This window comes from Microbacterium petrolearium, from assembly GCF_054782875.1.
Genome location: NZ_BAAGRQ010000015.1, coordinates 1 through 55626 on the forward strand (window position 1 = coordinate 1; position 55626 = coordinate 55626).

Here is a 55626-nt window from a genome sequence, read left to right on the forward strand (position 1 = left end):
CTGCCCAACGACTCCAACAACGCCAGGAACTCGGCCCGGCGACGATCCTTCTCCTCCGAAAACGACACGGTGGCCGCAACCTCCCGAAACTCGGGGTGTTGCGACCACCGTTAGAACCCGCCACGGCACCGGGCGCTTCGTTCTGTGCGGGCCGCCGTTACGGGGCGCCGGCGCTCAGGAGCGCGTCGAGCACGGCGGGATCGTTCAGCAGGGGCACCGTGAGCAACCCGCCCGAGATGCCGAGGAACACGATTGCCCCGACGATCGGGATCCAGAACGCGAGCCGTCCCGCGCGCAGGCGGAGGTACGAGAGCACGGCGGTGAGGAGCCACCCGAGGCCCATCACGAGGGCGGCGGCCAGGCCCCAGCCCCGCGCACCGGCGGGGTCGGACAGCGTCGCGTCGACGCCCATGAGCGACAGCAGCGTCTCGGCGTACGTCGCGTAGTCGGTCATCTGCGGGATCGAGACGACCGTGTTGACGAGGCCGTACACGAGCAGCCCCACCGTGATGATGCGATCGGCCATGCGCCCGTTGCGGGGGCGCGCACCGGCGACCGGGACGCGAGCCGCCTGCGGCTCGGGTGCGGGCGGCGGCACGGGAAGCGGGTTCGCCTGCATGCGTCGGCGCTGCTCCTCGGGGGTGGCGAGCTCACCGAACTGCGGGCGCGGCGGCGTCGGCTGCTCGTCGCCGTGCGGGCGAGGGGACAGCGCGTCGCTCACGCCGAGGCCCCGACCCGTCCGCCGCGAGGCTGTCCGTCGCCGCGGAGCTCCTTGGGCAGCGAGAAGATGAGGTCCTCCTCGGCCGTCTTCACCTCTTCGACGTCGGCGAAGCCGGCGTGCGCGAGATCCCGCAGCAGTTCCTGCACGAGCACCTCGGGCACCGAGGCGCCGCTGGTCACGCCCACGGTCTCGACGCCCTCGAGCCACTCCTGCTTGACCTCGTCGGCGTAGTCGACGCGGTAGGCGGCCTTCGCGCCGTACTCGAGCGCCACCTCGACCAGGCGCACGCTGTTCGAGGAGTTCGCCGATCCGACGACGATCACGAGATCGGCGTCCTTCGCGACCTTCTTGATCGCCACCTGGCGGTTCTGCGTGGCGTAGCAGATGTCGTCCGACGGCGGATCCTGCAGCTGAGGGAACCGCTCGCGCAGGCGGCGCACGGTCTCCATGGTCTCGTCGACCGACAGCGTCGTCTGCGAGAGCCACACGAGCTTCGACGGGTCGGCGACCTCGACGGTGTCGGCCTCGTCCGGGTTGTTCACGACGGTGACGTGCTCGGGGGCCTCCCCCGCCGTGCCCTCCACCTCCTCGTGGCCCTCGTGGCCGACGAGCAGGATCTGGTAGTCGTCGCGCGCGAAGCGCTTGGCCTCGCGGTGCACCTTCGTCACGAGCGGGCACGAGGCGTCGATCGCCTGCAGCCCGCGGTCGGCGGCCGCGCCGACGACGGCGGGTGAGACGCCGTGCGCGCTGAAGACGACGTGCGCGCCCTCGGGCACCTCGTCGACCTCCTCGACGAAGATCGCGCCCTTGTCCTCGAGCTCACGCACCACGTGGATGTTGTGGACGATCTGCTTGCGCACGTACACGGGGGCGCCGTAGCGCTCCAGCGCCTTCTCCACGGTGATCACCGCGCGGTCGACGCCGGCACAGTAGCCGCGGGGCGCGGCCAGGAGCACGCGCTTGTGTCCCTGCACCCCGTTATCCTGGAGGCGCTCACGACGTGCCGGAATGCGCGGCATGGGAAGCGAGATGGCGGTGGTGCTCACCCACCCAGTCTACGGTCGCCACATGAGCATCGGCCGAGTCCACGACGTCAGGAAGGCAGCCGCGTGACCACCTTCCAGGCCGACCCGGTGCCGGGTCAGGCGCCCCCGCCCGACAGCGTCTCGCCACGCGATTCCTCCCCCGAGGCGCCCACCTCGGTCGCCCGGCTGAACCAGACGATCCGCGGCTTCATCGAGCGCTGGGGCTCCGTGTGGGTCGAGGGCGAGATCACGTCGTGGAACGTGCGGGCGGGCAACGTCTTCGCGCGCCTGAAGGACGTGCAGTCGGACGCGCAGATCTCGATCCGCATCTGGTCGAGCGTGCGCGGGCGGATCCCCGCGGACCTGAAGATCGGCGACCACGTGGTCGCCTGTGTGAAGGCCGACTACTTCGTGCGCGCCGGCGACTTCTCGTTCCAGGTGACGGCCATGAAGCACGTGGGGCTCGGCGAGCAGCTCGAGCGGCTGGAGCGGCTGCGCGCGCAGCTGCGCGCCGAGGGACTGTTCGACCAGGACCGCAAGAAGCCGCTGCCGTTCCTGCCGCACTGCATCGGCCTCATCACGGGCGAGCGCAGCGACGCCGAGAAGGACGTGCACCGCAACGCCGAGCTGCGCTGGCCGGAGGTGCGCTTCCGCACCGAGTACGCCGCGGTGCAGGGCGACCGCTGCGTGCCGGAGACGCTGGCCGCGCTGAAGCGGCTCGACGACGACCCGGACGTCGACGTCATCGTGATCGCCCGCGGCGGCGGCGATCCGCAGACCCTGCTCGGCTTCAGCGACGAGCGCCTGCTGCGCGCGGTCGCGGCGGCGCGCACGCCCGTCGTCAGCGCGATCGGTCACGAGAACGACCGCCCGCTGCTCGACGACGTGGCCGACCTGCGCGCCTCCACGCCCACCGACGCCGCCAAGCGCGTGGTGCCCGACGTGGGCGAGCAGCGCGCGCTCGTCGGCCAGCTGCGCTCCCGCGCCCGGATGCGGCTGACGCAGCGCGTGCAGCACGACATCGCCCAACTCGAGCAGCTGCGCTCGCGCCCCGCCCTGCGCGATCCCGAGCGGATGGTGCGCGACCGCTCGCACGAGGTCTTCCTGCTCGCCGCGCGCGGCCGCGATCTCGTCGCCCGCGGCATCCGCACCGCCGAGGCCCGCACGGCCGAGCTTCGCGCCTCGCTGCGGGCGCTCTCCCCCGCCGCCACCCTCGCCCGCGGCTACGCCATCGCGCACGCGGACGGCGGCGTGATCGTGCGGGACGCGGCGCAGGCGCCCGCCGGCACGCGGCTCGTCGTCACGCTCGAGAGCGGCTCGATCGCCGCGGTGAGCGAGGGCCCGGTCGACGAGGGCCCGGCGGCCACGGGCCCCGCCGAATAGGATGGATGCGATGACCGATCAGCCCGCCCCCGCCGACGTGGCGGAGCTCTCGTTCGAACAGGCGCGCGACGAGCTGGTGCGCGTGGTGGCCGAGCTCGAGCAGGGCTCCCCGACGCTCGAGCACTCGCTGGCGCTCTGGGAGCGCGGCGAGGCGCTCGCGGCGCGCTGCGAGGAGTGGCTCCGCGGTGCGAAGAGCCGCCTCGACGCCGCGCGTCCGAGCGCGGACGAGGGCGACTGATGGCCACGCTCCCGGAGCAGTCCGCCGAGGACATCGCGGCGCAGAAGGCCGCCCGCTCCGCCGCGTACCGCCAGAGCCAGACGTTCACGAACCTCGTCATCGCGCTCGTCGTGAGCATCGCCGTCGTCGCCGTGATCTTCCTCGCGGTGCCGCGCGGCACGCCGCCCGAGCGGCCGGCCATCGACGTGGCCGCGGTCGCCCAGCGGGTCTCGGAGTCGTATCAGCGCGAGGTCGTCGCGCCCGCGGTGCCGGAGTCCTGGGGCGTCAACGCGGCCGATGTGACGCCCGACGCCCCCGCCGTCTGGGAGGTCGTCTACGTCACCCCGGACGACGAGAACTTCCTCAACCTCGCGCAGGGCTTCGACGCCGACGAGACGTGGGCCGCGCAGCAGCTGGGCGGCACGGCCCCGTCGGGGACCGTCACGATCGACGGCGTCGAGTGGCAGGAGTACGAGATCTCGCGCCCCGACCGCAACCGGAACATCTCCTACGCGCTCGGCACACAGGCCGGAGCCGACCACGTGCTGCTGTACGGGTCGGCGCCGGCCGAGTACGCCGCCGAGCTCGCGGAGCTGGTCGGCGATCAGGTGCGCGCGCTGCAGGAAGGAGCACGATGACCGATCCGATCACGCCGGCACGGGCGTGGGACGACATGATGGCGGGCAACGCCCGCTTCGTCGCCGGCACGCCCGCCCACCCCCACCAGGACGTCGCGCGACGCGCCGAGGTCTCGGCCGCGCAGACCCCTCGGGCGGCCCTGTTCGGCTGCTCCGACTCGCGGCTGGCCGCGGAGATCATCTTCGACATGGGCCTCGGCGACCTCTTCGTCGTGCGCAACGCCGGCCAGGTCACGGGCGAGTCGATCATGGGATCGCTCGAGTACGCCGTCGAGGTGCTGAAGGTGCCGCTCATCGTCGTGCTCGGGCACGACGCGTGCGGCGCCGTGCGCGCCGCGATCGACAGCTTCGACGTGGCCCAGCCGCCGCTGCCGCCGCACATCTGGCGCACCATCTCGCCGATCGTGCCCGCCGTGCGCGCCGAGCTGCACGCCGGCGCCGCCGAGGGCGTCACGTACGAGACCGTCGACGCCGAGCGGGTAGGCCACCGCCACCTGCGCCAGACCGTGACGGCCATCCTGCAGTCGTCCGAGCTCATCAGCGACGCCGTCGCCGAGGGCCGCCTCGGCGTCGTCGGCGCCAACTACCGCCTGGCGGAGGGCACGGTCGTGCCCGACGTCGTCCTGGGTGCCGCGTCCGCGGCCTGATCCTGACGGAGGAAGAAGTGACCGAGACCGAGTACCGGATCGAACACGACACCATGGGCGAGGTGCGCGTTCCGAAGAACGCGCTGTACCGCGCCCAGACCCAGCGCGCGGTCGAGAACTTCCCGATCTCGGGCACGGGCCTCGAGTCCCGCCAGATCGCCGCGCTCGCCCGGATCAAGAAGGCGGCGGCGCTCGCGAACAAGGAGCTCGGCACGCTCGACGGCGAGATCGCCGACGCGATCGCGTGGGCGGCCGACCAGGTCGTCACCGGCGCGCACGACGCGGAGTTCCCCGTCGACACGTACCAGACCGGGTCGGGCACCTCGTCGAACATGAACATGAACGAGGTGCTCTCGACGCTGGCGACCCAGCACCTGGGGCGCGACGTGCACCCCAACGACCACGTCAACGCCTCGCAGTCCTCCAACGACGTCTTCCCCACCTCGGTGCACGTCGCCGTGACCGAGGCGCTCACCTCCGACCTCGTCCCGGCGCTTGAGCATCTCGCGGCGGCCCTCGAGCGCAAGGCCGAGGAGTGGAAGTCGGTCGTCAAGTCGGGCCGCACCCACCTCATGGACGCCACGCCCGTCACGCTCGGCCAGGAGTTCGGCGGCTACGCCCGCCAGATGCGCCTCGGCATCGAGCGCATCCAGGCCGCCCTGCCGCGCGTCGCCGAGGTGCCGCTCGGCGGCACGGCCGTCGGCACGGGCATCAACACGCCGCTGGGCTTCCCGCAGAAGGTCATCGAGCTGCTCGTGGCCGAGACGGGCCTGCCCATCACCGAGGCGCAGGACCACTTCGAGGCCCAGGCGAACCGCGACGGTCTCGTCGAGGCGTCCGGCGCCCTGCGCACGATCGCCGTCTCGCTCACGAAGATCAACAACGACCTGCGCTGGATGGGCTCAGGCCCGAACACGGGCCTCGGCGAGCTGCACCTGCCCGACCTGCAGCCGGGCTCGTCGATCATGCCCGGCAAGGTCAACCCCGTCGTGCCGGAGGCGACGCTCATGGTGTGCGCGCGCGTCATCGGCAACGACGCCACCGTCGCGTGGGCCGGCGCCTCGGGCTCGTTCGAGCTCAACGTCGCGATCCCCGTCATGGGCACCGCGCTGCTGGAGTCGATCCGCCTCCTCTCCAACGCCATGCGCGTGCTGGCCGACAAGACGATCGTGGGCCTGAAGGCCAACCTTGAGCGCGTCACGGCGCTGGCGGGCATGAGCCCGTCGATCGTCACGCCGCTGAACAAGGTGATCGGCTACGAGGCCGCCGCGAAGATCGCCAAGCACGCCGTCGCGAAGGGCATCACGGTGCGTGAGGCCGTGATCGACCTCGGCTACGTGGAGCGCGGCGAGATCAGCGAGGCCGAGCTGGACGAGCGCCTCGACCTGCTCTCGATGACCCACCCGGGCTGATCCGGATCCACGAAGGGGCGGCGGGCTTCGGCTCGCCGCCCCTTCGTCGTTGCGGAGCGGCGGGCGCACGGTCGCGCCGCTCGCCCGCAATAGGGTGAAGGGATGCGCTATCCCGAGGTCCGTCGCGACGACGCCATCGACGAGTTCCCCCTTCCCGACGGATCCGTGGAGCGGATCGCGGCGCCGTACCGCTGGCTCGAGGACGCCGACAGCGACGAGACGCGCGCCTTCATCGAGGCGCAGAACGCCTTCGCCGAGCCGATCCTCGCCGCCCTGCCCGCGCGCGAGGCCTTCCGCGAGCGACTGAGCGCGCTGCTGTCGCAGCCGACGCGCGGCGTGCCGCGGCAGCGCGGCGGCCGGCTGTTCGCGTGGCACGGCGACGGCCGCAACCAGGACGTGCTCGTCGTGGCCGACGACGCGGACGGGCTCGAGGGTGCGCGCGTGCTGCTCGACCCGAACGAGCTCTCGAGCGACGGCACCGTGGCCGTGACGGCCAGCTCTCCCAGCCCCGACGGATCGCTCCTCGCGTACGGCCTCGCCGACGGCGGCAGCGACTGGCGCACCATCCGCGTGCGCGACGTCGCCACGGGCGAGGACCTCGACGACGAGATCCCGTGGACGAAGTGGAACCTGCCGGTGTGGCAGCCGGACGGCCGCTCGTTCACGTACTGGGCGTACGACGCCCCGAGCGACGACCCGCTCGTCGACGAGATGGGCGCCGGCCGGCTCATGCTCCACCGGATCGGCACGCCCGTGTCCGAGGACGAGCTGCTGTTCACGCGCCCCGAGGAGCCGCGCACGTTCGGGCGCCAGTGGCCGCGCGACGACGAGTGGTTCGTGTTCTCGACCGACACCGGATCGTCCAGCGGCAACGACCTCGCGGTGCGCCGCCACGACGAGCCGATGTCGGCCCTGCGCCCGCTGGCCACCGGACACGAGCGCGAGTGGAACGCGGTGGGCGTGCGCGACGACGTGCTCTACGTCGTCACCGACGCCGACGCCCCGCGCTACCGGCTCGTCGCGTTCGACCTCGCCGCGGCCGATCCCGCCGCGACCCTGCGCGAGGTCGTGCCGCAGCACGCCGAGGACGTGCTGCTCGACGCCGCGCTGACGGCCGGCGGGCTCGTGCTCACCTACTCGCACGACGCTCAGCACCGCATGCAGCTGGCGACCTTCGACGGCGCCCTCGGCGAGGACCTGCCGATCGGTGCCGGCGTCTCGGTCGAGGGCTCCGACGCCGTCTCGTCCACCGACACGGTGTTCGTGAAGACGCAGGGATTCGTGGATCCGGGCACGCGCCACGAGATCGTCGTGGACGGGGCGCGCGTCGTCTCGCACCGCATGCTGCCCGATCCGGCCGCCGGCGCCGTCCGCGCGACGACGACGCGGATCGCGGCGACGAGCAAGGACGGCACGGTCGTGCCCGCGTTCCTCGTCGCGCCCGAGGGCACTCCCGACGGCCCGCGCCCGACCCTCATGTGGGGCTACGGCGGGTTCAACATCCCCATGAACCCCGCCTACCGCGCGATCTTCGCCGCCTGGGTGCAGGCGGGCGGCACGCTCGTCGTGCCGAACCTGCGCGGCGGCGGCGAGTTCGGATCGGACTGGCACAAGGCCGGCACGAAGGAGCGCAAGCAGAACGTCTTCGACGACCTGTTCGCCGTCGCGGAGCGGATCATCGCCGACGGCCTCACGACGCCGCGGCAGCTCGCCCTGCACGGCCGCTCGAACGGCGGGCTGCTCGCCGCCGCGGCGCTCACTCAGCGGCCCGATCTGTGGGCCGCCGTGCTGCCGGGAGTCGGCGTGCTCGACATGCTGCGCTTCCACCGCTTCACGATCGGCTGGGCGTGGACGAGCGACTACGGCGACCCGGACGACCCCGAGGCGTTCGCCTACCTGCGCGCGTACTCGCCGCTGCACAACGTCGTCGAGGGGCGGTCCTATCCCCCGACCCTCATCACGACCGGCGACCACGACGACCGCGTGGTGCCCGGCCACTCGTTCCAGTTCGCCGCGGCGCTGCAGCACGCGCAGGGCGGGGATGCGCCGATCCTGCTCTCCGTCGACACGCGAGCCGGCCACGGCATGGGCAAGCCGCGCGACGCCCAGGTGCTCGAGTTCGCCGACCAGCTCGCCTTCGCGGCGCGGTTCACCGGGCTCTGAGGGCGACGCTCACCCCAGGGCGTCGGCGAGCTGCGTCAGGGCCGGGAGCCCGACGAGGTCGTCGACCAGCGGCACGCGGGTGAGCGGCGCCCCGAGGTCGAGCTGCGCCAGAAGCTCCTCCTCGCGGGTGCGTCGGGCCGGCATCGCGTCGGTCGGCGACAGGCGATTCGCCACCGCGCCGATGAGCCCGACGCCCAGCCGCGCCAGCTCCGCGGCGACCTCCCGGCTCTCGGCGATCGGCAGAGGCTCGGGCACGAAGACGAGCACGAAGCCGGAGCGCCCCGCGTCGGCGAGCATCTCGCGCATGAGGGCGAAGCGCTCCCTGCGCCGCAGCAGCACGCGCCGCAGCCCCGCGTCGCGGTCCGCGGTGTCCTTCGTGCCGCCCAGCGCGCCGTAGGCCACGGCGTAGCGCTCGGAGCGGTCGCGGTTCGCGAGCAGCCTCTCCGTCCAGTCCGTCATCCGCTCGGGCATGGCGAGCAGGTGCAGCGTGTGGCCCGACGGCGCGGTGTCGAACAGCACGAGGTCGTAGGCGTCGAGCCCCGTCTCGAGCGTCTCGGCCACGCGGTCGAGCACGGCCGCCTCGTGCGTGCCGGGTGCGTGCCGCGCCGACTCGAGATGCTCGCGCGCGGGCCGGTGCAGGCGCTCGGGCAGCAGCCGCAGCATCGTGTCGGACACCGCGGCGAGGTGACGGTCCACCGTGCGCGCGGGATCGATCTCCACGCCGTCGACCCGGCCTGCCCCCTCCGACCACAGGCCGATGACGTCGTCGCCGACCGCCCTCTCCCACAGGTGGCCGAGGTTGTGCGCGGGGTCGGTCGAGACGACGAGCACCCGCGATCCCGCCCGGGCGCGGGCGAGGGCGATCGCCGAGGTGAGCGACGTCTTGCCGACGCCGCCCTTGCCGCCCACGAAGACGGCGCGGCGCGCAGCGATGTCGTTCAGCAGCATGAGATGTGGTCCAGGGGGCTGCGGGGGATCCCCGCGCGGCGGTGCCACGCGTGGAAGTCCTCGTAGACGGCGGGCAGCAGCTCGGCCGAGTAGTAGGCGGCGGGATCGGGCACGCCGAGCGACTCGGCGAGCACGACGAGCATGAAATGGTCGTCCTCGTCGCGCTGGGCGCGGGCGAAGGTGCGGCGGTACGGGCCCTGATAGAACTCGTTCAGCCCCCTCGCGAATGCGGCCCAGCGCGACGAAGACACGACGTCACCGGGCCGTGGGAATGGTCCCGGTCAGGTGATCCGCGAGGTCGGCGTCCTCCGTCTCGGGCTCCTCGCTCGCCGCGCGGCGCATGGCCGCGATGCCCTCGACCGCGACCCAGACGGCGGCGACGATGATGATGAGGTCGACGATCAGCAGCAGCCAGTTGGTGTCGACGCCGCCGTTCCAGAACGTGCCCACCTGCACGATCGCCGCCCAGAACGCCGCGACGAAGACGAACGCGAGCGGGATGAGCGTGACGAGCACGTTCCGGCGCTTGCGGATGAGCATGATCGACACGATGATCAGCGTCAGCGAGGCCAGCAGCTGGTTGGTCGTGCCGAACAGCGGCCAGATCGTGAGGCCGCCGGACCCGTCGACGCCCTGGCTGAACACCAGCCCCATGCTCACGACGAGCACGAGCACGGTGCCGACGAGCGTGTTGAGCTTGATGCCGACGATCTCGCCGGCCTCCTGGAACACGAAGCGCAGCAGGCGCACGCCGGTGTCCATGGTGGTCGCGGCGAACAGCACGCCCATCGTCGCCAGCACGGTCGCCGCCAGCGAGGCGGGAAGGCCCAGCCCGAGCTCGACGATGTTCCCGCCGCCCTCGACGAACGCGGCCATGCCGCCCTGGTTGAAGGCCGAGTAGATCTCCTCCCAGCGGGCGGCACTCTGGATGCCGGCGGTGGCGGCGATGATCGCGCCGAGCGCGAGCATGCCCTCTCCCACGGCACCGAAGTAGCCCACGAAGCGGGCGTCGGGCTCCTTGTCGAGCTGCTTCGACGTCGTGCCGCTGGCGACCGCGCCGTGGAAGCCGCTGATGGCGCCGCACGCGATCGTGACGAACAGCAGCGGCCAGATGTCGGGCGTGCCCTCCGGGACGGCCGTGTTGATGGCGGGCGCGACGAAGTCGTTGCCGAAGAACAGGCCGGCCGAGAGCGCGCCGACGAACAGGATCGCCAGGCCGATGAACAGCTGCACGCCGTTGATGTAGTCGCGCGGCTGCAGCAGCAGCCACACCGGCAGCAGCGACGCGATGCCCGCGTACAGGAACAGCGCGACGATCCAGAACGTGCCGGGGCTCATCCCGAGGATCGGATCGGGCAGCACCACCGGGAAGCGGTCGCCCACGACGATCAGCGCGTACAGCGCGACGACGCCGACGATCGTGACGACGCCGAGGTTCCAGCGCAGCCTGTACACGGCGATGCCGACGAGCAGCGCGACGACGATCGCGCCCCACGCGGGGATGACGGTGGTCGGGCTGCCGATGAGCAGGTTCGTGATCACGACGGCGAACGCCGCGATGACCATGAGCAGCAGCAGCGCGATGACGAGCAGGAACACATACGAGCCGCGGCGGCCGATGTAGCGGGCGGCGAGCGCGCCGATGGAGCGGCCCTTGTTGCGCTCGGAGGCCCACAGCGCGCCGAGGTCGTGCATGCCGGCGAAGAACACCGTGCCGATCGTGACCCAGAGGAAGGCGGGCAGCCAGCCCCAGATCACCGCGACGGCGGGCCCGACGATGGGCGCGGCGCCGGCGACCGACGTGAAGTGGTGGCCCCACAGCACGAACTTGTTCGTGGGCACGTGGTCCACGCCGTCGTTCTTCTCGTGCGCGGGGGTGCGGAACGCCGGGTCGAGGCGCAGCACCCGGTTGCCGAGGTACTTCGAGTAGATGAGGTAGCCGGCCGCGAAGATCGCGAGGCCGACGAGCAGCAGGATCACGGAACCCATGCGATGCCCTTTCTGTCGTCATTGACAGCGCAGCGGATGGCTGCACGACGCCCGCGCCTGACGGCTCTCGGGCAATTCACAACTTTAGCGGGCGCGCGGGCCCCGCCGCGCATACGGCGAGGCTCCGGCTCCGGCGCGTCGCGCGGGAACCGGAGCCTCGTCCGGATACGGATCAGGCGAGCTCGCCGACCTCCAGGAGGTCGGTCACGAGCGCCGCGATGGCCGAGCGCTCCGAGCGCGTCAGCGTGATGTGGGCGAACAGGCCGTGTCCCTTGAGCGTCTCGATCACGCTGGCGATGCCGTCGTGGCGGCCGACGCGCAGGTTGTCGCGCTGCTGTACGTCGTGCGTCAGCACCACCTTCGAGTTCTGGCCGATGCGGCTGAGCACCGTGAGCAGCACGTTGCGCTCGAGGGACTGCGCCTCGTCGACGATCACGAACGCGTCGTGCAGCGAGCGGCCGCGGATGTGGGTGAGCGGCATCACCTCGAGCAGGCCGCGCTCCACCACCTCGTCCAGCACGTTCTGCGACACCACCGAGCCGAGCGTGTCGAACACCGCCTGACCCCACGGGTTCATCTTCTCGGCCTGGTCGCCGGGCAGGTAGCCGAGCTCCTGCCCGCCGACGGCGAACAGCGGCCGGAACACGATGATCTTCTTCTGCTGCTGCTTCTCGAGCACCGCCTCGAGGCCCGCGCACAGCGCGAGCGCCGACTTGCCCGTGCCCGCCTTGCCGCCCAGCGAGACGATCCCCACATCCGGGTCGGTGAGCAGGTCGATCGCGATCCGCTGCTCGGCCGAGCGGCCGTGCAGGCCGAACACGTCGCTGTCGCCGCGCACGAGGCGGTACGAGCCGTCGCCCGTGACCCGCCCGAGGGCCGAGCCGCGCTCCGACTGGATGACGAGGCCCGTGTTGACGGGGATGCCCACGACGTCGTCGTGCGTGCCGACCTCCGTCTCGTACAGGTCGGCCATCTCGTCGCCCGAGAGCGCGAGGGTGGCCAGGCCCGTCCAACCCGAGTCCACGGCCTGCTCGGCCAGGTACTCCTCGGCGGCCAGGCCGAGGGAGGCGGCCTTCACGCGCATCGGCAGGTCCTTGGAGACGACGGTCACGGACTGCCCGTCCTGCAGCAGGTGCATCGCCACGGCCAGGATGCGGCTGTCGTTGTCGCTGAGCCGGATGCCGCTGGGCAGCACCGACTGGTCGGTGTTGTTGAGCTCGACTCGGAGCGTTCCGCCCTCGCCCACGGGCACGGGGAAGTCGAGGCGCCCGTGCTCGATGCGCAGGTCGTCGAGGTGACGCAGCGCCTGCCGGGCGAAGTAGCCGAGCTCGGGGTCGTGGCGCTTGGCCTCGAGCTCGCCCACCACCACGACCGGGATGACGACGGAGTGCTCTGCGAATCGGAAGAGTGCGCGCGGATCGCTCAGGAGGACCGACGTGTCGAGCACGTAGGTTCGCAGATCCTGATCCCGATCCTGCGCGTGCACCGTCTCGCGAGCGGAACGCTGCCGACGCTGCACCGTGTTGCCAGTGGTCACAACCCACTCCCCGCCCCGGGCTCTGCCCGGCTCACTGCGAGTCGACCGTTGGCCACGAGTCGAGGTCCGTATGGCCGACTCGATCGGACACCTTGCCCGATGCCACGAACGTACGACCGCGCGCCGGTCCCGTGGCACGACGCGCCGGGCGTGGCGGATTACGTGTTCGTGAATTCCGGGGAACGCGGGCGCCCCGCTGCTACGACGAGACGCGCGGCGCGGCGGCGAGCGCGTCCGCGAGCATGCCGAGCGTCTCGTCGTCGGTGCCCACGTGCGGGGCGACCCGGATGAGGTTGCTGCGGGAGGTCACCGTGACGCCGCTGTTGGCGAGCGCGGCCGCCATGGGCGCCACGTCCTCCTGGCGCGGCGCGAGGGCGACGAACCCGGCGCGCCGCTCCGGCTCGCGCGGCGTGACGACGCGGATGTCGTGGGTGTCGGCGAGCGCGATCACGCGCGCTGTGAGCGCGGCGAGCTCGTCCTGGATCGCGGCGACGCCCACCGCCGCGACCTCGCTCGCGGCGACGGCGAGGCGGCTCGCGGCCAGCCAGTCGGGCTCGGAGAGCCGGTACGCCTGCGCCGTGGGGTGCGGGGCGGGAACGTCGTCGAAGGTGATGCCCGTCGCGGTGGCGACGTGGCCGGACAGCACGGGCCGGATCGCCTCGCGCGCCCGCGGCCCGAACCACGCGAAACCCGTGCCGCGTCCGGCGCGCAGCCACTTGTAGCCGTGCCCGCACACGACGTCGGCCGCGGCGTAGTCGGCGTCGATCACGCCGAAGCCCTGCGTGTCGTCGACGAGCAGGAGCCGGTCGTCGCCGAGCACCTCGCGCAGCCCGCGCAGGTCGGCGCGGAAGCCCGTGCGCGAGTCGACCGAGCTGACCACGAGCGCGCGCGTGTCGTCGTCGAGCGCCTCGGCCACCGCCTCGGGCGTGACGAACCCGGACGGCGGGGTCATCCACTGCGGCGTGATCCGCCCGAACGCCTCGGCGGCGCGGACGAGGAGCGTGGGGATGGTGGGGAACTCGGCGGCCGAGGCCAGCACGCCGCCCTCCAGGCCGTACACGGCCTGCGCCAGGCCGTGGCTCGTCGAGGGCTGCAGCGTGACCTCGTCCACCGACGCGCCCAGCAGCCCCGCCACCGCCTCGCGCGCCTCCCGCACCCGTCCGGCGACGTGATCGATGCTCGAGGCCCTGCCGGTGCCGAGCATCCCGACGTCGGCGACGACCTCGTCGCGAACGGTGCTCGACAGCGGCCCGAAGGCCGCGAAGTTCAGGTAGCCGGGCTCACCCGTGAAGGTCGCGCGATACTCCGAGATGCTGCTCATCCGCTCAGCATGACAGAGCGGCGCCGCGGGGCGCGCGTCAGCCGCCGAAGCGGCGCTCGCGGGTGGCGTAGTCGCGGATGGCGCGCAGGAAGTCGATGTGCCTCAGGTCGGGGCCCAGCGCCTCCACGAAGTAGAACTCGCTGTGTGCGCTCTGCCACACGAGGAAGTCGCTGAGGCGCTGCTCGCCGCTCGTGCGGATGACGAGGTCGGGATCCGGCTGGCCGCCCGTGTACAGGTGCTCCCCGATCACCTCGGGCGTGAGACTCGCCGCCAGCTCCTCGAGGGAGCCGCCGCGCTCGTCGTGCTTCTGGATGATCTTCCGCACCGCATCCACGATCTCGGCTCGCCCGCCGTACCCGACGGCGAGGTTCACGTGCAGTCCGGTGTTGGCCGCGGTGCGCTCCTCGGCGTCACGCAGCGCCATGACGAGGGAGTCGGGCAGGTCGCCGTCGCGGCCCACGTGCTGCACCCGCCAGTCGCCGCGGCCGGCGAGGCGGTGCGCGAGCCCCTCGATGATCTCGATCAGGTCGCTCAGCTCCGCCGCGTCGCGCTTGCGCACGTTGTCGTTCGAGAGCAGGTAGAGGGTGACGACGCCCACGCCGAGCTCGTCGCACCACTCCAGGAACTCGACCATCTTGCGCGCCCCCGCGCGATGGCCGTCCGCCGCCGTGCGCAGGCCGAGCTGGCGTGCCCAGCGCCGGTTGCCGTCGATCATCATCGCGACGTGATGCGGCACGGCCGCCGGGTCGATCTCGCGCCGCAGCCGCGCGGTGTAGAGGCGGTAGAGGGGCCCCAGGCCCTGCCCCGAACGTCCGCTGTTCACGGATCCACCCTAGTCAGGTGCGATGCAGGGATCGCCTGGGGATCGCCCGCGCGTGCGCCGCGCGGCATGTGCCGCCGCGTAGTCTCGGGATCATGAGCCGTCGTGATCGCGCCCCCGAGGTCCCGCAGCTGCCCCTCCTCGAGGCCTCCGCCGTCGATGCGGTGGTCGACATCAAGCCCAGCTGGCGCGGCTGGATCCACGCGGCGACCTTCCCCGTCGCGCTCGTGACGGGCGTCGTGCTCATCACCCTGGCGCAGGGCGCCACGGCCAAATGGGCGTCGGCGGTCTTCATGGCCTCGTCGCTGCTCCTGTTCGGCAACTCGGCGATGTACCACCGCTTCGACTGGAGCCCGACGGTCAAGGCCGTGCTGAAGCGGATCGACCACGCGAACATCCTGCTGCTCATCGCCGGCACGTACACGCCGATCGCGCTGCTGGCGCTGCCGTTCCCGCAGGGCACGATCCTGCTCGTCGTCGTCTGGATCGGCGCGCTCGTGGGAATCCTGTTCCGGGTGCTGTGGATCGGCGCCCCGCGCTGGCTCTACGTGGCGCTGTACCTCGCGCTCGGCTGGGCGGCCGTGATGTACATGCCGCAGCTGTTCGAGGCGAACCTGGCGATGGTCATCCTCGTGATCGTGGGCGGCCTGCTCTACACCGTGGGCGCCGTCGTGTACGCGATGAAGCGGCCCAACCCGTCTCCGAAGCACTTCGGCTTCCACGAGATCTTCCACGTGTGCACCGTGCTGGCGTTCCTGTGCCACTGGACCGCGGCGCTGCTGCTGGCGATCAACCCGCCGTTCAACGGCCCGGCCTGACGGGGAGCCCCGGCGTGACGCGGCTCAGCGCGCGGCGTCGTCCTCGGACGACTCGCCACGGGCGGCGGCCTCCTCGGCGTCGAGCGCCTCGTTCGCCTCTTCGCGATAGCGCACCCGGCGCACGCGGCGCAGCATGTCGAGCACGAGCAGCACGACGGCGAGGACGAGCAGCGCGACGACGCCGAAGCCGAGCGGACCGGGCGTGACGAGGTCCGGGTCGACCGTGGGGGTCGGGGTGGGCGTGACCGCCTGCGCGACGATCCAGCCGAGTCCGTGCATTCTGTCCTCATCTTCCCGACGTAGCCTGGAGTACCAGCCTACGTTCCCCCTCCCCCGGAGATCCCCGTGACCACCAAGGCCCAGCTCGACGAGCGATACGGCCGCACGCGCGGCGGCCGCAGGGCGGGCCGGCTGATCGTGGGCGCGCTCGCGGCGGCGGCCGTCGGCTGGCTCGTGTGGACCACGGTGGCCTCGACCATCGACGACGTGAGCGTGGACGACCTCGGCTTCGAGGTGACCGGCGAGCACGCCGTCGACGTGTCGTTCCAGTTCACCGCTCCCCCGGGCCGCGACGTCGTGTGTGTGCTCGAGGCGCTCGACGAGGACTTCGGCGTGGTGGGCTGGAAGGTGTTCGCGTACCCGGCGGCCGAGCGGCACGCGCAGCAGCACAGGGAGACCGTGCCGACCGTCGCCGAGGCCACGACCGGTTTGGTGAACTCCTGCCGCGTGTCGTAGGCTGACGCACCAGAACCTCTGACGCCCCGGCCGGTGCCGGGGCGTCTTTCACATCCTGCTACGAAGGGATAGAGCCGTGTCGAACGACACCACGTTCCTCACTCAGGAGGCCTACGACCGCCTCGCCGCCGAGCTCGAGCACCTCAGCACGGTGGGCCGCGAGGAGATCGCCAAGCGCATCGAGGCCGCCCGCGAGGAGGGCGACCTTCGCGAGAACGGCGGCTACCACGCCGCCAAGGACGAGCAGGGCAAGCAGGAGGCCCGCATCCGCACGCTGCAGGCGCTCCTCAAGGACGCCGTCGTCGGAGAGGCGCCGCAGTCGGACGGCACCGTCCAGTCCGGCACCGTCGTGACGGCGCTGATCCTGGGCGACGAGGAGCGGTTCCTGCTGGGCAGCCGCGAGATCGCCGGCGGCACCGACCTCGACGTCTACAGCGAGAAGAGCCCCCTGGGCGCCGCGATCCTCGGCCTCAAGGAGGGCGACAAGACGTCCTACGAGGCCCCGAACGGCAAGCAGATCCCGGTCGAGATCGTCAAGGTCGACACCTTCCTGGGCTGACCCGCCCCGCGTCGCCGGATTGCGGTGGTCGCTTCATCTCCGCGGCCTGCGGCCGCTCCGTTCAGCAACCGATCACTGTGCGAGCGAAGCGAGCGTGCGGCCGCCAATGCGGCCGCCCCCGCGGCGCGAAGCGCCGCCTCGTCCGCGCGGGAGCGCCGGCGCGAGCACGCGAGCGGCACGGCGAAGCCGTGCCCGAGCGCGCGCAGACTCGAAAAAGCTAGTCTTCGATCAGCTCCGGGCGGAAGCCGGCGTCGCGCAGCGCCTGGAGCACGAGCTCGCGGTGCTCGGTGCCGCGCAGCTCGACCGACACCTGCAGGTTGACCTCGCTGATCTGCAGCCCCTGGCCGTGGCGCGTGTGCAGCACCTCGATGACGTTGCCGCCCGCCTCGGCGATCACCTGCGAGACCTGCACGAGCTGGCCGGGGCGGTCGGGCAGCGGCACGCGCACGGTCATGTAGCGGCCCGACGCGGCCAGGCCGTGCGCGATCACCCGCTGCATGAGCAGCGGATCGATGTTCCCGCCGGTCAGCACCGCGACGGTGTGGCCCTGCGCGCGCACCTTGCCGGCCATGATGGCCGCGACGCCGACGGCCCCCGCCGGCTCCACGACGACCTTGGCGCGCTCGAGCAGGGCCAGCAGGGCGCGGGCGATGTCGTCGTCGCTGACGGTGACGACCTCGTCCACGAGCTCCCGGATGATCTCGAAGGGCACGTCGCCGGGGCGCGCGACGAGGATGCCGTCGGCGATCGTCGGCCGCGTCTCCACCGCGACCGGGCGGCCGGCCGCGAGGGACTCCGGCACGGGGGCGGCGCTCTCGGACTGCACGCCGACGATCCGCACCGTGCGCCCGGCGGCCGCCGCGCGGGCCTTCGCGGCCGCCGCGACGCCCGCGATCAGGCCTCCCCCGCCGATCCCCAGCACGATCGTCTCGACGTCGGGCGCCTCGTCCATCACCTCGAGGCCGAGCGTGGCCTGCCCCGTGACGATGTCCCGGTGGTCGAAGGGGTGGATGAGCACGGCGCCGGTGCGCTCGGCGTGCTCGGCGGCGAGGCGCAGCGGCTCGGTGACCGTCTCGCCCCTCAGCACGACCTCGGCGCCGTAGCCGCGGGTGGCCAGCAACTTGGGCACGGGCACACCGAGCGGCATGTAGATCGTGGCGTGGATGCCCAGCTCGCGCGCGGCCAGGGCCACGCCCTGCGCGTGGTTGCCGGCTGAGGCGGCGACGACCCCGCGGGCGCGCTCCTCGGGCGTGAGGCGCGAGAGCCGGTAGGTGGCGCCGCGCACCTTGAACGATCCCGTCCGCTGCAGGTTCTCGAGCTTGAGGCTCACGGGGTGGCCGAGCACCTCGGTCAGGTGCTGCGAGGGCTGCAGCGGCGTGCGCTCGATGACACCGGCGAGGCTCGCCGCGGCGGCCTCGATCTCGGCGAGCCCGGGCGTCGCGGACGTCCCCCGGGTCTGCTCGGCCATGGTCATGCCCGACTCCCTTTGTCGCCGGCCGGCGGCGCCGGCTCCGCCTCGTCGTCGGGGGCGTCGGCCTTCGGGCCGTCGTCCTTGGTCCCGTCGCCGCGGACCGATCTGGGCACGGTGCTCCAGATCACATCCGCGTCGGGCGGCGCGCCGGTGCGCCACGATCCGCTCGCCAGGGTGACGGCGACGACGTTCACGAACGCCGCCACGGGCACCGCGAACAGCGCTCCCGCGATGCCGCCGATCATCGATCCGCCCGCCACGACGAGCACGACGGCGAGCGGGTGCACCTTGACGGCCGACCCCATCAGCAGCGGCTGCAGCAGGTGGCTCTCGACCTGCTGCACGAGCAGCACGACCGCGAGCATCGCCACGGCGATCCAGATGCCGTTGTAGGCGAGCGCGATCACGACCGCGATGGCCCCCGTGACGATCGCGCCGACGAAGGGCACGAACGCGCCGAGGAACACGAGCACCCCGATGGGGATCGCCAGCGGCACGCCGAGCAGCACGGCGCCGATGCCGATGCCGACCGCGTCGATCGTGGCGACGATGATCTGCGTGCGCGCGTAGTTGATGAGGGTGCGCCAGCCGTTGCGGGCCGAGGCGTCGACCGCGGGGCGCGAGGAGCGCGGGAACAGCCGCAGCGTCCAGCGCCAGATCGAGGCGCCGTCGGCGAGCAGGCAGATGAGGATGAACAGGGCCAGCAGCAGCCCCGCACCGAGGTGGCCGACGGTGGTGCCGACGGTCAGCGCGCCGCTGAGCAGCGTCTCGGCCTGCTCGCTGAGGAAGCGGGAGCCGGTGTCGAATGCGTCGCTGATCTGGCGCTCCGTCAGCAGCCCGCTCGAGATCGCCCAGTCGCGCAGATCGACGATGCCCTGCGCGGCGCGGTCGCGCACCTCCCCCGCCTCGCGGCTCACCTGCCACACGACGAGCCAGATGAGGCCGATGACGATCGCGAGGGTGCCGAGCACCGAGACGACGATCGCGAGCACGCGCGGGACGCGCAGTCGCAGCATGAGCGTGAACCCCGGGGACAGCAGCGCCGTGATGAGGATGGCGACGAGCATCGGGATGACGAGCAGCTTGAACTGGATGACCAGCCAGACGCCCACGCCCACGGCCGCGGCGATGATCAGGAGCCGCCACGCATAGGCCGTCGCGACGCGCAGTCCCGTCGGGACCTCCACGCCGTCGACGCCCGACCGGCTCGGCGCGGCCGCCCGCGGTCGCAGGAAGTCCCAGAACCCCCGGTTCGAATCGAGCGAGGGGCGGTTCTCGTCGCTCATCTGGCCAAGTCTAGGACCACGCCGTATGCCCGCACCGTGATGCGCGGGCTCAGCCGTCGAGGAAGTCGGCCATCAGGGGGCCGGCCGTGCTCGCCCCGCCCTCGCCCCGCTCCACGAACACCGCGACGGCGAGGTCGCCGTGGAACGCGATCATCCACGCGTGGCTCGCGAGGTCGCCGTTCTCGTCGGGCTCGCCGAACTCCGCCGTGCCGGTCTTGGCTCCCACGCCCGCGCCCAGCCCCGCGAGGGCGCTTCCCGAGCCCTCGGTGACGACGGCCTGCATGAGGCCCCGCAGCGTCTCGGCCTCCTCGGCGGTGAGCGAGGACTCCGCCTGCTCGCCGGGGGCGACGAGGTACGGCGACACGGTGCGCCCCGCGGCGACCGAGGCGGCGACCGTCGCCATGCCGAGCGGCGTCTCGGTGACGATGCCCTGGCCGATCATGTTGGCCGCGTGCTGGGTCTGGGAGTCGGTGTCGTCCGGCCCCACGACGCCCAGGGAGGCCGCGGCGTCGCGCAGATCGGCGTCGGTCACGCGGTCGTTCAGGCCGACGAACGCCGTGTTGCAGGAGTTCGCCACGGCGGCGCGCAGGGTGATGCCGCCCAGCGCGGAGGCGGGGTACTCGCCGTAGTTGTGGAACGTGTAGCCGTCGACCGTGACCTCATCCGCGCACGCCACGGCGTCGTCCGGCGCCATTCCGGACCGCAGCAGGGCGAGCGTCGTCACGACCTTGAACGTGGAGCCCGGCGCGTACCGGCCGCTCGTCGCGGCGTCGAAGCCGCCGTTGCCCGGGCCGTTCGCGGCGGCCAGGATCTCGCCCGTGGACGGCCGGATCGCCACGAGCGCGCTCGCGGGCTCGACGCCCGCCAGCACCGCCTCGGCCCGCTGCTGCAGCGCGATGTCGAGCGTGGTCTGCAGCGGCTCGCCGTCCTCCGCCGGCCACTCGGCGAGCACGCGCGGATCCTCGTCCTCCTCGCCCGTCGACGCCGTGATGGTGACGGCCGGGGTGCCGCGCAGGCGGTCGTTGTACTCGGCCTGCAGCCCCGACAGCCCGGTCTGCTCCCCGGGGGCGATCGCGCCCTCGGAGTTCTCGACGATCTCGGCCGTCGCCTCGCCGACCGTGCCGAGGATCTCGCGGGCGAACGTGCGGGTCGGCGCAAGCTGCATGGTCGTCTCGATGGCGCTCGCGCCGGGGATCTCGGCGAAGTCCGCCGGAACCCGCGTCGCCGCGTCCTCGGGGCGCAGCACGATCGCCTCGACGAAGGCGAGCTCGCCCATCGCCGCGGCCCGCGCCGCGAACTCGTCGGCGTCGACCTGCAGCGCCGCGGCGATGTCGCGCGCGCTCTGGTCGACCTGGCCCGCGTCGATCCAGCTCTTGTCGAGGCCGTACCGCGTGACGGGCCGCTCCGTGACGATGGGCTCGCCGCCCGCGCCCACGATCGGCGCGCGCGGCGGATAGGCCCGTTCGACGCCGACCGTCTCGCCCTCCTCCAGGCCGTCGGCGACGAGCGCGGGCGACCACGGAAGGGCCCATTCGCCCGTCTCGCCGTCGCGGGTGAGCTCGAGCGTCTGCTCGTACGTCCACTCCCGCCCGTCGATGTCCCACGTCCACTCCGCCGGCACGGTCGCGACGTCCCCGTCGCGCTCGACCTCGCCGAGAGCGACGTCCAGCTCGTACCCGGCGAGCGGCTCGACGAGCGATGCGAAGTCGTCGCCGCCCGTCGCGCTCGCGGGCAGCTCGTGCCGCTCGAGGGCGGACTCGACGGCGGTGAGGGCCTCGTCGAGACCGTCGTCGCCCGGCGCGCAGCCGACGAGCCCGAGGGTCGTGAGGAGGACGAGGGCGGAGGCGGCGGGGATCCGAGACATCGCGGCCAGTATGGCAGGCCCCTCCGACGCGCCGGGCGCGACCGGGCCGATGCTCCGCCGCGCCGCCGACCGCGCGGCGTCTCGGGACGGATCGTCGGGAGGCATGTCGGAGCCCCGCAGTAGCGTGGAGCGATGACGACCACGCGGATCGAGACCCTCAGCGCGGCCCAGGCGCGGCGCATCGCCCTGGGCGCGCAGGGCTTCGGCGGCGCGCGGCCCGCCGCCGCGGGGCCCGCGCGGCTGCACTCGGCGATGGAGCGGATGGGCGCGCTGCAGATCGACTCGGTGAACGTGTTCGCGCGCTCGCACTACATGCCGCACTTCGCGCGCCTCGGCGCCTACGATCGCGACGCCCTCGACCGGATGCTCTTCGGGCGCCGCGCCCGCTACGTGGAGTACGTGGCGCACGAGGCGGCGCTCGTGCCCGCGGCGGACTGGTCGCTGTGGCGGTTCCGCATGGACGCCTTCCGCGCGCGCTACGACGACTGGGCGCGCGCGCACGCGCCGACGCTCGACCGCCTGCGCGCCGAGCTCATCGAACGCGGTGCGGTCCGGCCGGCCGACCTCCACGACGAGCCGCCCCGCGCGCCGCGCGGCCCCTGGTGGGACTGGGACGACGTCAAGCGGGGGCTCGAGCTGATGTGGCGCTTCGGCGAGGTCGCGATCGCGGGCCGGCGCGGATTCGAGCGCAGCTATGCCCTGGCCGAGCGCGTGATCCCCGCCGACGCGCTCGCCCGCGAGGTGCCGCGCGCGGAGGCGATCCGCGAGCTCGTGCGCCGCGCCGCCCGCGCGCACGGCATCGCCACCGCGCCCGACATCGCCGACTACTACCGCCTGAAGGCGCGCGACGTCGCCCCCGCCATCGCCGATCTCGCCGACGCGGGCGAGCTGCTTCCCGTGCGCGTGGCGGGCTGGGATCGCGGCGGCAGGCCGCTGCCCGCCTGGCTGCACCGCGACGCCGCCGTGCCCCGCCGCGTCGACCGCGTCGCGCTGCTCACGCCGTTCGACCCCGTGGTGTGGTTCCGCGACCGCGCCCTGCGGATGTTCGGCTTCGACTACCGGATCGAGATCTACGTGCCGGCGCACAAGCGGCGCTTCGGCTACTACTCCCTGCCGGTGCTCGTGGGCGACCGCCTGGCGGCGCGCGTCGACCTCAAGGCCGACCGCGCGGGTTCGACCCTGCTCGTGCAGTCCGCCTGGTGGGAGCGGGACGCCCCGGCCGACGCGGCCGAGCGGATCGCCGCGGAGCTGCAGCGCGCGGCGGCGTGGCAGGGCCTCGAACGGGTCTCGGTCTCGGGGTGGGGCGACGCGGCGCACGACATCGCCGACGCGCTGCCCGGCGCCGAGCGCCACGACCACCCGCGCGCGCCGCTGGCGCCGGCGATCCCGCTGCCGCGCGCGGAGCAGACGGAGCGGGCGTCGTGACGGCCCCCGGCGACGCGGCCGCGGCGCCGGGACGCGCGCGCCGCACGCGGGCCGTGCTCGTCGCCGCCGTGGTCGTGGCGCTGCTCGCCGGCGGGATCGGCGCGTGGTGGATCGCCTCGCGCGGATCGGACCCCCGCGACACGGCGGAGCGCTACCTCACGGCGCTCGTCCGGGGCGATGCCGAGGCGCTCGACGCCGTGACCGATGCGGACGACGACGCGCTCGCGCTGTTCGCACGGGCCCGCGCCCACGTCTCGGACGCCGCCCTCGGCGCCGTCGAGACCGACGGCGACCGCGCCGAGCTGCACGCCGAGGTCACGCTCGACGGCGAGCCGCGCGAGGTCGCCGTGCCCATGGCGCGCGCCGGTGATACGTGGATCGTGCGAGCGACCACTGCCCTCACCGTGACGCCGTCCCGCGGCGACGCCTTCGCCATCGGCGACCGCACGTTCGCGGCCGACGACACCCCGATCCTGCTGCCCGGCGTGTACGAGGTGACCCCGCTGCCGGCCGAGATCCTCGACGGCGCGGCCCGCGTCGCGATCCTGCCCGGCCAGGAGTCTGCCGACGTCGAGCTCGATGCGACCGTCGCCGAGGGCGCGACCGAGATCGTGCAGGAGCGGCTCGAGGGGCACGCCGAGCGCTGCGCGGCGGCGACCGACGCCGTCCCGGCCGCGTGCGGGATCGTCGTCCCCTGGGCGGCCGATCTGCGCGAGCTCGAGCGGATCGCGTTCACGATCGAGCGCTTGCCCCGGGCGTCGCTGGATGCCGACGCGGGCACGTTCCAGGCCACGGGCGGCGCGCTCGTCGCGGAGGCCTCCGGCGTCGCGCACGACGGCTCGGCGCAGAGCTTCACGTATCGCACCGACGATTGGACGATGCGCGGAACGCTCACCTTCCGCGACGCGCAGCTGATCCTGTCGATGTTCTGAGTCCGTCGCACGGCGTAACACGAATCGGGCGGCCGGCATCGCGGCGATAGCGTCGGAGCGTCCGCATCCCGGCCGTCACGCACTCGGAGTCCACCATGCCGTTCCCCCGCCTGCTCCCCTCGCTCGCCGCCGCCGTCGTCGTCGCGCTCGCGCTGACGGGTTGCGGCGCCGCCGCCCCCGCCGACCAGCCGGAGGACGAGAAGACGACGCTCCGGTTCGGCTTCAACCCTGGCCCCTACCGCGAGATGTTCGAGCAGGGCATCCAGCCGATCCTCGAGGAGGACGGCTACACCGTGGAGATCAGCGAGTTCACCGACGGGATCATCACGAACGTCGCGCTCGCGGACGGCGAGGTCGACGCGATCATCATGCAGCACCCGGTGTTCCAGGAGTCGGTCAATGAGCAGGAGGGGCTGCACAACGCCTCCCTCGTCCAGGTGCCGGGGCCGCCGATGGCGCTGTTCGGCGGCCAGAGCGACGCCCTGGACGATGTCGAGCCCGGCGCGACCGTCGCGGTGCCGAACCAGCCCTCGAACATGTACCGCGCCTTCCAGGTGCTCGCCGATGTCGGCTGGATCGAGCTCAGCGACTCGATCGATCCGGCGACCGCCTCCCCGGCAGACATCTCCGAGAACGTCGCCGGCATCGAGATCGTCGCGATCGAGAACGCGCAGCAGGTCGCGTCGCTGTCCGACGTGGACTACTCGGTGATCCAGGGCAACTTCGTCGTCTCGGGCGGACTGGACCTGACCGACGCCCTCGCGCTCGAGGAGCTGACGGACGAGTTCTCCGTGGTCGTGACCGTGGACGAGCCGAACCTCGAGACCGCGTGGGCGAAGGACATCAAGGCCGCCTACGAGTCGGAGGAGTTCGCCGCATACATCGCCGGCGACCCGCAGTACGCCGGTTACAACATCCCCGACGCGCTGGAGGACTGAGCGCCGGTGACCGACACAGCCTCCACCTCGCCCGAGGTCGCGGCCCTCGTCGAGTTCGAGCGCGTCTCGCGCGTCTTCCCCGGGCGCCGTGGCGCGCGGGTCACCGCCCTCGACGAGGTGACGCTGCGGGTGCCGCGCGGGAGCATCTTCGGCGTCATCGGCCACAGCGGCGCCGGCAAGTCCACGCTCGTGCGCCTCGTCAACGCGCTCGAGCGCCCCACATCGGGCGTCGTGCGCCTCGACGGGGTGGATCTGACCGCGCTCGACGGCCGCGAGCTCCGCGCGATGCAGAAGCGCACCGGCATGGTGTTCCAGCAGTTCCACCTGCTCGAGACGATCACCGTGCGCGAGAACGTCGCCCTCCCCCTTCGCCTGGACGGCGTGCCCGCAGGCCAGGCCCGCACGCGCGCCGACGAGGCCCTCGCCTTCGTCGGGCTCGCCGCGAAGGCCGACGCCCACCCCGGTGATCTCTCGGGCGGCCAGAAGCAGCGGGTCGGGATCGCGCGGGCGATCGTGCGCAATCCCGAGATCCTGCTCTGCGACGAGGCCACGAGCGCGCTCGACCCGACGACGACGGAGCAGATCCTCGGGCTGCTGCGCCGCATCAACCGCGAGTACGGCACGACGATCCTCGTCATCACCCACGAGATGGACGTCATCAAGGATCTCTGCCACGAGGTGGCGGTGATGGAGGCCGGTCGGGTCGTGGAACAGGGGTCTGTGCTCGACGTGTTCGTGCGCCCCCGCAGCGCCACCACGTCGGCGTTCGTCGAGTCGGTCGTGCCGCAGACGCTGCCGGCGCGCGTCGTCGAGCGGATCGGCGGCGACCATCTCTGGCGACTGCTCCTGCTGGACGAGCAGGTCACGGCGCCGATCGTTGCCACGCTGATCGCGGAGATCGGCGTGGGCGTGAACATCCTGCACGCCGACATGACCGAGATCCAGCAGCACACCGTCGGCCAGCTCATCATCCAGCTGGACGGCGATCCCTCCCGGATCCGGCGGGCGCGGCAGTACCTCGAGGATGCGGTGCTCACGGTGACGGAGGTGCGTGCGGCATGAGCGCGCCCTTCACCCTGATCACGACGGAGCAGTTCTTCTCCGAGCTGGTCATGACGCTGTACATGGTGGGCGTGTCGCTCGCCATCGGCGCGGCGCTCGGCATCGTCATCGGCACGATGCTCGCGGTCACCCGTCCCGGCGGCATCCTGCCGAATCGCCCGCTGTTCCTCGTGCTGGGCACGTTCGTGAACCTGGTGCGCTCGCTGCCGTTCATCATCCTGCTCGTCGCGATCCTGCCGTTCACCCGCTTCGTCGTCGGATCGTCCATCGGTCCGGAGGCGGCGATCGTGCCGCTGGTCGTCATGATCGCGCCGTACATCGGCCGCCTCGTCGAGAACTCGATGCTCGAGGTGCCCGGCGGCATCATCGAGGCGGCGCGGTCGATGGGCGCCACCCCATGGCAGATCTTCCGCCGCTTCCTGCTGCCGGAGGCGCGGGGATCGCTGATCCTCGCGCTCACCACGGCGACGATCGGCCTCATCGACGCATCGGCGATGGCCGGCACCGTCGGGGCGGGCGGCATCGGCGATCTCGCGATCTCGTACGGCTACCAGCGCTTCGACGGATTCGCCATGCTCGTGACCGTGATCGCACTCATCGTCATCGTGCAGCTCGTGCAGGCGGCGGGCAACGCGCTCGCCCGCCGGGTGCGGAGGCGCTGAGGTGGCCGTCTTCCGCGCCGCGCAGCGGGTCGCGTCGCTGCCGCCCGGCTTCTTCGGCGAGATGGATCGGCGCATCGCGCAGGCACGCGCCCGCGGCGTCGACGTCATCGACCTGTCCAAGGGCAACCCCGACCTGCCCACGCCGCCGGCGATCGTGCGGGCGATGCAGCGCGCGGTCGCCGACCCGGTGCACCACCGCTACCCCGCCGCCACGCCGCTGCCCTCGCTCGCGCGGGCCATCGCCGCCGCGTACGCCCGCGACCACGGCGTCACGGTGGATCCCGAGGCCGAGGTGGCGGCGTTCCACGGTTCGCACGAGGCGCTGCTGGCCGCCTTCCAGGGCCTCGTCGACCCGGGGGCCACCGTGGTGCTGCCCGACCCGGGGTACCCGGCCTACCGCTCGCTCGCCGCGCTGGCCGGTGCGGGCATCGCCGAGTTGCGGCTCGACCCCGCTCGCGGGTACCGGCCGGACGCGCGCGGTTTCGCGGGCGCGGACGAGGCGGCGCTCGTCGTGCTGAACTCGCCGCACAATCCCACGGGAGCACTGGTGGACGCCGCCGAGGTCGGGGAGGTGCTCGCGCTCGCGGAGCGTCTGGGCGCTGCGCTCGTCCACGATTTCGCGTACTCCTCGCTCGGCTTCTCGGGCCGGCCGCTGTCGGCGCTCGCCGTCGACGCGTCCGGGGAGCGCACGGTCGAGATCTCCACGCTCTCGAAGACGTACAGCATGGCGGGCTGGCGCCTCGGCTTCGCGGCCGGGAACGCGTCGCTGATCGCCGCGATGCGGCGCTACCAGAGCCATGCGCTCAGCACGATCTTCGGGGCGACGCAGGAGGCGGCGGCCGCCGCGCTGTCCGGCGACCAGAACGCGGCCGAGGCGCTCGTCGAGGTCTACCGCGCGCGCCGCGATGCCGTCGTCGCGGCGCTGCGCGAGTCGGGGTGGCGCGTCGACGCCCCCGGCGGCACCTTCTTCGTGTGGCTGGCGGTCCCCGGCGACGACGGGGCCTTCGCCGCCCGCCTGCTCGAGGAGCACGGCGTCGCGGTCGCGCCGGGCAGCGGCTTCGGCCCCGGCGGTGCCGGGCACGTGCGCATCGGGCTCGTGCACGACGAGGCGACGCTGCGCACGGCCATCGCGCGCTTCCCCGCACCGGAGGCGTCGGCGTGAGCGGCCTGCGCCATCCCGGCCCCGGCGTCGTCGCGAGCGGCGAGGGCGCGCTCGATGCGCTGCCCCGCGTCCTCGACCGGATCGGGGCGCGACGGGTGCTCTCGGTGCACGGCAGGCGTGCCCGGCGCGCCGTCGCTGCGCACCTGCCCGCGCTCGACCCCGTCGAGACCGTGGACGCGGCATTCGGCGGAGAGTGCAGCCCCGCCGAGATCGCGCGCCTGGGAACGCTCGCCCGCGACGCGGACGCGGTGCTCGGCATCGGCGGCGGGAAGGCGCTGGACACCGCGAAGGCGGTCGCGGTCGAGGCCGGCGTCCCGGTCGTCCTCGTGCCGACGCTGGCGAGCACCTGCTCGGCGTGGTCGCGCGTGAGCGTGTTCTACGACGACGACCACCGCCATCTGGGCCACGCGGAGCACGAGACGCCGACCCATGCGCTCCTCATCGAGCCTCGTGCGGTGTTCGACTCCCCGCCCGAGTTCTTCGTGTCGGGCATCGCCGACACGCTCGCGAAGTGGTTCGAGGTGCGGCCCCTGCTCGAGCGCGGCGACGCCTCCGTGCTCACCGCGATCGGCCGCGATGCCGCGCGGCGCTGCCGGGACGCGGTCCTCGTGCACGGCGTCACCGCCGTGCACGACATGAGGGCGGGCCGGCTCAGCGACGCGTGGCGCGACGTCATGGAGGCCGCGATCGTGTCGGCCGGGATCGTCGGAGCGTTCGCGGGGCCCCACGGGCGCGCGACGGCGGCGCACCCCGTCTCGGACGGGCTGAGCGCCGTCGACGGCACCCGCGACCTGCTCCACGGCGTCAAGGTCGCGTACGGGATCCTCGTGCAGCTCGCACTCGAGGCGCACTGGAACGACATCGACGCCCTCGCCGGGCTCTATGCCGACCTGGGGCTGCCGCGCTCGCTGGCCGACCTCGGCATCGACGCCGGCGACCGCGCGTCGCTGCACGCCATCGCCGCCGTGGCGGCGGACGAGCGCTCGTCGCTGCACCTGCTCCGGTCCGGGCTGCGAGCCTCGGACGTGGTCGAGGCGATGTCCGCGCTCGAACGACATCAGCTCCCGCTGCCCCGCGTCGCCCTCACGGCGGCGCCCGTTCCATCCCTCTGATCGAATCCACCACCGAAGGAGAAACCCATGGCCGACGTCGAGAGCTTCCAGCTGGATCACACCGCCGTCCTCGCGCCGTATGTGCGGCTCATCGCCGTCGAGCGCGGGCCCCGCGGCGACGCGATCTCGAACTTCGATCTGCGCTTCGTGCAGCCCAACCAGGGCGAGATCCCGACGGCCGGGCTCCACACCATCGAGCACCTGCTGGCGAGCCTGCTGCGCGACCGGATGGACGGCGTCATCGACTGCTCGCCGTTCGGCTGCCGCACCGGCTTCCACCTGATCGTGTGGGGCGAGCGCACGCTGGAGGAGATCACGCCGGTCGTCGCCGACAGCCTGCGCGCGATCGCCGAGGACGTCACCTGGGACGACGTGCCGGGGGTGAGCGCGGTCGAGTGCGGCAACTACCGCGACCACAGCCTGCACAGCGCCCGCGAGTGGGCGGCCCACATCGTGGCGCAGGGGATCAGCACGGACCCGTTCCGCCGGGTGGTCGCGTGACCTTCCCCGAGCTGCGCGGCCGGGTGGTGCTCGTCACCGGCGGCGCGAGCGGCATCGGAGAGGCGACCGTCGCGGCCTTCGCCGCCGAGGGAGCGACGGTGGTGAGCGCCGACGTCGCCCACGCCTCCGCGACGCCGACGGTCGCGCCGGACGGCGGCTGGCAGATCCGCCTCGACGTGGCCGATGAGCCCGCCGTCGACGCGGCCGTCTCGGCGATCCGCGACCGGGTCGGGCCGGTGGACGTGCTCGTCCACGCGGCCGGCACATCGACGATGGCGTACACGACCGAGACGACCCTGCCCGACTGGAACCGCAACCTCGAGGTGAACGCCACCGGCTCGTTCCTCGTCGCCCGCGCGGTGGCGCGGCAGCTCGTCGCGACGGGGCGGCAGGGCCGGCTCGTCCTCATCGCGTCGCAGGCGGGGAAGAACGGCTACCGGGGCATGAGCGGCTACGTCGCGTCGAAGCACGCCGTGCTCGGCCTCGTGCGGACGATGGCGGTCGAGCTCGCGCCGCGCGGGATCCTCGTGAACGCCATCTGCCCTGGCATCATCGAGACCCCGATGAAGCACCGGGAGCGCGAGGAGGGAGCCGTCGTGCGCGGGATGACGGCCGCCGAGATCGAGGCCGAGGACAACGCGCAGGTGCCGCTCGGGCGGACCGGTCAGCCGTCCGACGTCGCCGGCGTCGCGCTGTTCCTCGCGAGCCGACTCTCGTCGTACATGACCGGCCAGGGCATCAACGTCACGGGCGGCATGACGATGCACTGAATCCCCGATGCAGCTTGTTCAGAACTGCAGGGTGTCGATTGGCAAGTGCAGTTCTTTCAGAACTGCACGCGCGGCGGCTCGGCGATGGCGGCGCCGTCGACCACCTCGAAGAACTCCCGCTCGTGGAAACCGAGCTGGCGGGCGAAGAGGTTGTTGGGGAAGACCTTGATCTTCGTGTTCAGCTCGCGCACGCCGCCGTTGTAGAAGCGGCGCGACGCCTGGATCTTGTCCTCGGTGTCGACGAGCGACTGCTGCAGCTGCAGGTAGTTCTGGCTCGCCTGCAGCTGCGGGTACGCCTCGGCGACGGCGAACAGGCTCTTGAGCGCCTGCTCCATGTGGCCCTCGGCCACACCCGCGGCGCGCGGCGTGGTCGCCTGCAGCGTCTCGGCCCGCGCGCGCGTGACGTTCTCGAACACCGCCTTCTCGTGGGCCGCGTATCCCTTCACCGTCTCGATGAGGTTCGGGATCAGATCCGCCCGACGCTTGAGCTGCACGGTGATGTCGCTCCACGCCTCGTCCACCCGGACGTTCAGCTGCACGAGCGAGTTGTACGTCGCCCACAGGTAGATGCCGACGATCACCGCAATGGCCACGATGATCCCGACCGGAATCAGCAACTCCATGGAGAACCCCCTGTTCGCGACCCCATCCTAGAGGCCGCCCATCCGCGCCGGCAGGGAATCCCCCGGATCCCGCCCGCGCCGGTTCGGGTAGCGTCATGGCGTGACCGCCGCACTCTCGTTCCGCGCCGCCGTCCCCGCCGATGTGCCCGCCACCGTCGCGCTCGTCCAGCGCGCCTACCGTGGCGAGGCCAGCCGCGCCGGATGGACGACCGAGGCCGACCTGCTCGACGGGCAGCGCACGGACGCCGAGCAGGTGCACGCGCTGCTGAGCACGGCCGGCTCCGTCGTGCTGCTGGCCGAGCGTGACGGAGCGCTCGCGGGCTGCTGCCACCTCGAGCGCCGCGAGGGCCACGCGTACTTCGGCATGTTCGCCGTCGACCCCACCGCGCAGGGCGGCGGGATCGGCGGGACGCTGCTGGCCGAGGCCGAGCGCAGGGCGCGCGAGGAATGGGATCTTCCCGAGCAGCGGATGACCGTGATCACGGCACGCCCCGACCTCATCGCCTGGTACGAGCGCCGCGGCTACCGCCGCACCGGCGCGCGCAGCCCGTTCCCATACGGCGACGAGCGCTTCGGCATCCCGCGCCGCGACGACCTCGAGTTCGAGACGCTCGCCAAGTCGCTCGTCGTCACGCCCGCGCCGGATCGAGCGCCAGCCCGCTCGTGAACACGCGGCGTTCGCCCGTGAAGGGATCGTCGAACGTGAGGCGCTGGGCGAGCAACTGCAGCGCGTGGCGGAAGTCGTACGGGTCGGGACCGAGGTCCTCGGGGTAGACCGGATCGCCGAGGAGCGGCAGTCCGAGGCCGTTCATGTGCACGCGCAGCTGGTGGGTCTTGCCCGTGTGCGGCCGCAGCACGAACTCCCCGGCCCAGCGGCCGGCGTGCGCGAAGGTGCGCACGAGCCGCATGGTCGTGTGCGCGTTCGGCTCGCCGGGGATCACCCGTACCGGCCGCTCCCCGTCGACCTTGAGCAGCCGGCTGCGCACATCGCGGTCCTCGCCGGTCTCGAGCCCGAGCGGCAGCGGGTCGCCGGGCGACCACCCCGGCGGCAGCCACGCGAGCGCGCGGTACGTCTTGTCGATCTCGCGCCGCTGGAACAGCACCTGGTACGCGCCGCGGGTGCGGGGCCGCCGCGACAGCACGAGCAGCCCCGCCGTGACCCGGTCGAGGCGGTGGATGGCGACGAGCTCGTCCTCGCCGCGGGCCGCGCGCAGCCGCGTCACGACGCACTCGCGCACGAAGACGCCGTTCGGCGTGGAGGCGAGGAAGTGCGGCTTGTCCACGACGAGCAGGTCGTCGTCCTCGTGCACGATGCGCACCTCGAACGGCACGCGGTCCTCATACGGGATCGGCTTGTGGAACCAGTAGAAGCCGCCGGGCTCCACGGGGTCGTCGAGGCCGACGGCCGCGCCGCGCGCGTCGACGAGCGAGCCCTCCCGCACGAAGTACTCGGGCTCCAGCGGGCTCGCGCCGAAGGCCTGCTCGCGCCCCATCGTCTTCGGGATCACGGTGCCCGCCAGCCACTCGCGCACGGTGGCCGGCACGGGCAGGTGCGCCGCGGCGTGCGTCTCGCGCCCGCCCGGGGCCCGCAGCCGTGCGGCGGAGATGCCCTCGCGCGGCGGCAGTACGCCGGTCCTTCCCGATGACCTCACGAGCATCGGAGTCTACGCGGGCCCGCGTGGGCGAACCCGGGGCGTCCGATCAGAACCGGGCGAGGATGTCGGCGACGCCCTCGCGGAAGCGCGGGCACGTCGAGATGTCGTGCGCGGTGCACCGGAAGGCGTGCTCGGTCATCTCGCGCGAGCGCCTCATCTCCTCCATGCGGCGGTCCAGATCCGCCAGGTGCGCCTGCAGCACCTCGTGGCGGCCGTGGCCGTCGCCCTCCAGCAGCACGGCGATCTGCTCGAGGCTCATGCCGGCGGCCTTGCTGCGCAGGATGATCGCGATGCGCGCCACGTCGTCCTCGCCGTAGCGCCGCCGTCCGGCGGTGTCGCGCCGCGGCCGCAGCAGGCCGACGGACTCCCAGTGGCGCAGCACGTGCGTGGGCAGCTCGAACCTCGAGGCCACCTCGCCGACCGCCCAGCGCGCGCCCCGATCCTCCGCATTTGACTTCATGTTGACATGAAGTCACACACTGGCTCACGACGCAAGTCCGACGGACGGAAGGATCGACATGTACGACGTGATCGTGATCGGGGCGGGGCCCGCGGGCCTGCAGGCGGCCCTCACCCTGGGGCGGATGCACCGCACCGTGCTGCTGCTCGACTCGGGCGAGTACCGCAACGGGACGGTCGCCCACATGCACAACGTCGTAACCCACGACGGCACGCCGCCCGCGGAGTTCCGCGCCGCCGCCCGCGCCCAGCTCGCGGCCTACCCCGGCGTCGAGCTGCGCGAGACCCCCGCGACGGACGTCTCCGGCGCCGTGGGCGAGTTCGCCGTGTCGCTCGCGGACGGCTCGGCGGCCACCGCGCGCCGCGTGATCCTGGCCACGGGCGTGGCCGACGAGCTGCCCGACGTGCCCGGGCTGGCGGAGCTGTGGGGGCGGCGCGCCTTCGCGTGCCCGTTCTGCGACGGCCACGAGCACGCCGGCCGGCCGATCGCGCTGCTGGGCACCGCCCGGGCGGCCCACCTCGTCGGGCTGCTGGGCCGGATCGCCGAGAGCATCACGGTCTTCCCCATCGGCGAGTCGGCGACCGAGGACGAGCACCGGGCGCTCGAGGACGCCGGCGCCCGCGTCCACCCCGGCCCGGCGATCGCTGTGCGGGAGGAGGGCGACGGCGTGCGCGTCGACACCGCCGAGGGCGGGACCGTCGTGGCCGGCGTGTTCATCGCGGCGGGCGGGATGCGCCAGCGGGCGCCCTTCGCGGAGCGGCTCGGGCTGCGCACGCTCTCCTCGGGAGCCATCGAGATCGACGAGTTCGGCCGCACCTCGCTGCCGGGAGTCTCGGCCGCGGGCGACCTCGCGCACCGGGCCACCCTCCCGGGCCCCCGTCGCATCGGTCGTCATGGCCGCGGCCGCGGGACAGATGGCGGCGGCCGGCATCGTCCAGGAGCTGACGGCGCACTGAGCCGGGGGCGCCCGCCGGCGTCACACCATGCGCGCGGAGACGGCGGTCACGATGGGAATGACGATCGCTCCGACCGCGAGCGGGAGCACGAGCGCGATCCACTCGAAGTCGGCAAGCGTATCGCCGCCGAGAACGCAGGATCAGGCCGGCCGGGCGCCGTCGCGCCGCGCGGCCCGCTTGCGCGGGTCGAGCACGCGCAGGGCGACGTGCACGAGCGGGCCGATCAGGATCGCGAAGAGCACCGTGCCGATCCCGACCGTGCCGCCCAGCAGCCAGCCGAGCGCGAGCACGGTGAGCTCGACCGTCGCCCGCCCGCGCCAGTGCGGCCAGCCGAGGCGCTGGTGCAGCCCTGTCATGAGGCCGTCGCGGGGGCCAGGGCCCAGGTGCGCGCCGATGTGGATGCCGCTGCCCACGGCGACCACGACGATGCCGCCGAGCAGGGCGAGCAGCTGCAGCGCAAGGTGATCGGGCCGCGGCACGAGGTCGACCGTCACCTGCATCACGGTGCCGACGAGCAGCACGTTCAGCACCGTGCCGATGCCCGGGCGCTGGCGCAGGGGGATCCACAGCAGCAGCACGAGCGCGCCCAGCAGGTTGGCGACCCAGCCGATCCCGATGCCCGTGCGGCGCGCGAGGCCGTCGGCGAGCACGGTCCACGGGTCCAGGCCCAGGCCCGCGATCACCGTGAGCCCCACGCCGATGCCGAACACCGCGAGGCCCACGACCAGGCGCAGGGTGCGCAGGGCGAGCGAGACGGATCGGGGGCGTGCGGCGAGGGTCATGCCCCCAGTCCAGCGCATCGGCCGCCGAGGCGCGCGGTCCAATCCCGGGTCCGTGGCCGCGGGGCACTCGCGGCTCAGACGAGCGCGTCGACGAGCGTCGACGCGGCCGGCGCGTCGCGGGATGCGGCGACCTCGCCCCACGCCTCCGCGAGAAGCGCGGCGGCGCGGACGAGCGTGGCGGGCGCGCCCGTGAACGGCACGCGCAGGTGCCTCTCCAGCCCGCCGCCCACCGAGAAGCGCGGTCCGGCGCTCAGGAGCACGCCGCGCCGGCGCGCGGCGAGCACGAGCGCCGAGCTGCGGGCGGCGCCGAGGCCCACCCAGAGCGCGACGCCGCCGGCGACGTCCGGCACCTGCCAGCCCTCGACGCGGCGCAGCTCGGCGGTGAGGGCATCGCGCCCCGCCCGCAGCTGCGCCCGGCGCTGCGCGATGATCTCCGGCATCATGCCCACCAGCCGCTCCGCGACCGCCTGCTCCACCTCGGGGGTGCCGAGATCCGCCGCGGGCCGCGCCACCGCCAGCCGCTGGATCGTCGCCCGGTCCGCGCGGACCCAGCCCACGCGGATCCCGCCCCACACCGTCTTGCCGAGCGAGCCGAGCGTGACGATGCCGGGGGCGTCACCCACGTCGGCGGCGAACGGCGTGGCGGGCGCACCGCCCGAGATGTCGAGCTCCGCGGTGGTCTCGTCGACGATCAGCACGGTGCCCGTCGAGGCCGCCGCGTCCGCGAGCGCGTGCCGCTGCGCGACCGGCATCGACGCGCCCGTCGGGTTCTGGAAGTCGGGCATCAGGTAGGCCGCGACCGGCGACGCCCGCCGCAGCGCGTGCTCCGCGCGGTCGAGGTCCCACCCCTCCCCCGGCGCCACCGGCACGCCGACCAGCCGCGCGCCGGCCCGGCGGAACGCCGCGGCCGCGTGCGGGTACGTGGGGGTCTCGGTGAGCACGCGGTCGCCGCGCGACACGAGCAGCGAGGCGCACAGGGCGATGGCGCTCTGGGCGCCGTTGGTCACCATGATCTGGGCGGGATCGGTGGGCAGACCGCGCTCCGCGTAGCGCCGGGCGATCGCCTCGCGCAGGCTCGGCGAGCCGAGCATCTCGTAGCCGTGACCGCTGAACAGCCCCGCGCCCCGGCCGACGACCTCCGCGTACACCGAGGGGAGGCCGGGCCAGGGGGCCGGGCTCGCCTGGCGCAGGTCGAGCACGTCGCCGGCGCCGCCGAGCGGCGTCACGTCGCGCGTGCCGACGGGCAGCGTCTCGCTTCCCGAGCCGCGCACGCTGCGGATGTGGCCGCTCTCGCGCAGGCTGCGGTACGCGGCGGCGACCGTGGTGCGGCTCACACCGAGACGCGCGGCGAGCTCGCGCTCCGCCGGCAGCGACGTGCGCGGCGCGATCCGGTCGTCGAGGCACAGCACCCGCACCGCCTCCGCCAGCGCCTCGTACGCCGGCTCCCGCGTGCGCCACGCGCCGAGCTTCTCGACGAGGGCCCGGGCCGACAGCCGCGAGTCCACCATCCGGGCACCGTACCGCATTGGACTGATCCGAGAGGTTCAATCGCGCGAGGGGCCTCGCCTAGCGGCGGAGGACGCGGATCGTCAACCCCTTGGTCCGCATCGACGACGCCGGTAGGTTCTTCTGGCCCTTTCGCACCGGCGCGCGGCCCTGCGCTTCCCGTACCGAGTGGCCGCGCCTCGGCATCACAGCACCGCGCCCGCTGCGGGCGACGCATCGGAACGAGGAACACGCTTCATGACCAACGATGTCCGGCACGTCACGCACGTGCTGTACCCGAACACGACCGACGACGACCACGGCCCGTGGGAGAACCCCGAGGCGGCGGATGAGATCTCGCGCCTGCTCGACGAGGGCTTCCGCATCGTCGACACGAGCGTCGCGCCGCTCACGTCGCCCTGGGTCCGCGCCGCCCAGCTCGTCTCCGCCACGCGGCTCGTGCTCGTGACGACGCTCGTCCGCACGGCCTGAGCGCCGACCCGTCCCCCCGCTGGGATTCGAACCCAGACTGGGCCGAGTTTAAGTCGGCTGCCTCTGCCGGTTGGGCTACAGGGGGACGCCTTCGCCGGAACGACGAAGGGCGCCCATCCACGTTAGGGGATGGGCGCCCTTTCGTCGTGCGGCGGCTACTCCGCGGAGACCTTCTCGGCCGGCTTCTCGCCGGCGGGAGCCTCGGCCTGCTTCTCCTCCGCCGGAGCCGCGGCCGGAGCGTCGGCGGGCTTCTCGGCCGGGGCCGGTGCCTCCTCGGCCGGGGGCTTCGGGCGCGAGGCGAAGGCCTCGAAGAAGCCGCGCGGGTTGGTCAGCGCGCTCAGCTGCACCTGGTCGCGGCCCAGGAAGAAGTTGTGCCACCAGCCCCACAGCACGCGCCACTTGCGCTCCCACGTGGGCATCGCGAGGCCGTGGTAGCCGCGGTGCGCGACCCAGGCGAAGAAGCCCTTGATGGCGATCTTGCCCGACTGGAACACGCCGTCGTACAGGCCGAGGCCCGCGACCGCGCCGAGGTTCTTGTGGTAGTAGTCCACGGGCTGCTCGCCGCGCAGAACCGCGACGAGGTTCTTGGCGAGGCGCTTGGCCTGGCGCACGGCGTGCTGCGCGTTCGGCACGCACGTGCCGTCGGGCAGGCCGCCGGTCTTGTCGGGCACGGCGGCGACGTCGCCCGCGGCCCACGCGCCCTCGACCACGTTCTTGTCGGCGTCGACCACGCGCAGGTCTGCCTGCGTCGTGATGCGGCCGCGCGGCTCGGTCGGCAGGTCGCTGCCGCGCACCACCTGCGGGTTGGCCATGACGCCGGCCGTCCAGATGATGAGGTCGGTCGGGTACTCCTCGCCCGTGTTGGTCTTCACGACGCCGTCCGTGGCGTCGGCGACCTGCGTGTCGAGGTGGACGTACGCGCCCTTCTTGGCGAGGTCCTTGAGCACCCACTCGGACGTCTCGAGCGAGACCTCCGGCATGATGCGGCCCATCGCCTCGATGAGGTGGAACTGCGTCTCCTCGAACGAGATCTCGGGGAACTTCTCGAGCAGCGCCGAGGCCGCCGAGCGCAGCTCGGCGAACGTCTCGATGCCGGCGAAGCCGCCGCCGACCACGACGACCGTGAGCAGTCGCTTGCGCAGCTCGCTCTCCTTCGGCAGCGCCGCGGCCTTCTCGAAGTTGGAGATCATGCGGTCGCGCACGGCCGCCGCCTCCTCGATCGACTTCATGCCGATCGCGTTGTCGGCGATGCCGGGGATCGGGAAGGTGCGCGACACCGAGCCCGCCGTGACGACCACGTGGTCGTAGTCCAGCTCGTACGGCTCGCCGCCCTCGGGCGTGATGGTCGCGGTCTTGTTCGCGTGGTCGATGCCCGTGACCTTCGCGTTCACGATCTTCGTGCGCTTGAGGTGGCGCCGGTGCGAGACGACCGCGTGGCGTGGCTCGATGGATCCGGCGGCGACCTCCGGCAGGAACGGCAGGTAGGTCATGTAGGGAAGCGGGTCGACCATGACGACCTCGGCCTCTCCCTTGCGAAGGTGCTTCTCGAGCTTCCACGCGGTGTAGAAACCGGCGTATCCGCCGCCGACGATCAGGATCCTGGGCACGACTTCACGAACTCCTTGACTGTGGATTGCCGGGCAGGCGCCGGGGCGCCGTTCGAATGCGTCGGATGACAGCGACGAGACCGAGCGTTATCAGGATACTAGCCGCGCTGGCCGCGGCGAGCGGCAGCGTGCCCTCGCGAAGGGACGCCTCCGACGGCAGCCACGGCGAACCGGCCGCGCTCGGCGCCTCGGCCGGCGGCAGCGGCGGGATCGACACCTCGACCTCCTCCGGCACCGGCGCGGGCTCCGTGTCCCCCCGCCGGTAGAGGCGGATCCACTCCGCCAGCTCGACGTCGACGAGCGGGTTGTCGGCCACGGCCGGCACGCTCGCCGACACGGCCTCGGCGGCGTCGACGAGGCCGTAGCCGTACTCGGGGTCGGGCACGCTCGTGCCCGGTACCCGATCGGCCGTCGCGATGATCCTGTTGATGACGTTGTCCGCATCGAGCTCCGGATGGGCGGATCGCACCAGCGCGGCGATCCCCGCGACGATCGGCGCCGCGCCGCTCGTCCCGTCCCACCGCATCAGCTGGCCGTCCGGCGCGACGCCGAGCAGGCCCTCGCTGGGCGCGACGACGCCGATCGTGATCCCCTGCGTCGAGGCCTCGACGCTGGCCTTGCCCTCCTGGTCGACGCCGCCGACCGCGAGCACGCCGGGGATCGTGGCGGGCGCGCCGACCACGTCGGTGCCGCTGCCGCGGTTGCCCGCGGCGACGACGATCACGACATCGTTCTCGAACGCGTGCAGGAACGCGTCGTCCCACGACTCGTCCCACGTGAGGGTGTTCGTCGTCCACGACAGGTTGATGATGTCGGCGCCCTGATCGACGGCCCACGTGATCGCCTCGGGCACCTGATCGACGAAGGGCACGGCGGCCGACGCGCCGAACCCCACCGAGATGGACAGCAGCTCGGCCTCGGGGGCGACGCCGATGAACCCCGTGTCCGGCCCCGTTCCGCGGGCGGCCGCCATCGATCCGACCAGCGTGCCGTGGTTGCGGTCGCGGGCGCCGACCGGGGTGCGGCCGTCGGAGCTGCCGACGCCCGACACGTCCTTGCCGTCGACGACGACGCCGTTCAGCTCGGTCGGGCCGTTCGCGATGCCGGTGTCGATGACGGCGATGGTCGTGCCCGCGCCGCGCGTGGTCGCCCACGCGTCGGTGATGCCGTAGTCCTCCAGCCAGTACTCGGCCGCGCGCACCGGATCGGACGGGGTGGGCTCGGGACTGGGGGCGGGCGTGGGCGTCGCGGCGGCGCCCGTCACCAGCAGCACGGCCACGATCGCACCGGCGAGGGCGACCGGCACCCGCACGCGCGCTCGCCTAGCCGACATCCTCTGCCCCGTCCGCGTGCTCCCGCGCCGCGCCGGGGTGCGCGCACTCGCAGCGCTCGGGCGACCACGCCGACAGCGCCAGCGCCTCGTCACCGAGCGGGTTGACGCCCGGACCGGCGGCGAGCGCGTGCCCGACGAGGGCGTGCAGGCACTTCACGCGACGCGGCATGCCGCCCGCCGAGACGCCGGAGATCTCCGGCACGTCGCCGTACGGCGCGCGATCGGCCAGGTACGCCTCATGCGCGCGTGCGTATGCGGCGCGCAGTTCGTCGTCCTCCGCCAGCCGCTCGTTCATGCCGACCATGACCTGGTCGGCCTCGAGCCGCGACATCTCGGCCGTGGCGGCCGGATGCGTGAGGTAGTAGAACGTGGGGAACGGCGTCCCGTCCGGCAGCCGCGGCGCGGTCGCCACGACGGTGGGGTTGCCGCAGGCGCAGCGCGCGGCGACGCCCACGACGCCGCGTGCGGGCCGGCCGAGCTGGTCCGAGACCACCCGGAGATCGGCATCGCGGACCGGTTCGAAGGGCGGGGTCGTCACGTGGCCAGGCTATAAGGGCTTCGCTGGCAATCGGCAGACACGCCCCGTCGCGACCGGACCGTTACGCTCAGCCTTCCGGCCCCACGGCCGTCTGCGTGAGCCCCGACGCGACCACCGAGCGCAGCAGCTGGCCCATCCAGTCGGCCCGCGCCTCCTCGACCTCGTCGCTGACGGGCTCCTCATCGCGCGGCAGCTCGGACTCGTCGAGGTCGTTGTCGATGATGTAGACGACCTCGCCGGGCCGCTCGTAGTAGAGCCGCTCGCGGGCCTGCGTCGTGATGTAGGCCGGGTCCTGCCAGCGCTCCTGCTCGGCCTCGAGGTCCGCGATCTCGTCGGCCGTGAGCTGCACGGCCTCCTCGAGCGCGGCGATCTTCTGCCGCTGCTCCACGAAGGTCCCCACCGTCGGCACGAGCACGAAGGCGCCCAGCACGACGAGCCCGAGCATGATGACGGTGAATCCGGAGACGCGCAGCCCGCCGAGCCAGTCGCGGGCGCTGGCCGCGCGGGGCGTCCGCCGCCGAACGCGGGAAGGGGGAGCCGATCCGGTCATCCGCTCCCCCTTCCGATCGTCGTGTGCGCTCAGCCCTTGAATCGGGGGTAGGCGCCGCGGCCCGCGAACACCGCCGCGTCGCCCAGCTCCTCCTCGATGCGCAGAAGCTGATTGTATTTCGCGACCCGGTCGCTGCGGGCGGGCGCGCCGGACTTGATCTGACCGCAGTTCACGGCGACCGAGAGGTCGGCGATCGTCGTGTCCTCGGTCTCGCCCGAGCGGTGCGACATCATCGCGGTGTAGCCCGCGTTGTGGGCCATCGCGACGGCGTCCAGCGTCTCGGTGAGGGTGCCGATCTGGTTCACCTTGACGAGCAGCGAGTTGGCCACGCCCTGGTCGATGCCGCGCTTCAGGCGCTCGGGGTTGGTGACGAACAGGTCGTCGCCCACGAGCTGCACCTTGCCGCCGATCGCGTCGGTGAGGGCCTTCCAGCCCTCCCAGTCGTCCTCGGCGAGCGCGTCCTCGATCGTCACGAGCGGGTAGTTCGCGAGCAGCTCCTCGTAGTAGCCGATGAGCTTCTCGCTCGACCACTGCTCGCCCTCGAACGTGTAGACGCCGTCCTGGAAGAACTCGGTGGCGGCCACGTCCAGGCCCACGGCGATGTCGGTGCCGGGAGTGAAGCCGGCCTTCTCGATCGCGCCGATGAGGAAGTCCAGGCCCTCGCGGTTGCTGGGCAGGTCGGGGGCGAAGCCGCCCTCGTCGCCGAGGCCCGTGGCGAAGCCGCCCGCGAGCAGCTCCTTCTTGAGCACGTGGTAGGTCTCGGCGCCCCAGCGCAGCGCCTCGGCGAACGACTCGGCGCCGTGCGGCACGAGGAAGAACTCCTGCATGTCGATGCCGTTGTCGGCGTGCTCGCCGCCGTTGATGACGTTGAGCGCCGGCACGGGCAGCACATGCGCGTTCGGGCCGCCGAGGTAGCGGAACAGCGGCAGGTCGGCGCTGTCGGCCGCGGCCTTGGCGACGGCCAGGCTGACGCCCAGGATGGCGTTGGCGCCGACGCGCTTCTTGTTCGGGGTGCCGTCGACCTCCTTGAGCGTCGCGTCGATGACGCGCTGGTCGCTGGCGTCGAGGCCCTCGATGGCGGGGCCGAGCTCGTCGATCACGGCGTCGACGGCCTTCTGCACGCCCTTGCCGTTGTAGCGGTCCTTGTCGCCGTCGCGCAGCTCGTACGCCTCGAAGGCGCCGGTGGACGCGCCGGACGGGACGGCCGCGCGCTGCACGATCCCGTCGTCCAGCAGCACCTCCACCTCGACCGTGGGGTTGCCGCGAGAATCGAGAATCTCGCGAGCGCCAACTGCTTCGATCTGTGCCACGGGTGACTCCTCTGCACGTGGGGATGACCGGTTCCGATCCGCGTTTCAGCCTAGTCCCGCCCGGGGCGTGCCCGTGGCCGCCGCGACGGTATTCCGTTCGCATCAGACGACGAGGGCGACCGCGATGCCGTCCCAGCCCTTCGCGCCGACCGTCTGCAGCGCCGAGGCGTCGAAACGCGGGTCGGTGCCGAGCATCTCCAGCCCCTCTCGCGTGCCGCGCACGCGGGGATCGTCGGTGCCCGCGTCGACGATGTCCCCCGAGCGCCCGATGTTGTCGACGACGACGACCGTGCCGGGGTGCCCGAGCCGTGCCGCCCAGTCGAGGTAGAGCGTGTTGCGCTCCTTGTCGGCGTCGATGAAGACGAGGTCGAATCCGGGCACGAGCGTGGGCAGCACGTCGGCCGCGGCGCCGACACGGATGTCCACCCGCTCCCCCACGCCGGCGCGGTCGACGTTCTCGCGCGCGACGGCGGCGTGGGCCGGCTCGGCCTCGATCGTCACGACCTCGCCGTCATCGGGCAGGGCCCGCGCGAGCCAGATGGTCGAGTAGCCGCCGAGCGTGCCGATCTCGAGCACACGGCGCGCTCCCGCGATGCGGGCCAGCAGGTGCAGCAGCTTGCCGGCCGGCGGCGAGACCTCGATGTCGGGCAGGCCCGCGTCGCGCTGCGCGGCGAGCGCCGCCTCGAGCGCCGGGTCGTCGCCGACGAGCGTGTCGGTGAGGTAGCGGTCGGCGGCGGCCCACGCCGCGGGCGTCGATTCGGCCATGGGGACATCTCATCGCCGCCGCGCGGCACGGTCAAGCCCCGGCGGGCTCCCCCGACAGGCGCTCCTCGCGGAAGGCGCCCGCCAGCACCATCGCGACGACGATGGCGGCGATGACGACCCACGCGACGACGCCGAGCGGCCCGACCACGGCCATGTCGATCCGCTGTCCCGCGGCGGCGAGGACGACGACGATGCCGCCGACGGCGTTCATCGCACCGTGGGCGAAGACCGCCGGCCAGATCGATCCCGTGCGCAGGCGCGTCCACCCCAGCAGGACGCCCCACGCCACGCAGCCGCCGATCATGAGCAGCACGCCCGTGGCGTCGGTGCGGCCGAAGTTGTGTCCCAGCAGCGTGACGGGCGCGTGCCACAGCCCCCAGATCACGCCGCTGAACAGCAGCGCCGGCCAGGTGCCCCAGGGCCGCAGCGCGGCGAGCAGCCAGCCGCGCCAGCCGACCTCCTCCCCGAAGGCGAGGAGCGCGTTGGGGATCACGGCGGCGAACGGCACCGCGATCAGCTGCGTCAGCACGACCGTGCCGAGCGGCAGCGCCGACGGATCCACGCCGGCGGCGGCCAGCTGCTCCGCGAAGCCCGAGAAGTGCACGAGGTCGAGCTCGACGAGCCCGAACCAGGCCGACACCGCGACGACGAGCAGCGTGATGACGATGGGGCCCAGCAGCGCCGCGACGGCGAAGCCGATCGTGCGGCCGACGGGCCGCAGGGGCCACACGCCGAGGAAGCGCCACACGTCGCGGCGCGGCACCTTCATGGCGAGCACGACGATGAGGGTCGCGAGCGCCGGCGTCCACATCATCGCCGACACGAACACGGTGGCGATCGGCTGGGACGCGAGGTCGCCGATCCACAGCGGCATGGCCACCGCCCACGCGAGCAGCAGCACGAGGGCGGTGAACAGCGCGACCGCGTTCCACGGCACGCGCGCCTGCGGGGCCTCCTGCGTGGTCATCGGTCCGTCTCCCTCGATGCGTCGCCGTTCGCGCCCTCGCGGGCGATGAGTCCGTTCAGGAGGGCGGCGCCGGTCTCGGCGTCGTCGACCGTGACCGTGAAGGCCCGCCCGTCGGTGCGCCGCACCCGGATCGCCTCCCCCGTGCGCAGGATGACGCCCCAGCCCGCGTTGACGCTGTACCGCCATCCCCAGCCGCCGTACTCGCCCATCGGGTTGACCTGCACGACGGTGGCGGAGCGGATGCGCTCGCGCGGGATCCGCACGCGCGGCCAGCCCAGGGCCGAGCGCACCTCGAGCCCCGCGTCGTCGATCCGCACGCGGAAGACCGTGTTCGTGGCCACGAGGACGGCGAGGAGGACGGGCACCGCGACGGCGATGAGGATTCCCGCATCGGCCTCGCCGCCGATCTGCGCCCACGCCACGGCGACGGTGGCGGCCAGGGCGGCCACGATCAGGCTCCAGACGAGGATCAGGCCCGTCCGGCTCATCGACACCGTCTTGAGCCAGACGGCGTGCTCGGCCTCGCCGAGCGCGAGGGGCGAGGGCTCCTGCGGCGCGGCGTCGGTGCGCGGCGGCTCCACGACGACGCGCCACGCCGCGAGCGCGAGGAGCGCCCCGAGGGCGAGTCCGACGAGCGCCCACCAGCCGGGCAGCGTCGCGTCGCGGGCGTCGTCGATCCCGATCTGCGGGACGAACGTCGCGAGCATGAGGCTGCCGAGGAAGCCGGTCTCGGCCCACACGATCGCGGCGAGCAGCCGGTAGCTCATCGGGCCACCGCGGACGAGCTGCTCCGGTGCGGCGTCGGCGAGGTAGGGCGTCAGCGCCACGAGCAGCGTCACGACGAACCCGGTTCCGCCCGTGACCAGCGGCAGCAGCCACGGCGCCGAGAAGCCGTCCGGCTCCCCGGACAGACCCCAGTGCGAGGCGACCGGATCGGGCAGCTGCGGCAGCAGGGCGAACTGGACGATCATCAGGACGAGGAACACGGCCAGCGGGATGCCGATCGCGATGATCGCGTAGCGGCGCCTCGCGGCCTTCCTCGTGAGCGTCGCTGTCATGATGCCCCCTCCTTCTCGTGGTCGTGGCGGCCCGCCTCGCGGACGAGCGAGGCGAGGGTGTCGCGGTCGATGCCCAGCTCGTCCGCGCGGGCGGCGAGCCGCGTGATGTGCGGCAGCAGCACGGCGACGGCGGCACCGCGCTCGGCCACGATCGCTCCCCTGCCCGGCCGCATCGAGACGAGTCCCTCGTCGCGCAGCACCTGGTAGGCGTGCAGCACGGTGTGCAGGTTGACGTCGAGGGAGGCGGCGACGTCCTTGGCGGACGGGAGCCGCTCGCCCGCGGTCACGCGGCCGGCCGCAATGTCCGCGCGGATCGACGCGGCGAGCTGGGCGTACACGGGCTCGTCGCGCGTCGGGTCGATCCTCAGCAGCATGGCGGCCTCCTCGCGCTTATTCTAGTTGCAATAGAACAATGCAGTCAAAGCGGGCCGGCCATCTCGCCCCGATACACTCCCCCGCGTGGAGACGATCGCGCGGGGTTCCTGGTGGGAGGTCGCGCGGGCGTTCCTGAAGCTCGGCGTGACGTCGTTCGGCGGCCCCGTGGCCCATCTCGGGTTCTTCCGCGCCGAGTTCGTCGAGCGGCGGCGATGGCTCGACGACCGGTCGTACGCCGACCTCGTCGCGCTGTGCCAGTTCCTGCCCGGCCCGGCATCGAGCCAGGTGGGCTTCGCGGTCGGGCTGCTGCGCGCAGGGCCGCTCGGCGCGCTGGCCGCCTTCGTCGCCTTCACGCTCCCCTCGGCGCTGCTCATGGTCGCCTTCGCCTTCGGTGCGGCGCTGTTCCGCGGGCCCGTCGGCGAGGGCCTGCTGGACGGTCTCAAGATCGTGGCGGTCGCGATCGTGGCCCAGGCGGTGTGGGGCATGGCGCGCACGCTCACCCCGGATCGCACGCGGGCGGCGATCGCCGCCGGCGCCGCCGGCATCGCGCTGCTGGCGGCGGGCGCCACCGGCCAGGTCACCGCGATCGCCCTGGGCGCCGTCGTGGGCCTGCTGCTGTGCCGCCCCGCGGAGATTTCACCGGCGAACCGGCTGCGCGTTCCCGTCTCGCGCACGGCGGGGCTCATCGCGCTCGCGGTGTTCCTCGTCCTGCTCGTCGGCCTGCCGATCGCCGCGATCGCCGGCGATCCGACGGTCTCCCTCGCGGATGCGTTCTACCGCGCCGGCGCCCTCGTGTTCGGCGGCGGGCACGTCGTGCTCCCGCTGCTGGAGGGCGAGGTCGTGACGACCGGATGGGTCTCGCCGGAGGAGTTCCTCGCCGGCTACGGCGTGGCCCAGGCCATGCCGGGCCCGCTGTTCACCTTCGCCGCCTACCTCGGCGCCGTGAGCGACAACGGCGCCGGCGGTGGCCTCGGCGCTCTCGTCGCGCTGCTGGCGGTGTTCCTGCCCGGCTTCCTGCTGCTGGTCGCGGCCCTGCCGTTCTGGGCCGCGCTGCGCGGCAGCGCGAACGGCCAGGGCCTCATGAACGGCGCGAACGCCGCCGTCGTGGGCATCCTCGCCGCCGCGCTCTACGATCCGGTCTTCACCACCGCCGTCACCGATCCGGCCGCCTTCACGCTGGCGCTCGTGTGCTTCGTGCTGCTCGTCGCCTTCCGGCTGCCGCCGTGGGCCGTGGTGATCGTCGGCGCGGCCGGCGGCGTGCTCATCGGGGTGCTGCCGTGACCGAGCGCTACTCCGAGGCCTACGCCGCCGCACACGGCCGCTTCACGGTGATCCCCGCCGCGTACGTCTTCCTCCGCCGCGGCGACGAGGTCCTGCTGCAGCTGCGCAAGGGCACCGGCTACTACGACGGTCACTGGGCCGCCGGGGCCGCCGGGCACGTCGAACGGGGCGAGTCGGTGCTCGAGGCGGCCGCGCGCGAGGCGCTCGAGGAGTTGGGCGTGACGCTGGATCCCGCCGATCTGCAGTTCCTCACCGTCGAGCACCGCACGGGCGACGGCGCCGCCGTGGATGAGCGCGTCGACTTCTTCTTCGCCTGCGACCGCTGGAGCGGCGACCCGACGCTGCAGGAGGACAAGGCCGCCGACCTGCGCTGGTTCCCGCTCGCCGCGCTGCCCGATCCCGTCGTCCCGCACGAGCGGATCGTGCTGGATCGACTGCGCACCGGATCCCTCGACCCGGTGACGCCCGTCGGCTTCTGACCCGCCCGCGGGCCGGGCGGGGCGCTCAGCCGAGCGGCTTGAGCTCGAGCTCGGCGCGCGTCGCCCCGGCGGCGACCGACGCGAAGGCCGTGTAGCCGTCGGCCTCGGCGCGCGCGAGCAGGCCCTTGAGGTTCTTCGTGCGCCGCTCGAGGCGCACGCGCGACCCCTCGGCGACGAGCGCCGCCTTGAGGGCGACGAGCTCGGCGACCGGCACGTCCCTGTCGTGCACGAGCACGACGGCGGGGGCGGCATCCGGGTCGGCGAGCGAGACGAGGTCGACGATCCGCTCGAACCCGATCGAGAAGCCGACCGCCGGAACGTCCTGGCCGAGGAAACGGCCGATCATGCCGTCGTAACGGCCGCCGCCGCCGAGCGAGTACGTCACCGACGGGTGGGCGAGCTCGAAGATCGTGCCCGTGTAGTAGCCCATGCCGCGGACGAGGAACGGATCGAACACGAGGGGAGGCACTCCCCCGCGCGCGGCCGCGACGGCCTCGCCGATGCCCACGAGGTGCGCGATCACCTCGTCCGGCACGCCCTCGGGCAGGGCGGCGCGGATCGCGTCCTGGCCGAATGCGGCCTGCGCGCCGGGCGCGCGGCCGAGGAACACCTCGAACGCGTCGACGGCCTCGGTCGTCGCGCCGCGCTCGCGCAGCTCGGCGGTGACGCCGGCGGGGCCGATCTTGTCGAGCTTGTCGATCGTGATGAGCACGCCGGGGCGCTCCTCCGCGGCGAAGCCGAAGACGTCGAGCATGGCGTCGAGCGCGCGGCGGTCGTTGATCCGCACCGTCGCGCCCTCCAGCCGGAGCGCGTCGAGCGTGTCGAGCGAGGCGACGATGAGCTCGGCCTCGGCGCGCGCGGTGTCGTCGCCGATGATGTCGATGTCGCACTGCAGGAACTGGCGGTAGCGGCCCTTCTGCGGCCGCTCGGCGCGCCACACCGGGGCGATCTGGATCGAGCGGAACACGCTCGGCAGCTCCGCGCGGTTCGTCGCGTAGAACCGGGCCAGCGGCACCGTGAGGTCGTACCGCAGGCCGAGGTCGGTCAGTGCGGCAGGGTCGTCGGCCGCCGCCCGGATGGCGTCGCCGTCGAGCCCGCGGCGCAGGATGTTGAACGCGAGCTTCTCGTTGTCGCCGCCGATCCCGGCGTGCAGGCGCCCGTACTCCTCGACGACGGGCGTCTCGATCTCGTCGAACCCGTGCGCACCGTAGCGCTCGCGGATGACGGCGAGCACGCGCTCGCGACGGGCCTTGTCGGCGGGGAGGAAGTCGCGCATCCCGCGCGGCGCATTCACGGAAGCCATAGCCCGACCATTCTCTCAGGTGACGCACCGAGCCCGATGCCGCGCCGCGGAGCGCTGCTAGGGTCGATCCCGACACGGGGTGCCCCGACCGGGGCTGAGATCACACCCGCCGAACCTGCTCTCGTCAGCACGAGCGAAGGGATGTCATGATGACGCTGCCGTCCGCCTCGGAGGTGTCGAGGCACCTCCGGACCGTCCGATCCACCGCGCCGCTGGTCCACTGCATCACGAACACCGTGGTGCAGAACTTCACGGCCAACGCGCTCCTCTCCGTCGGGGCCTCCCCCGCGATGGTCGACATCGTCGGCGAGGCCGGCCCGTTCGCCGGCGTGGCGAGCGGCCTGCTCGTCAACCTCGGCACGCCGAGCCCCGAGCAGCGCGCCGCCGCCGTGGAGGCCACCGAGGCGGCGGCCGACGCCGCGACCCCGTGGGTGCTCGATCCCGTCGCCGTCGGCGCGCTCCCGGTGCGCACGCCCCTCGCGCGGCGCCTCGCCGAGGCCGGTCCGCGCGTCATCCGCGGCAACCCCTCCGAGATCGCCGCGCTCGCGGGCGGCGGCCAGGGCGGGCGCGGAACCGACAGCGCGGTGGGCGTGGACGAGGTGCTGCCGGACGCCCGTTCGCTCGCGGCGCGCACCGGGGCGGTCGTCGCCGTGTCGGGAGCCGTGGACGCGATCATCGGCGGATCGAGCATCACGCGTGTCGCCACCGGCACGCCCCTTCTCACGCGGATCACCGGGGGCGGCTGCGCGCTCGGCGCCGTCATCACGGCCTTCGTCGGCGCGTGCCGCGACGATGATCCCGCGACCGTGACGACCTCGGCGGTCGCGGTCTACACGATCGCGGCCGAGCGCGCCGCACGCGCGGCGGCCGGGCCCGGATCGTTCGCCGTGTCGCTGCTCGACGAGCTCGCGGCGCTCGACGACGACGCGATCGCGCGCGCCCTCGACGCCGCGGCCGCGGAGGGCGCGGCACGATGAGCGCCGACCTGTCGCTCTACCTCGTCACGGACGGCGCGCACGCGGCCGCCGCGGGGCACACCGTCCCGGACGTCGTCGCGCGGGCCGTGGCCGGGGGCGTCACGACCGTGCAGGTCCGCGAGAAGCACGCGGGCGCCCGCGACGTCCTCGAGCTCGTGCGGGCGGTCGCCGATCGCCTGCGCGCCGCTCCGCACGTGACGCTGCTCGTGAACGATCGCGTCGACGTCGCCATCGCCGCCCGCGACGCCGGGGCGCGCGTGGACGGCGTGCACGTGGGCCAGTCGGATCTGCCTGCGGCGGCCGCGCGCGCGATGCTCCGCGCCGCCGGCTTCGCGCGGCCCGTCGTCGGCGTCAGCGCGGCGACGCCCGAGCAGCTCGCCGCGGCCGAGCGCGACGGAGCCGACTACGTGGGCATCGGCGCGGTGCATCCGACGGCGACCAAGTCCGACGCGCCCGCCGCCGTCGGCCACGAGGGCTTCGGGCCGCTCGCCTCCGCCACCGCGCTGCCGGCCGTCGCGATCGGGGGCGTCACCGCGGCCGACGCCGCACCGCTGCGGGCGGCCGGGGCGGCGGGGATCGCGGTGGTCTCGGCCGTCTGCGCCGCGCCCGACCCCGAGGCGGCCGCCCGCGCGCTGCGCGGCGCCTTCGCGGGGGTGGACGCATGATCCCCCGCGTCCTCAGTATCGCGGGCACGGATCCGACCGGCGGCGCGGGGATCCAGGCCGATCTGAAGAGCATCGCGGCGCACGGCGGGTACGGCATGGCCGCCGTGACGTCGCTCGTCGCGCAGAACACGCACGGCGTGCGCTCGGTGCACACGCCGCCACCGTCGTTCCTCGCCGAGCAGCTTGACGCCGTGAGCGACGATGTCGAGATCGACGCGGTGAAGATCGGCATGCTCGGCGACGCGGCGACCGTGCGCATCGTGCGGGAGTGGCTCGAGCGGGTGCGGCCGCCCCGCGTGGTGCTCGACCCGGTCATGGTCGCCACCTCCGGCGACCGGCTGCTGGCCGCCGAGGCCGAGGAGGCGCTGCGCGAGCTGCTGCCGCTCGCCGATGTCGTCACCCCGAACGCCCCGGAGCTGGGCGTCCTCGTGGGCCGGCCCGCCGCCCGCGACACCGACGGGCTCCTCGACCAGGCGCGGCTGCTCGCGGAATCCTCCGGCACGCTGGTCGTCGCCAAGGGCGGGCACGTCCCGGGTCCGCTCGTCGTGGACGCCCTCGTCGGCCGGGAGGGCGCGCTCGCGCGCTTCGAGAGCCCGCGGATCGACACGTCGACCACCCACGGCACGGGGTGCTCGCTGTCCGCGGCGATCGCCACGCTCGCCGCGCGTGACGACGACTGGACGCTCGCGGTCGGGCGCGCCAGGGACTGGCTCGCCGCCGCGATCGCCGAGGGCCCCCGCCTGCGCGTGGGAACGGGCAACGGGCCGGTGCACCACCTCGTCGAGATCGAGCGGGTGCTGCCGGGCGCCGGGCCGATCACCTCGGCCTGGTGGCGCGACATCGCCGAGCTGCGCGCGCGGATCGACGCGCTGCCGTTCGTCCGCTCCCTCGCCGACGGCACGCTCGCCGCCGACACGTTCCGCTGGTACCTCGCGGAGGATGCCGCGTATCTCGCCGAGTACGCGACCCACCTGGCCCGGGCGGCGGAGCTCGCGCCGCGCACGTCCGACGCGGCGTTCTGGCGTGCGGGCTCCGTCGCCGCGCGCGAGGAGGCCGAGCGGCTGCACCTGCGATGGACCGCCGCCACCGCGGATGCCGCCCCCGCGACGCGCGCGTATCTCGATCACCTCGCCCGGTCGGCCGATCGCGGGTACGAGGTGCTCATCGCGGCCCTGTTGCCCTGCTACTGGATCTACGCCGACATCGGTCGGCGCATGCCCTCCCCCGATCCCGCGCACCCCTACGCCGCGTGGGTGCAGGCGTACGCCGACCCCTCCTTCGCCGCCGCGACCCGCCGGGCCACGGCGACCGTCGAGTGCGCCGCGCGGGCGGCCGATCCGGTGACGCTCGTCGACATGCGCGAGGCGTTCGTCACCTCCGCGCAGCACGAGCACGCCTTCTTCGCCGCCCCCTGAACGCGAACCGCATTCTCGCGCCGAGACAGCGTCCGAACGCCACGGTCTCGGCGCAATGATGCTGTCTCGCGGGAGGATAGGGGGGTGAGCGGATTCGGGGACGAGCTGAAGCGGGCGGCCGACACCATGCGCGAGGTGCGCGAGCGGTGCGTGTGGACGCAGCGGATGACACACGAGGAGCTCGTGCCGTATCTCATCGAGGAGTCGGCCGAGCTCGTCGACGCCGTCGAGCGCGGCGACCGCGCGGAGATGCGCGAGGAGCTGGGCGACCTGCTGTGGCAGGTGCTGTTCCACGCGGAGCTCGCCTCGCGCGACGATGACCCCTTCGACATCGACGACGTCGCCCGCGGGCTGAACGAGAAGATGATCCGCCGCCATCCGCACGTGTTCGGCGATGAGACGGCCGAGACGCCCGAGCGCGTGCTCGAGCTGTGGAACGCGGCCAAGGCGGCCGAGAAGCGCGACCGAACGTCGGTGCTCGACGGCGTGGCCGCAGGGATGCCGTCGCTCGCCCTCGCGCAGAAGCTGCTCGGCAAGGGCGCGCAGGTCGGCGTGGGCGCCGAGCTGCTCGAGGACATCGCCGCGGCCGAGGCCATCGAGCAGGCCGAGGGCGTCGAGGCCCTGCCCGCGAGCGAGGAGGAGCTCGGCGACACGCTGCTCGGGCTCGTCGCCCTCGCCCGCGCCCGCGGCTGGGATGCTGAGCGCGCGCTGCGCGGCCGCGCCCGCGCCCTGGCCGACGAGATCCGCGCCGCCGAGTAGCCCGGCGGCGCGGATCGGGCGTCAGTCCAGCTGGCCCCTGAGCTCGTGCGGGTCGGGCTCGCCGCGCTCCGGCGCGGGCTCCTCGAGCCCCTCGGCCTGCAGCCGGCGGTGGTGACGCGCGCGCATCGATACGAGCACGGCCGCCATCACCAAGGAGATGACCGACCCGCCGAGCACGCCGAGGATCGCCTCGTCCCGCAGCAGCGCGTCGTCCGCGAACGCCAGGTTCGCCATCAGCAGCGACACCGTGAATCCGATGCCTCCCAGGGCCGCGGCGGCGAGGATGTCCGGGAACGCGATCGAGACGGGCTCGCCCTTGGGGCGGATCCGCACCGCGATCCATCCGAACAGCCCGATGCCGATGAGCTTGCCGACGGGCAGCGCCACGAGGATTCCCCACAGCGCCGGAGACAGCTCGGACGGCGACACCTGCGGGATTGCGACGAGGGCCGCGAAGAAGGCGAAGATCGGAAGGATCAGCCCGTTGATCCAGGGCTCGAGCGCGTGGCGCGCGTGCATGCCCTCGTCCTGACGGATCGCGAGTCCCAGCATGACGCCGGCGATCGTCGCGTGGATGCCACCGAGGTACACGAACGCCCACGCCGCGAGCCCGAGCACGACCATCGCGATCGTGAGGACGACGGTGTTGCGGTCGTTGCGGAACCGGCTCAGCACCGCGAAGGCCACGACGAACAGGATGCCGATGGCGAGGCTGCCGAAGTCGATGTCGTGGGCGAACAGGACGGCGATGAAGAGGATGCCGACGATGTCGTCGATGATCGCGAGCGCCAGCAGGAACACGCGGACCTTCGAGGGAAGGCCCCGGCCGAACATGGCGAGCACGCCGAGGGCGAAGGCGATGTCGGTGGCGGTCGGCACGGGCCAGCCGTCGCGGGTGGCGGGGTCGCCCGCGGCGAAGAGCAGGTAGACGCCGATCGGCACGAGCACGCCGCCCGCCGCGGCGATCGCGGGCTGGATGGCCTTGCGGGCGCTGTTGAGCTGGCCCTTCGTGAGCTCGTACTGCAGCTCGACGGCGACGCCGAAGAAGAAGATGGCGAGCAGGAAGTCGCTCACCCAGTGGGAGATCGACAGGTCGAGGCCGGTGCCGGGGACCGCCAGGTGCGCGTGGCTGGCCTCGATCACGGCGCCGCCGAAGGGGAGGTTGGCCACGATCAGGCCCAGCGCCGCGGCGCCGAGCAGGAGGAAGGCCGGGAAACGCTCGGAACGGAGGAGCTTCATCAGGTCCTTTCGGGGTGACGGAGCCGCGCGCTGACCGCGCGCGACGCCGACCAGACTTCCCGGCACACCACGTTCCACCCTACCCGGCGGTCGGTGCCGAGCCGGTCGGGGCCCTGTCAGGCACTGGGAAGAGCGCGTCGAGCAGCTGGGCGACCCAGCCGATGAGCGCCGCGTCGTCGCCCGGCTCGATCCGGGTGGGCAGGGGCACGACCATCGCCTCTCCCCCGGACAGGATCTTCGCCCCGGGATACAGCCGCTGCACGCGCACCTTCATCGAGTCCGCGAGGTTCGCCGGTGCGATGCGCAGATTCTTGCCCATCGCGACGACGTCGGCCAGCCCGGCCTGCGCCGCGCGGCGACGCAGGCGCGCCACGCGCACGAGCCCCTGCACCTCGGCCGGCGGCTCGCCGTAGCGGTCCGTCAGCTCCTCGACGACGAGGTCGATCGCGTCGTCCGGTGCCGTCACGGCGGCGGCGGCCGAGAGCTTCTGGTACGCCTCGAGACGCAGGCGCTCGCTGTCGATGTACGACTCGGGGATGCGCGCGTCCACGGGCAGCTCGAGCCGCAGCTCGGTCGGCCCCTCGGTCTCCTCGCCACGGAACGTCGCGACCGCCTCGCCGATCATGCGCAGGTACAGGTCGAAGCCGACGCCGGCGATGTGGCCCGCCTGCTCGGCGCCCAGCAGGTTGCCGGCGCCGCGCAGCTCGAGGTCCTTCATGGCCACCTGCGTGCCCGATCCGAGGTCGTTGTGCACCGCGATGGTCTGCAGTCGGTCGGCCGCCGTCTCGCTGAGCGGCTTGTTCTCGTCGTACACGAAGTACGCGTACGCGCGCTCGCGCCCGCGCCCCACGCGGCCGCGCAGCTGGTGCAGCTGGGCGAGGCCGTACTTGTCGGCGCGGTCGATGATGATCGTGTTCGCGTTGGCGATGTCGATGCCGGTCTCGATGATCGTCGTGCACACGAGCACGTCGAACTTGCGCTCCCAGAAGTCGTCGACGACCTGCTCCAGCTGGTGTTCGCCCATCTTGCCGTGCGCCACCGCGATCCGCGCCTCGGGCACGAGCTCGGCCAGGTGGGCCGCGACGGAGTTGATCGACTGCACGCGGTTGTGCACGTAGAACACCTGGCCCTCGCGCAGCAGCTCGCGGCGGATGGCGGCGGTCAGCTGCTTGTCGTTGCGCGGGCCGACGTACGACAGGATCGGGTGCCTGTCCTCCGGCGGCGTCGCCAGCGTCGACATCTCGCGGATGCCGGTGACGGCCATCTCGAGCGTGCGCGGGATCGGCGTCGCGCTCATCGCGAGGATGTCGACGTTCGTCTTGAGCTTCTTCAGCGCGTCCTTGTGCTCCACGCCGAAGCGCTGCTCCTCGTCGACGATCAGCAGGCCGAGGTCCCTGAACGTCACGCCCTCGGTGAGGATCCGATGCGTGCCGATCACCATGTCCACGGATCCGTCGGCGAGGCCCTGCAGCGTCTCGCGGGCCTCCTTGTCGGTCTGGAAGCGGCTGAGCGCCCTGACCTTGACGGGGAAGCCGGCGAAGCGCTCCGTGAACGTCTCGAAGTGCTGCTTCACGAGCAGCGTCGTGGGCACGAGCATGGCGACCTGCTTGCCGTCCTGGATCGCCTTGAACGCGGCCCGCACGGCCACCTCGGTCTTGCCGAATCCCACGTCGCCCGACAGCAGGCGGTCCATCGGGACCGGGCGCTCCATGTCGCGCTTGATCTCGTCGATGGTCTGCAGCTGGTCGGGCGTCTCCGCGAAGGGGAACGCCTCCTCCAGCTCCCGCTGCCACGGGGTGTCGGGCCCGAACGCGTGACCCTTGGCCGCCATGCGCGCCGAATAGAGCTTCACGAGCTCGACGGCGATGTCGCGCACCGCCCTGCGCGCCTTGCTCTTGGCCTGCGACCAGTCGCTGCCGCCCATCTTCGACAGCTGCGGGCTCTCGCCGCCCACGTACTTCGAGAGCAGGTCGAGCTGATCGGTCGGCACGAACAGCTTGTCGCCCGGGTAGCCGCGCTTGGACGGCGCGTACTCCAGCACGAGGTAGTCGCGCTCGGTCTTCACTGCGTTGCGCCCGCCCGTGGACACCTGGCGCTTGGTCATCTCGACGAAGCGCCCGATGCCGTGGGTGGCGTGCACGACGAAGTCGCCCGGCTTCAGCTGCAGCGGGTCGACGACGTTGCGGCGACGGCTCGCGAGCTTCTTCGGACCGCGGCTCGTGCCGCCGATCGTGCGGCCGTAGAACTCGTTCTCGCTGAGCACGGCCAGGCGCGCCTCGTCCGATTCGAACCCCTGCTCGATCGCGCCGCGCACGAGCGTGACGAGCCCCGACTCGGGCGTCTCGTCCAGCGTCTCGACGACGCGCGCCGCGATCCCGCGCTCCGAGAGCACGTCCCTGGCCCGCTCGATCAGGCCCGCGCCCTCCGCCACGAC

The 55626-nt window shown here is 73.1% G+C and carries 55 protein-coding genes, 1 tRNA gene, 1 pseudogene and 1 riboswitch (1 of these 58 only partly in view); of the genes and pseudogenes, 27 read left to right on the plus strand and 30 right to left on the minus strand.

The window, feature by feature from the left end; genetic code table 11:
- Positions 1-157 precede the first annotated feature (157 nt).
- Positions 158-721 carry a DUF6264 family protein gene (locus tag ACYVJ0_RS11245; protein WP_460817898.1) on the minus strand — a complete coding sequence of 188 codons (564 nt, stop codon included), beginning with the start codon at positions 719-721 and terminating at the stop codon, positions 158-160.
- Positions 718-1740, minus strand: coding sequence for a 4-hydroxy-3-methylbut-2-enyl diphosphate reductase (locus tag ACYVJ0_RS11250; RefSeq protein ID WP_449853456.1), 1023 nt, complete (start codon positions 1738-1740; stop codon positions 718-720). The genes ACYVJ0_RS11245 and ACYVJ0_RS11250 overlap by 4 nt, the downstream gene beginning before the upstream one ends.
- A 90-nt stretch (positions 1741-1830) precedes the next feature.
- Between ACYVJ0_RS11250 and xseA the strand changes: the two genes are divergently transcribed.
- The 6 genes from xseA (at position 1831) to ACYVJ0_RS11280 (ending at position 8206) form a co-directional block, all read left to right on the plus strand.
- Positions 1831-3129 carry an exodeoxyribonuclease VII large subunit gene (gene xseA / locus ACYVJ0_RS11255; protein ID WP_460817899.1) on the plus strand — a complete coding sequence of 433 codons (1299 nt, stop codon included), beginning with the start codon at positions 1831-1833 and terminating at the stop codon, positions 3127-3129.
- A gap of 1 nt (position 3130) precedes the next feature.
- On the plus strand, positions 3131-3367 hold the full coding sequence (locus ACYVJ0_RS11260; RefSeq protein ID WP_449853437.1) for an exodeoxyribonuclease VII small subunit: 237 nt from the start codon (positions 3131-3133) through the stop codon (positions 3365-3367).
- Positions 3367-3984, plus strand: coding sequence for a DUF4245 family protein (locus ACYVJ0_RS11265; protein WP_449853438.1), 618 nt, complete (start codon positions 3367-3369; stop codon positions 3982-3984). Before ACYVJ0_RS11260 ends, ACYVJ0_RS11265 begins: the two co-directional genes overlap by 1 nt.
- Positions 3981-4631: a carbonic anhydrase gene (locus tag ACYVJ0_RS11270; protein ID WP_449853439.1), complete on the plus strand. Its 651-nt coding sequence runs from the start codon at positions 3981-3983 to the stop codon at positions 4629-4631. Before ACYVJ0_RS11265 ends, ACYVJ0_RS11270 begins: the two co-directional genes overlap by 4 nt.
- Before the next feature lie 17 nt (positions 4632-4648).
- On the plus strand, positions 4649-6043 hold the full coding sequence (locus ACYVJ0_RS11275) for a class II fumarate hydratase (RefSeq protein WP_449853440.1): 1395 nt from the start codon (positions 4649-4651) through the stop codon (positions 6041-6043).
- Positions 6044-6145: 102 nt separating this feature from the next.
- The gene (locus ACYVJ0_RS11280) at positions 6146-8206 is read left to right on the plus strand and encodes a prolyl oligopeptidase family serine peptidase (protein WP_460817901.1); all 2061 of its coding nucleotides are present in this window, start codon (positions 6146-6148) and stop codon (positions 8204-8206) included.
- 9 nt (positions 8207-8215) lie between these two features.
- Here the strand turns inward: ACYVJ0_RS11280 and ACYVJ0_RS11285 are convergent, their stop codons facing one another.
- The 6 genes from ACYVJ0_RS11285 to ACYVJ0_RS11310 all read right to left on the minus strand — a co-directional run bounded on the left by ACYVJ0_RS11285 (position 8216) and on the right by ACYVJ0_RS11310 (position 14824).
- Positions 8216-9154 carry an ArsA family ATPase gene (locus ACYVJ0_RS11285; protein WP_460817903.1) on the minus strand — a complete coding sequence of 313 codons (939 nt, stop codon included), beginning with the start codon at positions 9152-9154 and terminating at the stop codon, positions 8216-8218.
- Complete coding sequence (locus tag ACYVJ0_RS11290; RefSeq protein ID WP_449853443.1) at positions 9145-9405, minus strand: cory-CC-star protein; 261 nt, start codon at positions 9403-9405, stop codon at positions 9145-9147. Before ACYVJ0_RS11290 ends, ACYVJ0_RS11285 begins: the two co-directional genes overlap by 10 nt.
- Before the next feature lie 4 nt (positions 9406-9409).
- On the minus strand, positions 9410-11143 hold the full coding sequence (locus tag ACYVJ0_RS11295) for a carbon starvation CstA family protein (RefSeq protein ID WP_449853444.1): 1734 nt from the start codon (positions 11141-11143) through the stop codon (positions 9410-9412).
- Positions 11144-11315: 172 nt separating this feature from the next.
- Positions 11316-12629 (minus strand): PhoH family protein, encoded by a 1314-nt coding sequence (locus tag ACYVJ0_RS11300; RefSeq protein ID WP_449853457.1) that lies wholly within the window; start codon positions 12627-12629, stop codon positions 11316-11318.
- Positions 12630-12879: 250 nt separating this feature from the next.
- A complete protein-coding gene (locus tag ACYVJ0_RS11305; protein ID WP_460817905.1) occupies positions 12880-14001 on the minus strand; it encodes an aminotransferase class V-fold PLP-dependent enzyme in 1122 nt (373 codons plus the stop codon).
- Positions 14002-14038: 37 nt separating this feature from the next.
- On the minus strand, positions 14039-14824 hold the full coding sequence (locus ACYVJ0_RS11310; RefSeq protein WP_460817906.1) for an isoprenyl transferase: 786 nt from the start codon (positions 14822-14824) through the stop codon (positions 14039-14041).
- A 92-nt stretch (positions 14825-14916) separates the two neighbouring features.
- Here ACYVJ0_RS11310 and trhA point away from each other — a divergent pair, with 92 nt between their 5' ends.
- Positions 14917-15639, plus strand: a complete 723-nt coding sequence (gene trhA / locus ACYVJ0_RS11315; protein WP_449853447.1) for a PAQR family membrane homeostasis protein TrhA — start codon at positions 14917-14919, stop codon at positions 15637-15639.
- A gap of 24 nt (positions 15640-15663) precedes the next feature.
- On the opposite strand, the gene ACYVJ0_RS11320 is transcribed toward trhA, so the two are convergent.
- Positions 15664-15918, minus strand: coding sequence for a hypothetical protein (locus ACYVJ0_RS11320; protein ID WP_449853448.1), 255 nt, complete (start codon positions 15916-15918; stop codon positions 15664-15666).
- Between the two features lie 66 nt (positions 15919-15984).
- On the opposite strand from ACYVJ0_RS11320, the gene ACYVJ0_RS11325 reads away from it, so the two are divergent.
- Both ACYVJ0_RS11325 and greA read left to right on the plus strand, forming a co-directional pair.
- A complete protein-coding gene (locus ACYVJ0_RS11325; RefSeq protein ID WP_460817907.1) occupies positions 15985-16374 on the plus strand; it encodes a DUF4307 domain-containing protein in 390 nt (129 codons plus the stop codon).
- 76 nt (positions 16375-16450) lie between these two features.
- Positions 16451-16933 carry a transcription elongation factor GreA gene (greA, locus tag ACYVJ0_RS11330; protein ID WP_449853450.1) on the plus strand — a complete coding sequence of 161 codons (483 nt, stop codon included), beginning with the start codon at positions 16451-16453 and terminating at the stop codon, positions 16931-16933.
- Between the two features lie 217 nt (positions 16934-17150).
- On the opposite strand, the gene ilvA is transcribed toward greA, so the two are convergent.
- From ilvA to ACYVJ0_RS11345, 3 genes are read right to left on the minus strand one after another with little or no spacing between them, the layout of a single operon-like run.
- On the minus strand, positions 17151-18401 hold the full coding sequence (gene ilvA / locus ACYVJ0_RS11335) for a threonine ammonia-lyase (protein ID WP_449853654.1): 1251 nt from the start codon (positions 18399-18401) through the stop codon (positions 17151-17153).
- A gap of 2 nt (positions 18402-18403) precedes the next feature.
- Positions 18404-19690, minus strand: a complete 1287-nt coding sequence (locus ACYVJ0_RS11340) for an AI-2E family transporter (protein WP_460817909.1) — start codon at positions 19688-19690, stop codon at positions 18404-18406.
- 49 nt (positions 19691-19739) lie between these two features.
- The gene (locus tag ACYVJ0_RS11345) at positions 19740-21554 is read right to left on the minus strand and encodes a penicillin-binding transpeptidase domain-containing protein (protein WP_460817910.1); all 1815 of its coding nucleotides are present in this window, start codon (positions 21552-21554) and stop codon (positions 19740-19742) included.
- A 132-nt stretch (positions 21555-21686) separates the two neighbouring features.
- On the opposite strand from ACYVJ0_RS11345, the gene ACYVJ0_RS11350 reads away from it, so the two are divergent.
- The 9 genes from ACYVJ0_RS11350 (at position 21687) to ACYVJ0_RS11390 (ending at position 30118) form a co-directional block, all read left to right on the plus strand.
- Positions 21687-22979, plus strand: coding sequence for a winged helix-turn-helix domain-containing protein (locus ACYVJ0_RS11350; RefSeq protein WP_460817912.1), 1293 nt, complete (start codon positions 21687-21689; stop codon positions 22977-22979).
- Complete coding sequence (locus tag ACYVJ0_RS11355) at positions 22976-23911, plus strand: hypothetical protein (protein WP_460817913.1); 936 nt, start codon at positions 22976-22978, stop codon at positions 23909-23911. The genes ACYVJ0_RS11350 and ACYVJ0_RS11355 overlap by 4 nt, the downstream gene beginning before the upstream one ends.
- 95 nt (positions 23912-24006) lie before the next feature.
- Entirely contained in the window at positions 24007-24849 is an 843-nt protein-coding gene (locus tag ACYVJ0_RS11360; RefSeq protein ID WP_460817915.1) for a MetQ/NlpA family ABC transporter substrate-binding protein, read from the plus strand.
- A 6-nt stretch (positions 24850-24855) separates the two neighbouring features.
- Positions 24856-25911 carry a methionine ABC transporter ATP-binding protein gene (locus tag ACYVJ0_RS11365; RefSeq protein ID WP_460817917.1) on the plus strand — a complete coding sequence of 352 codons (1056 nt, stop codon included), beginning with the start codon at positions 24856-24858 and terminating at the stop codon, positions 25909-25911.
- On the plus strand, positions 25908-26573 hold the full coding sequence (locus ACYVJ0_RS11370; RefSeq protein ID WP_449853580.1) for a methionine ABC transporter permease: 666 nt from the start codon (positions 25908-25910) through the stop codon (positions 26571-26573). Before ACYVJ0_RS11365 ends, ACYVJ0_RS11370 begins: the two co-directional genes overlap by 4 nt.
- Position 26574: 1 nt before the next feature.
- Positions 26575-27735, plus strand: coding sequence for an aminotransferase class I/II-fold pyridoxal phosphate-dependent enzyme (locus tag ACYVJ0_RS11375; protein ID WP_460817918.1), 1161 nt, complete (start codon positions 26575-26577; stop codon positions 27733-27735).
- On the plus strand, positions 27732-28847 hold the full coding sequence (locus ACYVJ0_RS11380; RefSeq protein WP_460817920.1) for an iron-containing alcohol dehydrogenase family protein: 1116 nt from the start codon (positions 27732-27734) through the stop codon (positions 28845-28847). Before ACYVJ0_RS11375 ends, ACYVJ0_RS11380 begins: the two co-directional genes overlap by 4 nt.
- A gap of 27 nt (positions 28848-28874) precedes the next feature.
- The gene (locus ACYVJ0_RS11385) at positions 28875-29348 is read left to right on the plus strand and encodes an S-ribosylhomocysteine lyase (RefSeq protein ID WP_449853583.1); all 474 of its coding nucleotides are present in this window, start codon (positions 28875-28877) and stop codon (positions 29346-29348) included.
- Positions 29345-30118, plus strand: coding sequence for an SDR family NAD(P)-dependent oxidoreductase (locus ACYVJ0_RS11390; RefSeq protein WP_449853584.1), 774 nt, complete (start codon positions 29345-29347; stop codon positions 30116-30118). The genes ACYVJ0_RS11385 and ACYVJ0_RS11390 overlap by 4 nt, the downstream gene beginning before the upstream one ends.
- A gap of 56 nt (positions 30119-30174) precedes the next feature.
- On the opposite strand, the gene ACYVJ0_RS11395 is transcribed toward ACYVJ0_RS11390, so the two are convergent.
- A complete protein-coding gene (locus tag ACYVJ0_RS11395) occupies positions 30175-30741 on the minus strand; it encodes a LemA family protein (protein WP_449853585.1) in 567 nt (188 codons plus the stop codon).
- 100 nt (positions 30742-30841) lie between these two features.
- On the opposite strand from ACYVJ0_RS11395, the gene ACYVJ0_RS11400 reads away from it, so the two are divergent.
- Positions 30842-31408: a GNAT family N-acetyltransferase gene (locus ACYVJ0_RS11400; RefSeq protein ID WP_460817922.1), complete on the plus strand. Its 567-nt coding sequence runs from the start codon at positions 30842-30844 to the stop codon at positions 31406-31408.
- On the opposite strand, the gene ACYVJ0_RS11405 is transcribed toward ACYVJ0_RS11400, so the two are convergent.
- Positions 31371-32399: a pseudouridine synthase gene (locus ACYVJ0_RS11405; protein WP_460817924.1), complete on the minus strand. Its 1029-nt coding sequence runs from the start codon at positions 32397-32399 to the stop codon at positions 31371-31373. The genes ACYVJ0_RS11400 and ACYVJ0_RS11405 overlap by 38 nt on opposite strands.
- A gap of 43 nt (positions 32400-32442) precedes the next feature.
- Positions 32443-32856 carry a MerR family transcriptional regulator gene (locus ACYVJ0_RS11410; RefSeq protein ID WP_449853588.1) on the minus strand — a complete coding sequence of 138 codons (414 nt, stop codon included), beginning with the start codon at positions 32854-32856 and terminating at the stop codon, positions 32443-32445.
- A gap of 58 nt (positions 32857-32914) precedes the next feature.
- Between ACYVJ0_RS11410 and ACYVJ0_RS11415 the strand changes: the two are divergent.
- Positions 32915-33649, plus strand: a pseudogene (locus ACYVJ0_RS11415) (NAD(P)/FAD-dependent oxidoreductase); the annotation flags it as partial.
- Positions 33650-33952: 303 nt separating this feature from the next.
- Here the strand turns inward: ACYVJ0_RS11415 and yczE are convergent.
- A complete protein-coding gene (yczE, locus tag ACYVJ0_RS11420; protein WP_460817926.1) occupies positions 33953-34594 on the minus strand; it encodes a membrane protein YczE in 642 nt (213 codons plus the stop codon).
- 74 nt (positions 34595-34668) lie between these two features.
- Positions 34669-36102 carry a MocR-like transcription factor YczR gene (gene yczR / locus ACYVJ0_RS11425; RefSeq protein WP_460817928.1) on the minus strand — a complete coding sequence of 478 codons (1434 nt, stop codon included), beginning with the start codon at positions 36100-36102 and terminating at the stop codon, positions 34669-34671.
- 235 nt (positions 36103-36337) lie between these two features.
- Here yczR and ACYVJ0_RS11430 point away from each other — a divergent pair, with 235 nt between their 5' ends.
- The gene (locus tag ACYVJ0_RS11430) at positions 36338-36571 is read left to right on the plus strand and encodes a hypothetical protein (RefSeq protein ID WP_449853592.1); all 234 of its coding nucleotides are present in this window, start codon (positions 36338-36340) and stop codon (positions 36569-36571) included.
- Positions 36572-36582: 11 nt separating this feature from the next.
- Here ACYVJ0_RS11430 and ACYVJ0_RS11435 read toward each other — a convergent pair.
- The 10 genes from ACYVJ0_RS11435 to ACYVJ0_RS11480 form a co-directional block, all read right to left on the minus strand.
- Positions 36583-36656 (minus strand) — tRNA-Leu (locus ACYVJ0_RS11435).
- 70 nt (positions 36657-36726) lie between these two features.
- On the minus strand, positions 36727-38178 hold the full coding sequence (locus ACYVJ0_RS11440) for an NAD(P)/FAD-dependent oxidoreductase (RefSeq protein ID WP_449853593.1): 1452 nt from the start codon (positions 38176-38178) through the stop codon (positions 36727-36729).
- A gap of 4 nt (positions 38179-38182) precedes the next feature.
- Positions 38183-39511, minus strand: a complete 1329-nt coding sequence (locus tag ACYVJ0_RS11445) for a S8 family serine peptidase (RefSeq protein WP_460817930.1) — start codon at positions 39509-39511, stop codon at positions 38183-38185.
- A complete protein-coding gene (locus tag ACYVJ0_RS11450; protein WP_460817932.1) occupies positions 39501-40049 on the minus strand; it encodes a DUF501 domain-containing protein in 549 nt (182 codons plus the stop codon). Before ACYVJ0_RS11450 ends, ACYVJ0_RS11445 begins: the two co-directional genes overlap by 11 nt.
- Before the next feature lie 67 nt (positions 40050-40116).
- Positions 40117-40599 carry an FtsB family cell division protein gene (locus tag ACYVJ0_RS11455; protein WP_460817934.1) on the minus strand — a complete coding sequence of 161 codons (483 nt, stop codon included), beginning with the start codon at positions 40597-40599 and terminating at the stop codon, positions 40117-40119.
- A 29-nt stretch (positions 40600-40628) separates the two neighbouring features.
- Positions 40629-41909 (minus strand): phosphopyruvate hydratase, encoded by a 1281-nt coding sequence (gene eno, locus ACYVJ0_RS11460; protein WP_449853597.1) that lies wholly within the window; start codon positions 41907-41909, stop codon positions 40629-40631.
- Between the two features lie 102 nt (positions 41910-42011).
- Positions 42012-42674, minus strand: a complete 663-nt coding sequence (locus tag ACYVJ0_RS11465) for an O-methyltransferase (protein ID WP_449853598.1) — start codon at positions 42672-42674, stop codon at positions 42012-42014.
- Positions 42675-42705: 31 nt separating this feature from the next.
- Positions 42706-43641, minus strand: a complete 936-nt coding sequence (locus ACYVJ0_RS11470; protein WP_460817936.1) for a lysostaphin resistance A-like protein — start codon at positions 43639-43641, stop codon at positions 42706-42708.
- Positions 43638-44699: a DUF1648 domain-containing protein gene (locus tag ACYVJ0_RS11475; protein WP_460817938.1), complete on the minus strand. Its 1062-nt coding sequence runs from the start codon at positions 44697-44699 to the stop codon at positions 43638-43640. The genes ACYVJ0_RS11470 and ACYVJ0_RS11475 overlap by 4 nt, the downstream gene beginning before the upstream one ends.
- On the minus strand, positions 44696-45073 hold the full coding sequence (locus tag ACYVJ0_RS11480) for a GntR family transcriptional regulator (protein ID WP_449853601.1): 378 nt from the start codon (positions 45071-45073) through the stop codon (positions 44696-44698). Before ACYVJ0_RS11480 ends, ACYVJ0_RS11475 begins: the two co-directional genes overlap by 4 nt.
- Positions 45074-45158: 85 nt before the next feature.
- On the opposite strand from ACYVJ0_RS11480, the gene chrA reads away from it, so the two are divergent.
- The gene (gene chrA / locus ACYVJ0_RS11485) at positions 45159-46355 is read left to right on the plus strand and encodes a chromate efflux transporter (RefSeq protein WP_460817939.1); all 1197 of its coding nucleotides are present in this window, start codon (positions 45159-45161) and stop codon (positions 46353-46355) included.
- Positions 46352-46834, plus strand: coding sequence for an NUDIX domain-containing protein (locus tag ACYVJ0_RS11490; protein ID WP_460817941.1), 483 nt, complete (start codon positions 46352-46354; stop codon positions 46832-46834). The genes chrA and ACYVJ0_RS11490 overlap by 4 nt, the downstream gene beginning before the upstream one ends.
- A gap of 25 nt (positions 46835-46859) precedes the next feature.
- Here ACYVJ0_RS11490 and hisS read toward each other — a convergent pair whose 3' ends face one another.
- Positions 46860-48137, minus strand: coding sequence for a histidine--tRNA ligase (gene hisS, locus ACYVJ0_RS11495; protein WP_460817943.1), 1278 nt, complete (start codon positions 48135-48137; stop codon positions 46860-46862).
- 65 nt (positions 48138-48202) lie between these two features.
- Positions 48203-48296: riboswitch (TPP riboswitch) on the plus strand.
- On the opposite strand from hisS, the gene thiM reads away from it, so the two are divergent.
- The 4 genes from thiM to ACYVJ0_RS11515 all read left to right on the plus strand — a co-directional run bounded on the left by thiM (position 48287) and on the right by ACYVJ0_RS11515 (position 51953).
- Complete coding sequence (gene thiM / locus ACYVJ0_RS11500) at positions 48287-49114, plus strand: hydroxyethylthiazole kinase (protein ID WP_460817945.1); 828 nt, start codon at positions 48287-48289, stop codon at positions 49112-49114. (Overlaps the previous riboswitch by 10 nt.)
- Complete coding sequence (gene thiE / locus ACYVJ0_RS11505; RefSeq protein ID WP_460817947.1) at positions 49111-49779, plus strand: thiamine phosphate synthase; 669 nt, start codon at positions 49111-49113, stop codon at positions 49777-49779. The genes thiM and thiE overlap by 4 nt, the downstream gene beginning before the upstream one ends.
- Positions 49776-51194 carry a bifunctional hydroxymethylpyrimidine kinase/phosphomethylpyrimidine kinase gene (gene thiD, locus ACYVJ0_RS11510; protein ID WP_460817948.1) on the plus strand — a complete coding sequence of 473 codons (1419 nt, stop codon included), beginning with the start codon at positions 49776-49778 and terminating at the stop codon, positions 51192-51194. Before thiE ends, thiD begins: the two co-directional genes overlap by 4 nt.
- 126 nt (positions 51195-51320) lie before the next feature.
- Positions 51321-51953: a nucleoside triphosphate pyrophosphohydrolase gene (locus tag ACYVJ0_RS11515; RefSeq protein WP_460817953.1), complete on the plus strand. Its 633-nt coding sequence runs from the start codon at positions 51321-51323 to the stop codon at positions 51951-51953.
- 21 nt (positions 51954-51974) lie between these two features.
- Here the strand turns inward: ACYVJ0_RS11515 and nhaA are convergent, their stop codons facing one another.
- Entirely contained in the window at positions 51975-53192 is a 1218-nt protein-coding gene (gene nhaA / locus ACYVJ0_RS11520) for a Na+/H+ antiporter NhaA (RefSeq protein WP_460817949.1), read from the minus strand.
- Positions 53193-53271: 79 nt separating this feature from the next.
- Positions 53272-55626 carry the 3' portion of a transcription-repair coupling factor gene (gene mfd / locus ACYVJ0_RS11525; RefSeq protein WP_460817951.1) on the minus strand. Its footprint extends 1260 nt past the window's final position, so 2355 of the gene's 3615 nt are visible here — the last part of the coding sequence; its start codon lies off the right edge, out of view — the gene reads right to left on this strand; its stop codon occupies positions 53272-53274.

Coding starts and splice junctions, on each gene's coding strand:
- ACYVJ0_RS11250 (WP_449853456.1), bottom strand. CDS start 1,740: ATGCCGCGCATTCCGGCACGTCGTGAGCGCCTCCAGGATAACGGGGTG.
- ACYVJ0_RS11260 (WP_449853437.1), top strand. CDS start 3,131: ATGGATGCGATGACCGATCAGCCCGCCCCCGCCGACGTGGCGGAGCTC.
- ACYVJ0_RS11265 (WP_449853438.1), top strand. CDS start 3,367: ATGGCCACGCTCCCGGAGCAGTCCGCCGAGGACATCGCGGCGCAGAAG.
- ACYVJ0_RS11270 (WP_449853439.1), top strand. CDS start 3,981: ATGACCGATCCGATCACGCCGGCACGGGCGTGGGACGACATGATGGCG.
- ACYVJ0_RS11280 (WP_460817901.1), top strand. CDS start 6,146: ATGCGCTATCCCGAGGTCCGTCGCGACGACGCCATCGACGAGTTCCCC.
- ACYVJ0_RS11285 (WP_460817903.1), bottom strand. CDS start 9,154: ATGCTGCTGAACGACATCGCTGCGCGCCGCGCCGTCTTCGTGGGCGGC.
- ACYVJ0_RS11295 (WP_449853444.1), bottom strand. CDS start 11,143: ATGGGTTCCGTGATCCTGCTGCTCGTCGGCCTCGCGATCTTCGCGGCC.
- ACYVJ0_RS11305 (WP_460817905.1), bottom strand. CDS start 14,001: ATGAGCAGCATCTCGGAGTATCGCGCGACCTTCACGGGTGAGCCCGGC.
- trhA (WP_449853447.1), top strand. CDS start 14,917: ATGAGCCGTCGTGATCGCGCCCCCGAGGTCCCGCAGCTGCCCCTCCTC.
- ACYVJ0_RS11320 (WP_449853448.1), bottom strand. CDS start 15,918: ATGCACGGACTCGGCTGGATCGTCGCGCAGGCGGTCACGCCCACCCCG.
- ilvA (WP_449853654.1), bottom strand. CDS start 18,401: ATGGCCGAGCAGACCCGGGGGACGTCCGCGACGCCCGGGCTCGCCGAG.
- ACYVJ0_RS11340 (WP_460817909.1), bottom strand. CDS start 19,690: ATGAGCGACGAGAACCGCCCCTCGCTCGATTCGAACCGGGGGTTCTGG.
- ACYVJ0_RS11345 (WP_460817910.1), bottom strand. CDS start 21,554: ATGTCTCGGATCCCCGCCGCCTCCGCCCTCGTCCTCCTCACGACCCTC.
- ACYVJ0_RS11350 (WP_460817912.1), top strand. CDS start 21,687: ATGACGACCACGCGGATCGAGACCCTCAGCGCGGCCCAGGCGCGGCGC.
- ACYVJ0_RS11360 (WP_460817915.1), top strand. CDS start 24,007: ATGCCGTTCCCCCGCCTGCTCCCCTCGCTCGCCGCCGCCGTCGTCGTC.
- ACYVJ0_RS11370 (WP_449853580.1), top strand. CDS start 25,908: ATGAGCGCGCCCTTCACCCTGATCACGACGGAGCAGTTCTTCTCCGAG.
- ACYVJ0_RS11385 (WP_449853583.1), top strand. CDS start 28,875: ATGGCCGACGTCGAGAGCTTCCAGCTGGATCACACCGCCGTCCTCGCG.
- ACYVJ0_RS11395 (WP_449853585.1), bottom strand. CDS start 30,741: ATGGAGTTGCTGATTCCGGTCGGGATCATCGTGGCCATTGCGGTGATC.
- ACYVJ0_RS11405 (WP_460817924.1), bottom strand. CDS start 32,399: ATGCTCGTGAGGTCATCGGGAAGGACCGGCGTACTGCCGCCGCGCGAG.
- ACYVJ0_RS11410 (WP_449853588.1), bottom strand. CDS start 32,856: ATGAAGTCAAATGCGGAGGATCGGGGCGCGCGCTGGGCGGTCGGCGAG.
- yczE (WP_460817926.1), bottom strand. CDS start 34,594: ATGACCCTCGCCGCACGCCCCCGATCCGTCTCGCTCGCCCTGCGCACC.
- yczR (WP_460817928.1), bottom strand. CDS start 36,102: ATGGTGGACTCGCGGCTGTCGGCCCGGGCCCTCGTCGAGAAGCTCGGC.
- ACYVJ0_RS11430 (WP_449853592.1), top strand. CDS start 36,338: ATGACCAACGATGTCCGGCACGTCACGCACGTGCTGTACCCGAACACG.
- ACYVJ0_RS11445 (WP_460817930.1), bottom strand. CDS start 39,511: ATGTCGGCTAGGCGAGCGCGCGTGCGGGTGCCGGTCGCCCTCGCCGGT.
- ACYVJ0_RS11455 (WP_460817934.1), bottom strand. CDS start 40,599: ATGACCGGATCGGCTCCCCCTTCCCGCGTTCGGCGGCGGACGCCCCGC.
- ACYVJ0_RS11465 (WP_449853598.1), bottom strand. CDS start 42,674: ATGGCCGAATCGACGCCCGCGGCGTGGGCCGCCGCCGACCGCTACCTC.
- ACYVJ0_RS11470 (WP_460817936.1), bottom strand. CDS start 43,641: ATGACCACGCAGGAGGCCCCGCAGGCGCGCGTGCCGTGGAACGCGGTC.
- ACYVJ0_RS11475 (WP_460817938.1), bottom strand. CDS start 44,699: ATGACAGCGACGCTCACGAGGAAGGCCGCGAGGCGCCGCTACGCGATC.
- ACYVJ0_RS11480 (WP_449853601.1), bottom strand. CDS start 45,073: ATGCTGCTGAGGATCGACCCGACGCGCGACGAGCCCGTGTACGCCCAG.
- hisS (WP_460817943.1), bottom strand. CDS start 48,137: ATGGCTTCCGTGAATGCGCCGCGCGGGATGCGCGACTTCCTCCCCGCC.
- thiM (WP_460817945.1), top strand. CDS start 48,287: ATGACGCTGCCGTCCGCCTCGGAGGTGTCGAGGCACCTCCGGACCGTC.
- thiE (WP_460817947.1), top strand. CDS start 49,111: ATGAGCGCCGACCTGTCGCTCTACCTCGTCACGGACGGCGCGCACGCG.
- thiD (WP_460817948.1), top strand. CDS start 49,776: ATGATCCCCCGCGTCCTCAGTATCGCGGGCACGGATCCGACCGGCGGC.
- ACYVJ0_RS11515 (WP_460817953.1), top strand. CDS start 51,321: ATGCGCGAGGTGCGCGAGCGGTGCGTGTGGACGCAGCGGATGACACAC.
- nhaA (WP_460817949.1), bottom strand. CDS start 53,192: ATGAAGCTCCTCCGTTCCGAGCGTTTCCCGGCCTTCCTCCTGCTCGGC.